Consider the following 55,795-nt stretch of genomic DNA (forward strand, 5'->3'; position numbering starts at 1 on the left):
GAATCCTTCCCAGAACAGGGCAAGAGGATTAGCATTCATAGGGACGGCGGTGAGTCGGTCAGGTTTGTTGTTTTGGCGAACTCAAAACTAACCGGTTTTACCGCCGTCTCCTACTTTTTCACGCTAACCCGCGATGAACCATAAAAAAGCCCGCAGGCCTGGCAGCTTGCGGGCTTTTTGTTTAAGGCCTGTTGGGATCAGTCCAGCTTGGACAGGTCCCGGACCGCGCCTTTATCTGCGCTGGTGGCCAGCAGGGCGTAGGCCTTCAGGGCCGCCGACACCTTTCGGGGACGGGAGTTTTCCGGTTTCCAGCCCTTGGCATCCCGCGCTTCGCGGCGCTTCTGCAGCTCGTCGTTGCTGACCTGCACATTGATGCTGCGGTTCGGGATGTCGATCAGGATGGTGTCGCCTTCCTCGATCAGGCCGATAGCGCCGCCGGCAGCCGCTTCCGGAGACGCATGGCCGATGGACAGGCCTGAAGTACCGCCAGAGAAGCGGCCGTCAGTCAGCAGGGCGCATTCCTTGCCCAGTCCCTTGGATTTCAGGTAACTGGTGGGGTAGAGCATTTCCTGCATGCCGGGGCCACCTTTCGGGCCTTCGTAGCGAATGATGACCACGTCGCCTGCCTTCACTTCGTCATTCAGGATACCGGCCACGGCCGTATCCTGGCTCTCGAAGACCTTGGCCTTGCCTTCGAATACGAAGATGCTTTCATCTACACCGGCGGTTTTTACCACGCAGCCGTCGACCGCGATGTTGCCGAACAGTACGGCCAGGCCGCCTTCGGACGAGTAGGCGTTTTCGACGGAACGGATACAGCCGTTCTCACGGTCACCGTCCAGGCTCGGCCAGCGGGTGCTCTGGCTGAATGCGGTCTGGGTGGGAATGCCGGCCGGGCCGGCCTTATAGAATTCCACCACTTCAGCGGTGGGGGAGCGCATGATGTCCCACACTTCCAGGGCTTCTTTCATGGTCTTGCTGTGTACGGTGGGCAGGTCGGTGTTAATCAGGCCGCCGCGCTCCAGTTCACCCAGAATGCCCATGATGCCGCCGGCGCGGTGCACATCTTCCATGTGGTACAGGGGCGAGTTCGGGGCCACCTTGCACAGCTGCGGTACCTTCCGGGACAACCGGTCGATATCGGCCAGGGTGAAGTCCACCTGGCCTTCCTGGGCTGCTGCCAGCAGGTGCAGGATGGTGTTGGTGGAGCCGCCCATGGCAATGTCCATGGTCATGGCGTTCTGGAAGGCTTCCAGTGACGCAATGCTGCGGGGCAGCACGCTGGCATCGTTATGCTCGTAGTAACGCTTCGCGTTTTCGACAATCTGACGGCCAGCCTTCAGGAACAGTTGTTCGCGGTCGGCGTGGGTAGCCAGCAGCGAACCGTTGCCAGGCAGTGCCAGGCCAATGGCTTCGGTCAGGCAGTTCATGGAGTTGGCGGTGAACATGCCGGAGCAGGAGCCACAGGTGGGGCATGCGCTGCGTTCGTATTCTTCCACCATCTCGTCGGTGGCGGTCGGATCAGCCGCGATCACCATGGCATCTACCAGGTCCAGCTTGTTCTCGGACAACTTGGTTTTACCGGCTTCCATGGGGCCACCGGAAACAAAGATTGTCGGAATGTTCAGGCGCAGGGCGGCCATCAGCATGCCCGGGGTGATCTTGTCGCAGTTGGAAATGCACACCAGGGCGTCCGCGCAGTGGGCGTTGGCCATGTACTCTACGGAGTCGGCAATGATCTCCCGGGAGGGCAGGGAATACAGCATGCCGTCGTGGCCCATGGCGATACCGTCGTCCACGGCGATGGTGTTGAATTCCTTCGCCACACCACCGGCGGCTTCGATTTCGCGACAGACCAGCTGGCCCAGGTCTTTCAGGTGCACGTGGCCGGGCACAAACTGGGTGAACGAGTTGGCAACGGCGATAATCGGTTTGCCGAAATCGTCATTTTTCATACCGGTGGCGCGCCAGAGCGCACGGGCTCCAGCCATGTTGCGGCCGGCGGTTGAGGTGTGGGAACGATACTGGGGCATGGCGTGCTGCTCTCTCCCTTAATTTTGAACGGACTAAGCGAAACCGAGAGGATAACAGATTCCGTGCCCCTCGCATGGCTGTTTTCCGGATCGGTGTTTACAATAAACCTTCAGCCCGCAGGCTGAATTCCATAAAATCAACCAAGAGCCATTCCCACAGTGACTGACTCACTTTCCAGCGTGCCGCTGTTTCCGCTCAATTCCATTATCCTGCCCAAGGGGCGTATTCCCCTGCAGCTGTTCGAGCCCCGCTACATAGATATGCTGACCCGCTGCCTGAAAGAGCAGCAGGGCTTTGTGGTAGTGCTTTTACAGGATGGCGACGAGGTTGGCCGCAAGGCCCTGTTCCACGATCAGGGCACCTATGTGCGGATTATCGACTTTCAGCAGCTGGAGAACGGCTTGCTGGGTATCACCGTTGAAGGCGACACCAAGGTGCGGGTAGTCCGCAACTGGCAGCAGGAAGACGGTTTGCACATGGGGGACGCCGAGCCGTTGGAGCCGGAGCAGCAGGTTGATATTCCGGACCGGCACTATGAATTGCCGGCGGTTCTGCAGGCCCTGTTCCGGCATCCGGTGGTGAAGGATCTGGGCATGGATGTCGATTTTGAGGATGCCCGTGAGGTGGGCTGGCGGCTTACCGAGCTGTTGCCCCTGGACAAGTCCGAGAAGCAGCAGCTGGCGGAGTGCCAGGATCCGGTCGAACGCCTGGACCGGTTGCAAGCCCTGCTGGACATCCTTGAACAAGGCTCCTGAAACCGGTCAGGGCGTCACAGGCTGCGGCGAGTAGGCCAGAACGGCACCGTCCCAATGGCTGGCCATGTAAACGGCGGTGAATGCCAACCACAGGCCCAGCGCTGCCCAGGTGAACGGATCCGGGCTCAGGGGCACGCGATCATATCGGCTGTAGCTGGCGCGGATAACCCCGGTAATGGCCAGCCCCAGGAACAACCCTCCCAGAACATCGGTAAACCAGTGCACCCCCAGATACAGCCGGCTCAGGGCTACCGGCAGCAATGGCAGTGACAGCAGCACGTAGCTTTGCCAGCGTTGCCGTTGCCGGCTTTCCGCCGCAATGAAGCTGGCGCACAGGGTTACCAGCACCGTGGCCCCGGCAGTGTGGCCGCTGGGAAAGGCCCCTGAAGATGGCGGGAGCATCACTGTATCGGGCCGTGGTATGCCGAAGCCGGCTTTCAGTAACCAGATGCTCCCGCTGGCCAGGATGGCGGCGGCTGCAACGTGGATAGCGGCGGCATAGTAGCCGCGAAATACCAGCACCAGAAACCCGAGCACGGCGGCGACAATCAGTACCGGTGGGTCTCCGGCCAGGGTAAAGGCAACCATCGGCAAATCCAGCAGCGGCTGGCGCAGCAGGGCAAACCAGGCCAGCACCTGTTGGTTCAGTTCATACAGTTTGCTGCTGACCGTCACCACCTGAGCCAGGATCAGGAACAGCGCCAGGGCTGTAACGGACATCATCAGGGACGGCAGCGGGAATTCGCCACGGCGGGCCGGCCGCTCGCTGGTGTACAGCCGCCAGAACCGGTGGGTTGCATCGTAGCGGGCCATGGTGGTTTCCAGCCACCGGTACGGGCGGCTGCCTTCTCCCAGGCCCAGTCGCATTTGCAGCAGGATCAGGTAAACCACCAGCAGTACCCCAAAGCTGACTCCGAGCACCAGGTAGAAGTGAGGTGGCGGCTTGATTTCGCTGGCCAGTGCCGTGCCTACGGTGAACCCGGGCAGGATATACACCAGTGCCCACCCCACGGCTGACAGCAGGTTAAAGGTAATGAAGGTGCGCCAGGGCATGTGCAGTGCGCCTGCCACCATGGGAATGATAGGGCGTATCGGGCCCACGAATCGCCCGATGATGACGCTCTTGCCGCCATGGGCCCGGAAGAAGGTTTCTCCCTTGGCAATCAGGCCGGGGTAACGGCTCAAAGGCCACACGGCGTCGAGTCGTCCTTTGAGTAGCCGGCCGATGGAGAAGCTCAGGACATCGCCGGCAACGGCGCCCAGGCCGGCCCAGATCAGGGCTTCGGACAGGGGAATGCCGGTTTTTCCGGCCAGGGCGGCAAAGGCAAACAACATAGCCACGCCAGGCACGATGATGCCGGCGATAGCCAGGGATTCAATCAGCGCCGTGGCAAACAGGGCGAACACCAGCCAGCCCGGGTTGCCAGCTACCCAGGTGGTCAGCTCAGCGAACCAGCTCCCGGTCATGCCCGGACCGGCTCTCCCGGGGTGAACCAGGCGGAATCAGCCCCGTGTTTCCTGGCTTCCAGCATGGCACTGGTTGCCCGCTGGCGAAGCAGCTCGGTGCTGGTATCGCCATTGCCCCGTGTAGTACAGCCAAGGCTTACGGACACCTTGCCGGTTTCCGGCCAGTCCCGTTCGGCGATGGTGCGGCGGATGCGTTCGGCAATCACTCGCAGGCCCTCTTCCGGGGTGAATGGCAGGATCAGGAAAAACTCCGAATCCTGCAGGCTGTAGAGGGAGTCTCCGGCGCGGATGGTTTCGAACAGTTGCCGGGTAATCTGGCTCAGCAGGCGGTTCAGACCGCCCTTGCCGTGCAGGTCGCGGATCTGGTCGTGGTAGTCCAGGCTCAGGCTGATGACCGACAGCGGGTGGCCGGTGGCAATGGCCCGGCTGATTTCCTTCTGCAGGGTTTCATCCAGGAAACGGGCATTGTGGGCGCCGGTGATCGGATCGGTAATGGCCAGGTCCTGGGCGGACTGGGTCATGTGGTCGTAGTGCCAGACATATAGCGCGGTGACGGAGGCCAGTAACAGCAGCCCCGCACTGGTGATGACGGCATCGGTAACAGGGTTGTCGAGCCAGGTCACGGCAATCACCGGTAGCAGCAACAGGGCGCACAGCGCCAGACCCTGCCGAAGGGGCAGGATCAGCAGGTTAAGCACCAGCAGGGGCATGGCCCAGTGGCTGATACCGGGCGCGTTCATGGTCAGAACGGCCGCCACCAGGCCACTGTTCAGGCCGGCCAGGATGATCAGGTGGCCCGGCGCCGAAAGCTGGTGGCGACGGCAGAAGTAGGTATACACCAGCCCTGCCAGCAGCAGGGCGGTCATTGCCAGGGCCAGGTAAAACAGCTGGTAGAAGCCGTAGCGCAGGTTCTGCAGCGCCAGGACAGAAATAACCAGGGCCGTCAGGCTGTAGGCGGCGCTGTGGCTCCAGGTGCGCAGGCGGGTTTCGGTCATTGAGCGCTGGCCTCCGGATCCTGTTTGCCCGGAAGGTCCGACGGCAGCGGGTTGCTGAAGGTCTGGGTGCGATTGCCACCCTGTTGCTGGGCCCGGCGCAGGGCATTGGCCACGCTTTGCTGCAGGCTGTCGGCATCATCGCCAATGTTCAGGCCGGCGACGCCGGTGCTGATGGTGAGTTTCAGGCCGTGAGACTCCATCAATTTATCAAGTCCCTGGCGGATGAGGTCTGCCGTCTTTGCGGTTTCGGCGGTATTGGCGCCCGGCAGAATCGCCAGGAATTGCAGGTCAGCCACCCGGTAATAGGTATCGAAGTCCCGTAACTGGGAATGCAGGTAACGGCCGATTCTGGGCAGGATGGCGCGGATGTCTTCGTCCGGGTCGCTGTCACTCAGATGGGTGTCGAGGCCGATCATCATCACCGACAGGTTGGTGCCCTCCCGTTCGCTGCGCTGGATTTCCTTGTGCAGGTCCGCCGACAGGTACTCCCGGCTGGCGGCCTGGGTGAGCTCGTCGGTGCGGCGCAGTGGTGCCAGCTGGCGGGACTTGTATTCCCGCAGGAACACCAGGATGCCGGCCAACAGCGTGGTCAGTACAAACGCGCTGACCATCTGGTGCCGGTCTGGCAGGTTGACCAGCCATTGGGCGCTGGACAGTACGAGGACCAGCAGAACTAGGGTCACCGGTGCCGCGAGGTAAACCGGGAGCAGGGCGAAGGTGGCCAGCGGCAGGGCATAGAGCCAGTGGCTTAGCGACCACGGCCCCAGCCACAGGGCGGCAACAAGCGCCAGGGCCAGGGCGCCGAGGAAAAAATACCTCAGTTGTGGCCATGGCAGTTTGCCCTGTTGATTGTTCAGGGGGCTGCCTGCCAGGCACAACCCGGCCGCAGCCGCCGCAGAAGCCGCCGCAAGGGGTTCGCCAAGCAGCACGCTCAGGGCGCTGGTTAGCGCCAGGGCGGCACAACCGGCTTTGGTGAGGGTGCTGGGCAGGAATTTTTCGGCCGACTGGGGCATGGAACCTCTGTCCTTCGCTGGCACATCCATTGAATATTGAAAGCAGTGCAGCGGTATAATAGTCGTTTGGGGTGCGGACTTGAAACGGGAAAGGTAAAGTAACTGCCCGGTTTTGGAATCAGCTAGCAGAATAAAAGGTATATCGATGGATGTTGCAGCCTATATGGCGGAGCTTGGCCAACAGGCCAGGGTCGCCTCAAGAGAAGTCGCCCGTTCGGCAACCGCCGTGCGCAACCAGGCCCTGCTGGCAACAGCGGAAGCACTGGATGCGGCGCGCCAGGCACTGGCAGAGGCTAACCGGAAAGACCTGGAAAACGGCCGGGCCAATGGCCTGGACGAGGCCATGCTGGACCGCCTTGAGCTGACGCCGGCCCGTATCGACACCATGATTGAAGGCCTGCGCCAGGTAGCAACCCTGCCGGACCCGGTGGGCGAAATCACCGATATGACCTATCGCCCCTCCGGTATCCAGGTGGGCAAGATGCGCGTTCCGCTGGGCGTTATCGGCATCATCTACGAATCCCGGCCGAATGTGACGGTCGAGGCGGCCAGCCTTTGCCTGAAGTCCGGCAATGCCACCATTCTGCGCGGTGGCTCCGAGGCCATCCATTCCAACCAGGCGATCGCCGAATGCCTGGCCACCGGCCTGGCGGCCGCCGGGCTGCCGGAAACCGCAGTGCAGGTGGTGAAAACCACCGACCGCGCCGCGGTGGGCGAGCTGATCACCATGCCCCAGTACGTGGATGTGATTGTGCCCCGGGGTGGCAAGGGCCTGATCGAGCGCATCAGCCGCGATGCGCGGGTGCCGGTGATCAAGCACCTGGACGGCGTGTGCCATGTTTATATCGACAGCCATGCTGATCCTGAAAAGGCCTTGAAGGTCGCGGTTAACGCCAAGACCCACCGTTACGGCACCTGCAACACCATGGAAACCCTGTTGGTGGACCAGGAAGTGGCAGACGATATGCTGCCCCTGCTGGCGGCCGAATTTGCCGCAAAGGGTGTGGAGTTGCGGGGTTGTGAGCGTACCTGTGCGATTCTTGAAGGCATCAGTGCCGCCACCGAGGACGACTGGCACGAAGAGTACCTGGCGCCGATTCTCGCGGTGCGTGTGGTCGACGGCCTGGATGGCGCCATCGAGCACATCAACCGGTACAGCTCCCAGCATACCGACAGCATCATCACCGAGAACTACACCCGGGCCCGCCGGTTCCTGACCGAGGTGGATTCCAGTTCGGTGATGGTCAACGCCTCCACCCGCTTTGCGGACGGTTTCGAATATGGCCTGGGGGCTGAAATCGGCATTTCCACCGACAAGATCCACGCCCGTGGCCCGGTTGGCCTGGAAGGCCTGACTTCCCAGAAATATGTGGTATTCGGCGACGGCCACATCCGGGCCTGATGCCATGCATGTAATCTACGGTGGCACCTTTGACCCCATCCATCACGGACACCTCCGGCTGGCGCTGGAGGTATCCGACGCCCTGGCGGTGGATCGGGTTCACCTGGTGCCCTGTCATATTCCTCCCCATCGGGGCGACACGGGAGCGACCTCTGCCCAGCGGCTCGAGCTGATCCGCCTGGCCATCGCCGGCGAAGAACGCCTGCGGGTGGATGACCGTGAACTTCAGCGGGCCGGTGCCTCCTACACCGCAGACACTTTGCGCCAGCTCCGGCAGGAACTGGGTGCGGAGACGCCCCTGGTGATGGTCGTGGGTACTGATTCCTTTGCCGGTTTTGACCGCTGGCAGGACTGGCAGCAGATTCCTGAACTGGCGCACATTGTGGTGGTCCGCCGGCCCGGGGCTGAGCTGCCTGAAAACAGTGGTGCGGCACACTTGCTTGCAGGCCGGCGCGCTGCCGGTGCGGCCAGTTTGCGGGAGAGCCCCGCTGGCCGGGTACTGGAGCTGGATCCGCCGCTGCTGGACATCTCGGCAACCGGCATTCGGGAGCGCATTGCAGCCGGCCGTTCGCCCAGATACCTGATGCCCGATGCCGTGTGGCAGAGAGTGCAGGCACTGGGCCTTTATGGTTCCGGCAGCGCCAACGGTTTTTAGGAGTTATCCACAGCTGGCTTTGATGCTACAATCGCGGCTGAATATCACTTATCGGGTGGCCACTCCGGCCAGAGCCCGGAAAACAGGGTAATTATGCAGGCAGAACAACTGAAAGATCTGGTCGTAAACGCTCTTGAAGAGGTCAAGGCACAGGATATCAGCGTGATTGATGTCCGTGATCGCACCAGCGTGACCGACTTTATGGTTCTCGCATCGGGTACTTCCAACCGTCACATCAAATCCCTTGCCGATTCCGTGGTTGTCGAAGCCAAGGAACAGGGTGTGCGCGCCAACAATGTTGAAGGCGGCGCCGGTAGTGACTGGATTCTGGTAGATCTGGGCGATGTGGTGGTTCACGTGATGATGCCTGCTACCCGCGAATTCTACGATCTGGAGCGCTTCTGGCGTGATGCTCCGGACCTTGGTGCAGCGGGCAGCGAGTAACCATGCGCCTGCGTCTGATCTGTGTCGGGCAGAAAATGCCCGACTGGGTCAGTGCGGGGTACAACGACTACGCCCGCCGGATGCCTCCGGAGTTGCCCCTCGAACTGACTGAAATCCCCATGGCCCATCGCGGCAAGAATCCGGATATTCCCCGGTTGATGCAGCGTGAAAGCGACGCCATCTTGTCGGCAGTGGGTCAGCGTGACCGCGTGATTGCGCTGGAAGTGGGTGGCCGGCCCTGGTCCACCGAGAAACTGGCAAGCCAGCTGGAAAACTGGCAGCAGGATGGCCAGGATGTCTGCTTTCTGGTGGGCGGCCCCGATGGCCTGGCCGATGCCTGTCGCAACCGTGCCGACCAGCAATGGTCACTTTCCCCCCTTACCCTGCCGCACCCGCTGGTGCGTATCGTCCTGGCCGAACAACTGTACCGGGCCTGGTCCATCACCCGTAACCACCCCTACCACCGGGCATAGGGCTGCCAATGGCCTGGGGCGAATTCAAGGACACCGTAGCAGAGCGCCGACTGTTCCAGCGCCGGGCACTGGTTATGCTGGTGCTGGTTATGCTTGCGCTGGGTGGTTTGCTGGCGCGGATGTACCAGTTACAGATCGTCGAGCATGAAATCTATACCACGCTGTCTGACAAAAACCGGGTGCAGGTGCAGTCGGTCCCGCCCCCCAGAGGGCTGGTTTACGACCGCAATAACCTGCTGCTGGCGGAAAACCGGCCGGTGTTCAGCCTCACCCTGGTGCCCGAGCGGATTGGCAGCATGGATGAAACCCTGGCCCGGCTGACGGAAATCCTGAGTATTTCCGATGAAGACATTGAACGCTTCCAGCGCCGGCTGAATGAACCGCGCCGCCCGTTCCAGGAAATTCCCCTGAGTTACGACCTGAACGAAGAGGAAATCGCCCGGATGGCGGTACACCGGCACCGGTTTCCCGGTGTCGAGGTCAAGGCCGAACTGGTTCGCTATTACCCGCACAGTGAGTTGACCGCCCATGCCCTGGGCTATGTCGGCCGTATCAACCGGAATGAACTGCAGCGCATTGATCCGGTGAATTACGCCGGCACCAACTACATCGGCAAATCCGGTGTGGAGCGATTCTACGAAAAAGTGTTGCACGGGAAGGTGGGGTACCAGCACGTAGAAACCAATGCCCGGGGGCGGATACTCCGGGTGCTGGAACGGGAAAACCCGGTGCCCGGAGAAGACCTGCAGTTGCACCTGGATCTGCGCCTGCAACGCAAGGCCCACGAATTGCTGGAAGGCCGGCGCGGCGCCATCATTGCGATCGAGCCCGCCACCGGCGGCATCCTGGCCCTGGCCAGCGTGCCCGGCTTCGATGCCAACAAGTTTGTGACCGGTATCAGTGTTAAAGACTACCGGGATCTGAGTGAAAGCATCGACAAGCCCCTGTTCAACCGGGCCCTGCGTGGCCAGTATCCTCCCGGCTCCACCATCAAACCCATGATGGCCGTGGCTGCCCTGGACAGTGGCGTAACCACCCGCGAGCGAACCATCTGGGACCCGGGTTATTTCCAGCTCAAGGAAAGCGGTCGACGCTACCGGGACTGGAAGCGAACCGGGCATGGCTGGGTAGACCTGATGGATTCCGTGGCGGAGTCCTGCGATGTGTATTTTTATCAGATCGGCGTCGAAATGGGTGTCGACGTGATGTACGACTATCTGTCCCGCTTCGGGTTTGGTGAAGACGCCACCCTCGACGTCGCCGGTGCCCTCAGTGGTCTGCTGCCGTCCCGGGACTGGAAGCGGGCGGTCCGCAGTGAACCCTGGTATCCGGGGGATTCCGTCAATATGAGTATCGGCCAGGGCTTTTTCCTGGCTACACCCCTGCAGCTGGCGACTGCCACGGCCCTGATTGCCAATCGGGGTGAGTGGGTGGAACCGCGCCTGCTGAAAGATATCCGTGGTGACCGCCCGGTGGAAGAGTTCCTGCCGGCATCCACCCATAAGCCCCTGGATCTCAAGAATCCTGACGATTGGGAATACGTGGTGGATACCATGGAAGAGGTTATGCACGGAACCCGCGGCACGGCTCGTGGTGCCGCAGCGGGTGCCAGTTACCGTATGGCCGGTAAAACCGGTACTGCCCAGGTGTTCAGCCTGGGTGAAGATGAAGAATACGATGCCGAGGAGATCCGCGAGCGCCTGCGGGATCACGCGCTGTTTGTCGGCTTTGCCCCCACAGACGATCCGAAAATCGCCGTTGCCATCATTGTCGAGAATGGCGGTGGCGGCAGTAGTGTCGCGGCACCGGTTGCCCGCGGGCTGTTTGATGCGTGGCTGGAGGAATTCCCTACGGCAGAGGCGGCCCAGGTGGTGGGCCAGGCTGAAACCGGAGGTGAGGGCTGATGGCACTCGGAAAGCTGTTGAACAGCCAGGAATCGGGCGCTCTGGGCCGGCCCAGAAGCATCTGGTCAACGTTACACCTGGATCCAATCTTGCTGGCGTTATTGTTGCTGCTGGTGGGTGGAGGCCTGTTTGTGTTGTACAGCGGTGCAGACCGGAACTTTGCCGTGGTTGAGGGCCAGATGATCCGGTTGGGCGTGGCCTTTTTAGTGATGTTTGTGTTTGCCCAGCTGGACCCTGCAATATTCCGGCGCTGGGCACCCTGGTTGTACCTGGCTGGCCTGGCCGGGTTGGTGGCGGTGTTGCTGGTGGGTGTTGGCGCCAAGGGTGCCCAGCGCTGGCTGGCGCTACCCGGGCTGCCCCGGTTCCAGCCTTCGGAGCTGATGAAACTGGTGGTGCCGATGATGGCGGCCTGGTATTTGTCCCGCTATTACCTGCCACCCACGTTTTCGCGGATTGTGGTTGGCCTGGTGATTGTTCTGTTGCCCATGTTCCTGATCATCCAGCAGCCTGACCTGGGTACTTCGCTGCTGGTGGGCATGGCGGGTATCTTTGTGGTGTTCTTTGCCGGCATCAGCTGGAAGCTCATCACGGCCTTTTTCGGCATGGTGGCGGTTTCCGCGCCGTTGATGTGGTTCTACGTGATGCGGGACTATCAGAAGCAACGGGTGCTGACCCTGCTTGACCCGCAAAGTGATCCCCTGGGGGCGGGGTGGAACATTATCCAGTCGAAAACCGCCATCGGCTCCGGCGGGATGGATGGCAAGGGCTGGCTCCAGGGCACCCAGTCGCACCTGGAATTCCTCCCGGAAAGCCATACCGACTTTATTGTGGCGGTGCTTGCCGAGGAATTCGGCTTTGTCGGCATGATGCTGCTGATGGCGGTGTATTTCCTGATTATCCTGCGGTGTCTCTACATTTCCGTAACCGCCCAGGATTCCTTCAGCCGTTTGCTGGCGGGTGCCCTGACCATGACTTTCTTCATCTACATCTTTGTGAACGTGGGAATGGTCAGCGGGCTGCTGCCAGTGGTTGGTGTGCCGCTGCCCCTGATCAGTTACGGGGGCACGTCCGGGGTCACCCTGATGGCGGCCTTCGGGGTGCTGATGTCGATTCACACCCACCGCCGGATGATCTCGGCGTAGCCTGGCTGGCAATAATGGCCGGCCGGTAATGGTGAATCACGCCTGGAACCCGTTACAATGTTGCCGGTCAGTAATGACTGACCAACCGAGACAATACAGGGGTAGGCGCTGATATGCTGCAGGTTCCGAAACATTGGCTGCCGGGGTTGATCACACTGGTTCTGGTGTCTGGCTGTGCCAGCACTCCGGCTCCGGAAACCGATCATTCCTCGCGCTATACCATAAAGCAGGATCGTGGCCCCTCCGGTGACTACGATATCAGCGGCCTGACCGACGCGGTGCCGCGTTACGAGGAGCCTCGCCGGGCCGGTAACAAATCCCCGTACACCGTGTGGGGCAAGAGTTACCGGGTGATCGACAGCAATGACGGTTATGTGGCCCGGGGTACAGCCAGCTGGTATGGTGAGAAATTCCACGGCCACAAAACGTCCAATGGCGAGACCTTCGACATGTACGCCATGTCGGCCGCCCACAAGTCTCTGCGCATACCGGGATATGCCCGGGTGACCAACCTGGACAATGGCCGGTCGGTGATTGTCCGGGTGAACGATCGTGGCCCGTTTCACGGCGACCGCCTGATTGATCTGTCCTATGCGGCAGCCAAGAAGCTGGATTATCACGCTCGCGGCACAGCCCGGGTGGAGGTGGCCGCTATCACGGTTCGTCCGGATGGCGCCATGTTCCTGGCGGGCGAGCCGTTTGAGCCCACCGGCAAGGTCCAGGCACCGGTGCAGGTAGCCTCAGAACCTGCCTCTGCGCCGGCAGCATCGGGACAGGCGTTGTTTGTGCAGCTGGGTGCCTTCAGCAGTCGGGACCCGGCCGAAGCCCTGCTGGCCAGGGCCCGGGAAGCAACGGAGACTCCGGCACGATTGCGTGAAGTGAGCACCGGCTCGGGACGTTTCCACCGTGTACAGGTGGGCCCGTTCCCGAATGAAGACGAAGCCCGCTATGCCCGGAACCTGCTGGAATCCCGGGGTTTCGGCCAGCCCATAGTCCTGACGGATTCGCACTGAGTTGCCGCCGGCACACATAAGACCAACATCTGACGACGAATGACACAACCCATGGTTTTCAAAATGTTTACCCGAATTTTTCTACTGGCATTTGCTCTGTTTGTAACCGCAGGGACGGCCTCGGCCCAGTCCCAGTCGGTCCTGATTCCTTCTCCTCCGGCCATTGCCGGCAGCTCCTGGGTTCTGATGGACCCCCTGAGCGGCCGTGTGATCATGGAGAACAACAGCAACGAGCGTTTGCCCCCGGCCAGTCTGACCAAGATGATGACGGCTTACATTGTTGAGCGTGAGCTGGACGAAGGCCGGATTTCCATGTCTGACATGGTGCCCATCAGTGTGAAAGCCTGGCGTACAGAGGGTTCCAGGACCTTCGTACAGGAAGGCACCACGGTATCTGTGGAAAACCTGCTGAAAGGCGTGATCATCCAGTCCGGTAACGATGCCTCCGTGGCCCTGGCCGAATTTATTGCCGGCAGTGAGGGGGCGTTCGTGGACATCATGAACCAGCAGGCGCAATTGCTGGGTATGACGAACACCAACTTCCAGAATGCCACCGGCTTGCCGGCCCCGGACCATTTTTCGACCGCCTACGACCTGGCCCTTCTGGCCCGGGCAATTATCCAGGACTATCCGGAAAACTATCCGCTGTATGCGGAGAAGCACTTCACCTACAACAATATCCGTCAGCCAAACCGCAACGCCCTGTTGTGGCGGGATGACAGCGTGGATGGCCTGAAGACCGGCCACACCGAAGAAGCTGGTTACTGCCTGGTGGCGTCTGCCAAGCGTAACGACACCCGGCTGATTGCCTCGGTAATGGGCACCTCGAGTTCCGAAGCCCGGGCCCAGGAAGTTCAGAAAATGCTGAACTACGGTTTCCGTTACTACGAAACCGAGCGTTTGTTCCGTGCCGGCCAGGAGCTGGTGCAGGCAAAGGTCTGGGGCGGCCAGGCTGACCAGATTTCCGTGGGTATGCCGGAAGATGTGTACGTAACCATTCCCCGCGGCTCCAGAAACCAGCTGGAATCTACCGTAGACCTTGATTCTGTGATCAAGGCACCCATCAATGTGGGAGACGAGCTGGGTCGCGTTCGGGTTATCCTGGATGGCGAAACCCTGGTGGACGAACCGGTACTGGCGCTGACCGAAGTGCCGGAAGGCGGGCTGTTCAAGCGGCTTTGGGATGCCATCAAGCTCTTTTTTGTTCAACTGTTTGAGTGAGCCACAGGCACAGAGTGTGCCCTGGCCGGGAGAAAGACGGCGTGAGTGAGCCGAAAGCACCGAAAATTGAATTTCCCTGCGATTACGTGATCAAGGTGATCGGTAACGCCGCCCCGGATTTCACGGAATTCGTGGTGGAAGTGGTGGAGCAGCACGCGCCGGGCATCTGCGAGGCAGATATCTCGGTAAACGACAGCAGCAAGGGCCGGTTTTCGTCTGTGCAGCTGAAAATCGTTGCCACCGGTGAAGAGCAACTCAAGGCACTGTTTGAGGAGCTCAAGGCCAGTGGCCGGGTTCACATGGTGCTGTAAATGCCAGACCTGATTGTCCGCTCGCTGGGCCAGCAGCCCTATATGGAAGCCTGGGAGGCGATGAAGAACTTCACCGCCAACCGGGACGAGTCCACGGTCGACGAGCTCTGGTGCCTGGAACATCCCCGGGTGTTTACCCAGGGGCAGGCGGGCAAGGCCGAGCATATTCTGTTACCGGGTGATATCCCGGTTATCCAGGTAGACCGCGGCGGCCAGGTGACCTACCACGGCCCGGGCCAGCTGGTGATCTACCTGTTGATTGACCTGTCCCGGCGCAAGCTGGGTGTCCGGGCCCTGGTGGATGTGATCGAGCAGGCCATTGTGCGCACACTGGCCCAGTCCGGTGTGGAAGCGGCACCCCGTGCCGACGCGCCCGGTGTCTATGTGAACGGGGCCAAGATTGCATCGCTGGGCCTGCGGGTGCGCCGGGGCTGTTCCTTCCACGGCCTGGCCCTGAACGTGAATATGGACATGGAGCCGTTCTCCCGCATCAATCCCTGTGGCTATGCCGGCATGAATATGTGCCAGGTGAAAGACTTCGAGCAGGGCGCCTCGGTATACGAGCTTGAACGCCGCCTGGTGAAAGAGCTGGTAGCCGGGCTGGGCAACCAGCAGGTGGAGCATCGCCAGGGCTGGTAAGCCGGTTCAGCGTGCAGCCGTGGCCTCGATGCACACCTGGTCCCGGCCGCCGGACTTGGCGGCATACAGGGCTTCATCGGCCCGCATCCGTTCAGCGCTGGCACTGGCGTCGGCCAGGGCCGTCTCCGGTAACAGCACCAGGAATTCCTCTCCGCCCCAGCGGGCAATGGTATCCATCTTGCGACAGCAGAACGCTGGCGTTCAGGTTGTCGCCATGCTGGCTCGAGCGCCAGGCGAAGAAGGCCAGAATGGGAACCGCGGCCGCGCTCAGCCAGTCGTGGCCGGTCTGTACATAGTAGAGACACTTAAGCGCTGTGACTGTATCGAATCGTAACCTTCAGCGGGTACTGATTATTGCTGGTTAAAGTTTGTGCACATTGGCCCCGGAAGCGGAAATCCGGCGACGAATCGGTTAGCTTGTATCGGGGCAGGATCCGTATAATGCATGGAAGTATCGGAAAAGCAGCAAATTCCCAGACAAAGACAGGTCGTTCATGACAGAAAGGCGCTCCGGAAAATCCGTCTCACGCATCAAGACCGGTAGTTTTGAGCGTCGGCTGTCGCTGACCAAGGCCGGTCTCTTTGCTGGAACCCGCATGGCCTCCCACATGGCTACCAACTGGTTCAGCAGCAAAGACACCCGTGAGCAAAGGCACAAGGCCATGCTGTCCAGCCAGGCCCGGTTCCTGGTGGATGAGCTTGGCCGCCTGAAGGGCAGTGTGGTCAAGATCGGCCAGGTGATGGCGCTGTACGGCGAGCACTTTCTGCCGGAAGAAGTGACTGAAGCCCTGCATACCCTGGAAGACCAGACCACTTCCCTGGAGTGGCCGGCCATTGAACGGGTGCTGAAGGCGGAAATCGGTGCGGATCGGCTGGCAGAGCTGGAGGTAGACCCGGAACCCATAGGCGCTGCCTCGCTGGGGCAGGTGCACCGCGCCGTGCGCCGCAGTGATGGCCTGGAACTGGTGCTGAAGGTTCAGTACCCCGGCGTGGCCGATGCCGTAGACAGCGACCTCAACGCCGTGGCCCAGTTATTGAAAGTAGCCAGGCTGGTGAGCTTCGGCCCTGAATTCAATGACTGGCTCGAAGAAGTCCGGCAGATGATGCACCGGGAGGTGGACTACCGGCTGGAAGCTCGCACCACGGAAAAATTCCGCCAGATGCTGGCGGACGATCCCCGGTTTATCGTGCCTCGGGTGCTGCCGGAATATTCCACCGATCACATCATCGCCTCAACCTATGAACACGGCCATTCCGTAGGCTCCCAGGAAGTGCGGGAGCTGTCCCTGGAGCGCCGGAGCGCCCTGGGCAAGGCGGCCCTTGAGCTGTTTTTCCGGGAGCTGTTTGTCTGGGGCGAAATCCAGACCGATCCCAACTTCGGCAATTACCGGATCCGTATTGCCGGTGAAGCCGGGGAGGAGCCGGATTATGATCGCATTGTGCTGCTCGATTTCGGTGCGGTACAAAGCTATTCCCGGGAGTTTCTGGACCCGGTCATCCAGATGATCCGGGCGTCCTATGAAGACGACCTGGAACAGGTGATCGAGGGCGGCGTGAAGCTGCGTTTTATGAGCTACGACTGGCCCCGGGAAGTGCTGGAAAAGTTCGGACAGGTTTGCATGTCGGTGCTGGAGCCCCTGGCCCGGGACCAGGGCCAGTGGCCGGACTATGCGGTAAACAGCCACGGCCAGTACCGCTGGAAACAGAGCGACCTGCCATCCCGGGTGGCCCGGCAGGCAGCACGCTCGGCCATCAGCCGTTACTTCCGGGTACCGCCCAAGGAGTTCGTGTTCCTGAACCGGAAGCTGATTGGTGTGTACACCTTTGTGGCGGTGATGCACTCCGAGTTTAATGGTGAACCACTGTTGCGCCGTTACCTTTACGGTGAGGATCCGACCAAACCGGACGCTTCCAGTACCACCCAGATCACAAAGGCGTAGCGCAAGCCCTTGCCGATGGTTACCAGCACCACAAAGTTGAGCCAGGGCACCCGCATAATGCCGCCCACCAGTGTGAGCGCGTCACCCCCGATCGGCAGCCAGCCGAGGAGCAAAGACCACTGCCCGTAGCGGTTGAACCGGTTGCGGGCCTTGTGCAGTTGCAGTTCGCTGACCGGAAACCAGCGTTTGTGTTTGAACCTGTCTACCTGCCGGCCAATGATGCCATTCACCACCGAGCCCAGGGTATTGCCGGCGGTGGCCCAGAACCAGATCCAGAACAGGGCGTAATCCTGGTTCACCAGGGTGCCCACCAGGATCTCGGAGTAGGCTGGCAGCAGTGTAGCGGCCGCGAAGGCGGTCAGGAAAAGGGTCAGGTAGGCCATGGCGTCTCCATGGCTGAATCGTAAAGTACTATGGCTGTAATGGTAAGTGCCAATTTCCAATCCCCGGACGAGCTGTCATTATTTGCCCAACTTTCAGGTTTTGGTTTTCCTTTATTTCCCGAGGAGGTTTTATGGAGCAGGTTACCATCTACGGTCGCATGAGCTGCCCGTTCTGCGTAGCGGCAAAGAACTTGTGTGAGTCCCGGAACATGCCCTACGTGTGGGTCGACATGATCGAGAAAGGGCTGAGCAAGCAGGACGTTGCCGACAGGATTGGCCGCCCGGTGTATACCGTGCCGCAGATTCTGGTGGGTGACGAATACGTTGGCGGCTACGACGATTTCTCCGCCTACGTGCGCAGGCAGCCCGCCTGACCCCATTTTCTGTCTTCCAGAAACACAAAGGCCCGGCTGTAAAAAGCCGGGCCTTTGTGTTTCTGGCGATAGCTGTTACAGGGTGAACTCTGTTTTCAGCTTTTTCTCGGCCAGTTGGTTTTTCAGCTTGGCCACCTTGGGCAGGCCATTCTCGAACGGCGGGAAGCTCTCGCCCTCGATCAGCGGCTGCAGGTAGTCACGGCACTCTTCGGTAATGCCGAAGCCGTCATCCGTAATGTAGTGGATGGGCATTTTCTTTTCCTGGTTAGCCACTTCGCTCAGGTTGGCCTGGCCAATGCTCCAGCGGTAAGGCTTGGCCTGGTCCCGCACGATGGTGGGCATCAGTGCCTGTTTGCCGTTCAGGGCCATTTCCACGGCAGCCTTGCCCACGGAGTAGGCCTGTTCTACGTCGGTAGCGGAGGCAATGTGCCGCGCTGCGCGCTGCAGGTAATCGGCAACGGCCCAGTGGTACTTGTGGCCCAGGGCCTGTTTCACCATATTGGCCAGGGCCGGTGCAACACCGCCCAGCTGGGTGTGGCCGAAGGCATCCTTGGCGCCAGCGTCGGCTACAAACCGGCCGTCTTCGTACTGGGCACCTTCCGAGGCAACCACCACGCAGTAGCCGTAATCTTTCACGCACTGGTCTACGCGCTCCAGGAACTTCTCCCGGTTGAACGGGATTTCCGGGAACAGGATGATGTGGGGCGGCTCGCCTTCACCCTGGCCGGCCAGTCCGCCGGAAGCGGCAATCCAGCCCGCGTGCCGGCCCATCACTTCCAGGATGAACACCTTGGTGGAGGTTTCGCACATAGACTTGATGTCCAGGCTGGCTTCCAGGGTAGAGGTGGCAATGTACTTGGCGACCGAGCCAAAACCGGGGCAGCAGTCGGTGAACGGCAGGTCGTTATCAACGGTCTTGGGCACGCCGATGCAGGTAATCGGATAACCCATCTTGTCGGCCAGCTGGGACACCTTGTAGGCGGTATCCTGGGAATCGCCGCCACCGTTGTAGAAGAAGTAGCCGATGTCGTGGGCGCGGAAGACTTCGATCAGGCGTTCGTACTCGCGCTGGTTTTCCGACAGGTTCTTCAGCTTGTAGCGGCAGGAACCGAAAGCGCCGCCCGGGGTATGAATCAGCGCCTGGATGGCGTCGTCTGACTCCAGGCTGGTATCAATCAGCTCTTCTTTCAGGGCGCCGATGATGCCGTTACGGCCGGCAAACACCTTGCCGATCTTGTCCGGGTGCTGGCGGGCGGTCTGAATAACGCCACAGGCACTGGCGTTAATAACGGCGGTTACCCCGCCAGACTGGGCATAAAACGCATTCTTGATAGCCATCTCGGGCTAAAGCCTCCTGCTGGTTCAATGATGGCGCAAATCATACGCGAATCAGGTGGAAGTTTCATGAGCATATACCGTGCCCTTGACCCCGCAGAAAGTATGGTAGAGGCTTGGCAGGTTTCAACCGGAGGCCTTACCTTAATGCACATACACATACTGGGAATCTGCGGCACTTTCATGGGCAGCCTGGCGGTCATCGCCCGCGAGCTGGGGCACACCGTGACCGGTTCCGACCAGGGGGTATACCCGCCCATGAGCACCCAGCTGGAGGCCCAGGGTATCTCGTTAATGGAAGGCTACCGGGTGGAGAACCTGGAGCCCAGGCCGGATCTGGTGCTGATTGGTAATGCCATGTCCCGGGGCAACCCGGAGGTAGAAGCCGTGCTGAACCGGCGCATCGATTACATGTCCGGCCCCGAGTGGCTGGCCCGGGAAGTCCTGCGCCATCGCTGGGTGATGGCGGTGGCCGGCACCCACGGCAAAACCACCACCACCGCCATGCTGCTGTGGATCCTGGGCCAGGCCGGGTTTGATGCCGGCTACCTGGTGGGCGGCGTGCCCCAGGATTTCCCGGTGTCCGCGCGCCTGGGCAGCAGCGACTTCTTTGTCATCGAGGCCGATGAATACGACAGCGCGTTCTTCGACAAGCGCTCCAAGTTTATCCATTACCGCCCGAACACCCTGATCCTGAACAACCTGGAATACGACCACGCCGATATTTTCGAGAATGTGGAAGCCATCGAACGCCAGTTCCACCACCTGGTGCGCACTGTTCCGTCCCAGGGGCTGATCATTCGTCCGGCCCTGGACCAGCACCTGGATAACGCCCAGGAAATGGGCTGCTGGAGCCCGGTGCAGGATACCGCCATCGGCAGCGAGATCAGTCGCACCTCAGACTGGCGCGCGGAGCTGCTGGCAGAAGACGGCAGCCGCTTTATGGTCATCCACCACGAGCAGCCGGTGGCTACCCTGAAGTGGAAACTGACGGGTATGCACAACGTGCGTAATGCGCTGTCAGCCATTGCCGCCGCCCGCCATGTGGGTGTAACGCCGGACCATGCCGTGGCCGCCTTGTGCCGATTCTCCGGTGTTAAGCGACGGATGGAGCTGGTGGGCGAGGTTGGTGGTGTGCGGGTGTATGACGACTTTGCCCATCACCCGACGGCCATTGCCCTGACCCTTGAGGGCTTGCGCAGCCAGGTGGGGGACGAGCCGATTCTTGCCATTATCGAGCCCCGTTCCAACACCATGAAACAGGGTGTACACCAGCAGACCCTGATTCCCAGTGCCGCGGCAGCAGACCGTGTACTCTGGGGTAACCTGAGCGAGATGAACTGGCTGCCGGAACTGGTGAACGGCTGGCGTGCCGAGCACGGCGAGCTGGACCACCACGGCGTGGAAGAGTCGGTCGATGCCCTGATTGCCCGGGCCGTGGACCAGCTGCCGGAAACCTGCCACATTGTGATCATGAGTAACGGTGGCTTCGGTGGTATTCACCGCAAACTGGTCGCCGAACTGGAGAAGCGTCGTGGCTGAAACATCACCGGTAATTAACCTGGCATTTACCGGCGCGTCCGGGGCCCAATACGGACTGCGCCTGCTGCAGTGCCTGGTAGCCAACGGTTGCCGGGTGAACGTGATGATCAGCAAGGCGGCCCAGGTGGTGATGGCCACTGAAACCGATTTCCGCCTGCCCGGGTCCACACCCGCCATGGCAGAGGCTTTGTCGTCCTATGCCGGTGCCGAAGACGGCCAGGTACAGGTGTTCGGCCGTGAAGAATGGTTCTCGCCCCCGGCCTCCGGCTCCGGCGAGAAAGCCCCGCTGGTGGTTTGCCCCTGCAGCACCGGCACGCTGTCGGCCCTGGCCACCGGTGCCAGCAACAACCTGATCGAGCGGGCCGGGGATGTCGCCCTGAAAGAGCGTCGCAAACTGATCCTGGTGTTGCGGGAAACTCCCTACTCCGAAGTGCACCTGGAGAACATGCTCAAGCTCACCCGCATGGGGGCGGTGATCATGCCGGCCAGCCCGGGCTTCTATCACAACCCTCAATCCCTGGATGACCTGGTGGACTTCATGGTGGCCCGGATTCTTGACCACCTGGACCTGCCGCAAACCCTGGTCCCGCGCTGGGGTGCAAAGAAAACAGATTGACCCTTCCCGGGACGTTGGTTTTGGCCAAAGCGATTGATGGTTTTCACCATTGAGCCAAAACCCGCCCCGCCACAGACTTGCTGAACACAACGATAAACCAACCCGTTCACCGAGGTTCAGCATGATTCCACGTACTCTGTTCGACGCCGATCTTGAAGGCTTTCGCGATTCCGTTCGCAAGTTCCTGGAACAGGAAGCCGCGCCTTATCACGAGCAATGGGAAAAGGATGGCCAGGTCAGCCGTGAGCTCTGGCGAAAGGCGGGCGAGCTGGGCTTCCTGTGCCCGATGCTGCCGGAGGAGTACGGCGGCGTGGGGGCCGATTTCCGCTACTCGGCGGTGATTATGGAAGAAATCTCTCGGGCCGGTTTGTCCGGCATTGGCTGGGGACTGCACTCCGATATTGTGGCGCCGTACATCCTGAACTACGGCTCGGAAGAGCAGAAGCAGAAGTACCTGCCGAAAATGGCCTCCGGTGAAATGATTACCGCCATCGCCATGACCGAGCCGGGCGCCGGTTCTGACCTGCAGGGCGTAAAGACCACCGCCATTCGCCAGGGCGACCACTACAATCTCAATGGCTCCAAAACGTTTATTACCAACGGTCAACTGGCAGACCTGGTGATCGTTGTGGCCAAGACCGATCCCAAGGAAGGCGCCAAGGGCACCAGCCTGTTGCTGGTGGAAACCGCCTGGGAAGGCTTCGAGAAAGGCCAGAACCTGAACAAGGTGGGCATGAAGGCCCAGGACACCTCCGAGCTGTTCTTTCAGGATGTAAAAGTGCCGGCCGATAATCTGTTGGGCAGCATGGAAGGGCAGGGCTTCTTCCAGCTGATGCAGGAGTTGCCGGCGGAGCGCCTGCAAGTGGCTCTGACTGCCGTAGCCGCTGCCGAAGCAGCCTGGCAGTGGACCCTGGACTACGTGAAAGAGCGCAAAGCCTTCGGTAAACCGGTTATCGCGTTCCAGAACACCCGTTTCAAGCTGGCGGAGCTGAAAGCCGAAATCACGGCCGCCCGGGTGTTTACCGACCGCTGCCTTGAGCTGCACCTGGACAAGAAGCTGGATATCCCCACTGCAGCCATGCTCAAGCAGCACACCACAGACCTGCAGTGCAAGGTGATGGATGAATGTGTGCAGCTGCACGGCGGCTACGGCTATATGTGGGAATACCCCATTGCCAGGGCCTGGGCCGATTCGCGGGTGCAGCGCATCTATGCCGGCACCAACGAAATCATGAAGGAAATCGTGGCTCGTTCATTCTGAGGGTTTTGACCCGGCTGGCCCCGACACCGTGCGGGGCCAGTGCTTTACCAAACTTTACAATTTGCCAAGCCTGTCAAGGTCTCCCGGCGGTACATCCCCTAAAGTAGTGGCACAACCTCTAACAAGGATAACCGGTTGCCGCGATGAAACGCCTGACTGCTCTCTCCGTTCCCCTGCTTACCCTTGCCATCGCCGGTTGTGGCGAAGAATCCGACCAGCTGCCCGTGGATGGCCGCGATTTTGATGGCGTGAATTACAGCGAACCGGCGCCGTACCAGGGGCGGGTGATTGACGGCTATCTGAAGAATGCCAGGGTCTGGCTGGATGTCGACGGTGATGGAAAGTACACCGCCGAGTCGTTCACCGTAGAGCTGGATAATGGCAATTCTGCGGTTATCGAAGGCGGCGAACCCATGGCCATGAGCGGTCAGGATGGTGCGTTCAGCCTGGACCTTGCCTCTTTGCAGTTGTCACCCCAGGAAGGCCGACCGCTTGATCCTCGGGACTACCCGCTGTTCGCAGCCGCTATTCCCGGAACCACGGTTGAGCAGACCGAAGTGGGGGATCAGGCCATAGCCGTGGGCTATGTTTTGTCGGCTAATCCCGGTGTCCGCAATGTCACGCCGCTGACCACCCTGGCCCGTTACCAGACGGCATTGGAGTTGATGCCCGGGGGCGATCTGGGCGAGAGCCTGGCTGGCATCAACGTGACTGCGGATTATATCCGTGGGCAGGATGACCGGGCCCATGCCTATGCCCGGGCACTGGTGAAGTTTATGACACAGCAGGTGGCAAGCAGCATGCCCGAAAGGGCGGGCGCAGAGCTTAGCCTTAGCCCGGAAGAGGCCCGGCTGCTGGGCACTTCCCTGTTGCGGCACGCTCCGGCGGTAATTACGGCCGTAGATCAGGCGGCTGGCGATGACTACTCCAGCGTGGCGATCGATACTCTGGAACTGCCGGATGTCACCGTCAGTATCACCGATCCGCTGGTGCTGACGGGTCAGCAGGTCTTTGCCCGGGCGGAAAGTGGTGAGCTGCCAGTGGCACCGGATAACCTGGTTGCCTCAACCGGGCTTGAGTTTGAGTACGGTGAAGACGGGCGGCTGGCCAGAATTGCGGCGAATGGCTGCCTGGCGCTGTCGATGCCGGAACTGGCCCGGCTGATTGATGCTGGTGGTTATATGGGCCGGCTTTCTACCCAGTGGCTGCCCTCGGTATCCCTCGCGCCAGCGGGTTGGGATGCGTTCAATCCTGAAAACGATCCCGACCAGGCAGTGGATGAAACTCTGACCTTTGACTGGGATGGAGGGGCGATCGAATTCCAGACGTCGACACTTTGCCATGCAGCCAGGGGCATCGAACCGGCATCCACCGAGCTTGGCGCCGGAGCGGAGGTTAGCTATAGCTGGAGTGAGCAGGACGGTGCAATTTCGGAGCTTGTTGCGACAGTCGGTGGCGTTGGTGCGGACGCGGGGGTTGTCTACCGGTTAGCCCCGGGTTCTGGGGAGTTGGTGGCCGATTACACTATTACCAAAGATGACCGGCCACTCGAGTCTGTTGAACTGCAGGGCGGGCCTACTGACTGTGGGCCTGTTGACGACGAAACCGCACAGGAAAACTTTGTAGTTACCGAAACCCTTGGCTATCTGTTTGCCGGCTATGAGCCACAGCCGACAACCTTTACCGACCTGGCGTTCGAATACGATACCCGGACGCTTTCAACAGACGGTGCTGAGGTAAAGGTCAATCGCCTCCTGCGCTATGCATTCCTGGATCCGGCGCTGGCCGGTTCGGGCAATGTGACGGCAGACGCCGGGTTCCAGTGGTTACTGCACTACGACTCCACGCCGGATGTAAATGCTCCGAACCTGATTCGGGAGGCTTATCTGTCTGATTATTCTGTGCAGAGTTGCGGAACCGGCAGGCCCGCGCCAGCGCCAGCCAGGGTCTATGCGAAGGTCGAGTACAGTTACATGAAGTTATCGGAGTATTTGCTGGAAGCAATCCAATAAGAGTCAGGTGGATGCCGGGTGACTCTGTGCGCCCGGTAGCCCAGGCAGGATGATTGGGGGCGAAAGTACAAGGAAAACAAACGCAGAAAAACCGACAGCAGGCCGTTTGGCTTGGTCAGTGGCGTATCGTGCTTTTAAGGCTTTCTAAGGAATCTTGCCATTTCCTGAGGGAGGAAATGGTGCCGAGGAGAGGACTTGAACCTCCACGGGGTTGCCCCCACTAGCACCTGAAGCTAGCGTGTCTACCAATTTCACCACCTCGGCAGGTGATTTGCAGATTCGCTGTTAGTTTGTTGAAAACTTAGCGTTTCTGCCAGCCCGGTGAGGTGTTCCCCTCAACCGATGGCGCGTACTTTAATGATTCCGTTCGGGGCTGTCAAACATTTTTTCAAAAAAAGTTTTCGCCGTATTTGTGCCTATTAATTGTTCCCTGGTTAGGCAGGTTCGACATACCAACGTTATACTGCAGGGATAATGAATTCCGCCGCAATATCGCGGCCAGATAGCAAGGATCCGAATGGTTTCCAGGAAGAAAGAACACAAAGACCCTCACGCCAGTCGTGAGGCTCAGAAATACGAAAACCCCATCCAGAGCCGGGAGTTTATTCTCCAGCACCTGAAAGAGCGGGGGGCACCGGCCACCCATGAGACTCTGTGCCAGGAGCTTGGGCAAACTTCCGAGGAAGGTATAGAAGCCCTTCGCCGCCGGCTGATTGCCATGTGCCGCGACGGGCAGCTGATTTGTAACCGCCGGGATGCGTTCCTGCCTATAGAAGAAGCAGACCTGGTAACCGGCCGGGTGGTCGGGCATCGGGACGGCTTTGGCTTCCTGATTCCTGATGATGGCGGTTCCGACCTGTTTCTCACTGCACGCCAGATGCGCCAGGTGTTTCACGGTGACCGTGTAGCTGCGCGGGTTGACCAGGTGGATGACCGTGGTCGTCGGGAAGGCAAGATTGTTGAAGTGCTCGAGCACCGTACCGAGCAGATCGTTGGCCGCTTCTTCAAGGAAAGCGGTATTACCTTCGTGGTGCCCGAGAATGCCCGCATCAACCAGGAAATCCTGGTTCCGGACGAGCACGTAGGCAAGGCGGTGCATGGCCAGTATGTAGTCGTACAGATTCTGCGTCAGCCGACAATCCGTACCCAGCCGACAGGGCAGGTTGTCGAAATCCTGGGTGAGCACATGGCGCCCGGGATGGAAATTGATGTGGCCATCCGTTCCTACGAGATTCCCCACAGCTGGCCGTCCGCAGTGGGTGAGCAGGCAGCAGCGATTCCTGCCGAAGTGGCAGAGAAGGACAAGGCCAACCGGGTTGATATCCGCAATATGCGGCTGGTGACCATCGACGACGAAAGCGCCCGGGATTTCGATGACGCCATCTATTGCGAGCCGCGCCCCCGTGGCGGCTACCGCTTGGTAGTGGCGATTGCTGACGTATCCCACTATGTGCGTCCGGGCTCCCCGCTCGACGAAGAAGCCATTCAGCGTGGCAACTCGGTGTACTTCCCTGATCATGTCGTGCCCATGCTGCCGGAGAAGCTCTCCAATGGTCTGTGCTCCCTGAATCCGGGCGTGGATCGCCTGTGTATGGTGGCGGATATGACCATCAGTGCTGCTGGTAATATCAGTGGTTACACCTTCTACCAGGCGGTGATGCGCAGCCATGCCCGGCTGACCTACAACAAGGTCAGTGCCATGCTGGAGCATCCGGATACCGAGCAGGGCTACAAGCTCAGCAGCCATTACGCTGATTTGTTGCCGCACCTGCATAACCTGTATGAACTGTACAAGCTGCTGCGCCGTGCCCGCACCGAGCGGGGCGCCATCGATTTCGAAACCACCGAAACCAAGATTGTGTTCGATCCCGAGCGCAAGATTGAGGAAATCGTTCCGGTGCACAGGAACGATGCCCACAAGATTGTGGAAGAGTGCATGCTTTGCGCCAACGTGGCGACGGCGCGGTTCCTGAAAAAACACAAGATGCCGGCGCTTTACCGGGTACACGATGGCCCGTCGGAAGAGCGTCTGGGCAACCTGCGCCTGTTCCTGGGCGAGCTGGGTTTGCAGCTGGGTGGTGGTGACAAGCCCACCTCCGGTGATTACCAGCAGTTGCTGGAGCAGGTGGCGGATCGCCCGGATGCCAACGTCATCCAGATGGTGATGCTGCGCTCCCTGAGCCAGGCGGTCTACAGCCCGGAAGAAGCGGGCCACTTCGGCCTGGGCTTCCCCAGCTATACCCACTTTACGTCGCCGATTCGCCGCTACCCGGATTTGATTGTGCATCGGGCTATCAAGTCCCGCATCCATAATCCGGAAGTGACCAAGGATGTGGTCTCACCCAAGGTGGCGGATCCGCAGCTGGCAGAGTACCCCTACGACCTCGCCAAAATGGAACAGCTCGGTGAGCATTGTTCCATGACCGAGCGCCGGGCTGATGATGCCACCCGGAATGTGATGGCGTGGCTGAAGTGCGAATTCCTGCGTGACCACGTGGGCGAGGAGTACAACGGTGTGATTGCTGCCGTGGTGCCTTTCGGTTTCTTTGTGGAACTGTCTGATATCTACATTGAAGGCCTGGTGCACGTTTCCACCCTCAGTGGTGATTACTTCCACCACGATGCCGCCAAGCATCGCCTGATCGGCGAGCGCACGGCAGTCAGCTTCCGCCTGGGTGATGAGGTGCGTGTGAAGGTGATGCGGGTCGACCTGGAAGATCGCAAGATTGACCTGGAGCTGGTCAGCACCCCGAAGAAGCGCACGGCAGACCGCGATGCCCTGGATATGTCCAAGCGTGAGTCCCGTGGTCGGGGCGATCGTGCAGGCAAGGGTGGCAAAGGCAGTAAGCGTACCGGCAAGCCGGCCAGTGCCAAGGAAAAGCTGGCGGCTGAAGCGGCCAGGGACGCAGCGCGCAAAGGTGGCAAGGGCAAGTCTCCGGCGGCAGGCAAGAAGCGCAAGCCCCGCAAGTAACCAGTTACACAGGAATTGATCGTTAGTGTCTCAGGAATATGTATTTGGCTGGCACGCCGTGGATGCGGTGCTGAAGCGGGAGCCGGAACGGCTTCAGCAGGTATGGATCCAGACCGGACGGCAGGACAAGCGCGTAAAATCGGTGACCGATGCCCTGGATGGCCTGGGTGTGCGCTGGAAAGTAGTGCACCGCCGGGAGCTGGATGAACGCGTGTCCGGCGTCCACCAGGGTGTTGTGGCGGCCGTGGCGGAAAGCCGTGAATGGACGGAAGACGACCTGCTGGCCCAGCTGTCCAATAGCGACAAGCCGCCGTTTTTGCTGGTCCTTGATGGCGTAACCGATCCGCACAATCTCGGTGCCTGCATGCGCACCGCAGATGCGGTCGGTGTCCAGGCCGTTATTGTGCCCAAGGACAAGTCCGCGTCGCTCACACCGGTGGCCCGTAAAGTGGCCTGCGGTGCGGCAGAAACCGTGCCCTTTGTGCGGGTAACCAACCTGGCCCGCTTTCTGCGGGAGCTGAAGGACCTGGGGGTGTGGCTGATCGGCACCGCCGGCGAGGCCGATGCCGGCCTGTACCAGGCTGATTTCAAGGGGCCGGTAGCGCTGGTTATGGGGGCCGAAGGCAAGGGTATGCGCCGGCTGACCCGGGAACACTGCGACCAGCTCATCAACATCCCCATGCAGGGCCATGTCGACAGCCTGAACGTTTCGGTGGCGACCGGCGTTTGCCTGTACGAAGCCCTGCGCCAGCGACTCGGTTAATCCTTGCACTGCAGGCCCCTTGGGCCTAGAATACGTGACCCCTTTTTTAAGGGGCGGTTTTGTATTGCCTGCATTCCGGGCTGCAAAACGTCGCTTTTGATCTGGCCTTACCCGTAAGTGCCTTGTTGATAAAGCAAAAAAGAAGCCGGCAGCTTTGCTGTCACCTCCTTGCTTTCATGCTGGGTCGCGGTCCGGAAGGATCGCCGAAAGAAGAAAGCTGTTTAACCCGTAGGGAGAACTCATGCGTCACTACGAAATCGTTTTCATGGTACATCCGGATCAGAGCGAGCAGGTGCCCGCGATGATCGAGCGTTATACCAGCGTCATCACTGAAGATGGCGGTAAGGTACATCGCCTGGAAGATTGGGGCCGTCGTCACCTGGCATACCCGATCAACAAGATTCACAAGGCTCACTACGTACTGATGAACGCCGAATGTTCACAGGCCGCTATGGACGAGCTGACTCATAACTTCCGGTTCAACGATGCCATCATCCGTGACCTGATTCTGCGTCGCGACGAGGCTGTTACCGACATGTCTCCGATGAAAGCCGCTGAGTCCCGCGAGGACCGTCGTTCCGGCGGAGACGATCGTCCGCGTCGTTCAGCTGATTCTGACGACCGTCAGAGCAGCGCATCCCAGGACGAAGAAGAGTAATTAACCGGAGTTAGGAGTTACGTTATGGCTCGTTTTTTCAGACGTCGTAAGTTCTGTCGTTTTACGGCAGAAGGTGTTAAAGAGATCGATTACAAAGATCTGGACACCCTGAAAGGCTACATCACTGAAACCGGCAAAATCGTGCCCAGCCGCATCACCGGCACCAAAGCACGTTATCAGCGTCAGCTGGCTACCGCTATCAAGCGTGCCCGCTACCTGGCACTGCTGCCGTATACGGACAGCCACGATCACTAAGCACAGATAGACAGGACCCGGGACCATGCGTGCACTGGCACAGTATGTAATGCGCGGTCCCATGCAGGCCGGCGGGGTTGCGGCAGTTGCGACTGCATTACCCTTGCTGTTCTGGATTGGCGCAGCAGTTATCGGCCTGGTCATTTTACGACTGGGCATCCGGCAGGGGCTGAACATCGGTCTCTGGGCAGTACTACCCGCACTGGGTTGGGCCACCTTCGGGCAGGATCCGACCGCGTTGGTGGTGCTGTTGCAGGTGATGCTGATGGCGTCGATTCTCAGAACATCGCTGTCCTGGGAGAGAGCGCTGCTGTCGGGCGCCTTTCTGATGATACTGACAGGGCTGATGATGCCCTTGATGTATCCGGCACTGCTGGACGAACTGGTCCAGGCCGGTGTCGGGTTTTACGAGCAATACAACGCCGAGGTGGCGCGGTCACTGGGCAGCGAACTTGAGCTGATCATCCGCAACACCATGAACGCCAGTATGGCGGGCACCTATTTCGCCACGGCCATTGGTATGACAATGCTGGCGAGGGCATGGCAGGCGGGGCTGTATAACCCCGGAGGTTTCCGTAAGGAATTCCATGCCCTGAGGTTGTCGCCGGCCATTGCGGTTGTGTGCGCTGTCACCATGGTGATAGGCCCGCTACTGGGGCTCAATTCCATGCTGCTGGCATGGGCTGCGGGTACACCGCTGTTCATCGCTTCGCTGGCACTGGTGCACGGGTTTGTTGGTCGTAAACAGTGGGGCGGGCAGGCATTGGTAGCATTCTATGTGCTACTGGTTCTGCTGGGTCCGAGTCTGATGATGCTTTTGTTGGTTCTGGCTTTTGTGGATAGCTGGCTGGATATCCGGGGGCGAATAAAACCCGCCGGGCCGGCTGAATAAAGCACGAAGAGGTTAACGAGATGGAAGTTATTCTGCTCGAGAAAGTAGCAAACCTTGGCTCCCTGGGTGACAAGGTAAAGGTTAAGGCCGGTTACGGTCGTAATTTCCTGCTGCCGTATGGCAAGGCTGTTCCTGCCACGGCTGCAAACGTACAGGCGTTCGAAGAGCGTCGTGCCGAGCTGGAAAAAGCTGCCGCTGAGAAGCTGGCCGCTGCCCAGGCCCGTGCCGAGGCTCTGGAAGGTGCGTCCTTCACCATCAGCTCCAAGGCTGGTGAAGAAGGCAAGCTGTTCGGTTCTATCGGTGTTCGTGACATCGCAGAAGCTGTTTCTGCCGGTGGCACTGAAGTCGAGAAGAGTGAAGTTCGTCTGCCGGAAGGTCCGCTCCGGACTGTCGGCGAGTTCGACATCGAACTGCAGCTGCACACTGATGTTGAAGTTACTATCAAGCTGGCGGTTGTTGCCGAGTAATCGGTAGCCGCTACAGGTAGCTTCAAAGGAGCTGAAACCCCGGGTTTCAGTTTCCCCAGACGGGCCCGAACCGGAGACGGTTTCGGGCCCGTTGCTTTCTGGTATTCTTGTACTCCCGTATTCCCATTTCAATGTTGTCGGTATTTATGGCCAATCCCACTCTGAAACCTGCGTCGATGGATCCCGAAACCAGCCGGATCAAGGTTCCCCCTCATTCGGTAGAGGCAGAACAGGCTGTTCTCGGTGGTTTGATGCTGGATAACCGCCGTTTTGACGAAATCTCCGAAGTTATTTCTGCCTCCGACTTTTACCGGCAGGATCATCGGCTGATCTTCGGTGCGGTGGAACGGCTGGCCAGCGAAAGCGAGCCGCTGGATGTGGTTACCCTGGCCGAGTTCCTGGAGCGGGCCGGCGACATTGAAGATGCCGGCGGCTTGTCGTACCTGGCCGAGCTGGCCGAGAAAACCCCGGGCGCGGCAAATATTCGCGCCTACGCTGACATTGTCCGCGAGCGTTCGATCCTGAGGAAACTGGTGGAAGTTTCCGGCCAGATTTCCGACTCGGCCTTTAACCCGCAGGGTCGCAAAAGCAGCGAGATTCTGGACGAAGCCGAGCGCAGCGTGTTCCAGATTGCAGAATCCCGCAGCAAGGAGGGCTCTGGTCCCAAGGCCATCAACCCGATCCTGGCCACCACCCTGAGCCGTATTGAAGAACTGTTCGAATCCGGCGAGCAGACCACCGGCCTGACCACCGGTTTCCGGGACCTGGACGACCAGACCTCCGGTATGCAGCCGGCAGACCTGATTATCGTGGCGGGGCGGCCCTCGATGGGTAAGACCACCTTCGCCATGAACATTGTTGAAAACGCACTGATCAGCACCGGTACTCCCATCCTGGTGTTCAGTATGGAAATGCCCGCCGATGCACTGGCCATGCGTATGTTGTCTTCATTGGGCCGGATCGACCAGACCAAGGTACGAAGCGGCAAGCTGGAAGAAGACGACTGGCCGCGGTTGACCTCGGCGGTCAGCCTGCTGAAAGACAAGCCCCTGTACATAGACGACACCCCGGGCCTGAGCCCCACGGAAATGCGTTCCCGTGCGCGCCGTATTGCCCGGGAAAACGGCGGCAAGATCGGCCTGATCATGGTCGACTACCTGCAGCTGATGCGGGTGCCCGGTAACACCGAGGGCCGTACCGCCGAGATCTCGGAAATTTCCCGTTCCCTGAAAGGCATAGCCAAGGAGCTGAGCTGCCCGGTGGTTGCACTGTCGCAGCTGAACCGGAGCCTGGAGCAGCGGCCCAACAAGCGCCCGGTGAACTCGGACTTGCGGGAATCCGGTGCGATCGAGCAGGACGCCGACGTCATCATGTTTGTATACCGGGACGAGGTGTACAACGAAGACACCCAGGATAAAGGCATTGCCGAGATCATCATCGGTAAGCAGCGGAACGGCCCCATCGGCACCATTCGCCTGGCGTTTATCGGCAAGTACACCAAGTTTGAGGACCTCGCCCACGGGGATTACGGTGACTACGGTGGTGATTACTGATGCCACGCCCCACCGTTGCCCGTATTGACCTTGAGGCGATCAGGTTCAACTATCGCCTGGCTCAGCAGAAGGCTGGCAACGCCCGGGCCATGGCTGTGGTCAAGGCCGACGGTTATGGCCATGGCATCCAGGCGGTGGCCGGTGCCCTGGACGGGCTGGCCGAGAAATACGCTGTGGCTTGCCTTGAAGAAGCGGAAGCCATCCGTGAGGCGGGCCTGCCGCAACCGGTGGTGTTGTTGCAGGGCGTGCATGAAGCGAGAGACCTGGCCCGTTGTGCCGCCATGGACTTCGAGCCGGTGTTGCACTGCCGGCAGCAGCTGGGCTGGCTGTCTGAAGCCTCGGTACCGAGCTTCTGGCTGAAGGTAAATACCGGTATGAACCGGCTGGGTTTCCGGCCCCGGGAGTTACCGGAGGTGGTGGCCGGCCTGGAGTCCATGGGCGCCCGAACCCGGTTACAGGGCTTTGTCACCCACTTTGCCTGTGCGGATGACCTGGCCAGTGATTTCACCGGGCAGCAAACCCGCAGCTTTGAAGCGGCGGTCGCGCCCTGGCCGGATCTGATGCGCAGTGTCGGTAACTCGGCGGCCCATTTCCGGCCCAACCAACCCCTCTACGAATGGAGCCGGCCTGGCATTATGCTGTACGGCGCCTCGCCAATGATTGGTAAAACCGGACTGGATCTCGGGCTGAAACCGGCCATGATCTTGGAAGCACCTTTGATCACCACCCGCACCGTGCGTGCCGGTGAAGCCATTGGCTATGGGTGCACCTTTACGGCAGACCGGGACACCCGCATGGGCATGGTGGCGATCGGTTACGGCGACGGCTACCCGCGCCATGCGGGCACGGGAACGCCGGCGGCCATCAATGGCCAGCGCATACGGCTGCTGGGCCGCGTATCCATGGATATGCTGGCGGTGGACCTGGGCAATGCGCCTCAGGCCCGTGAAGGGGACAGGGTGGAGCTTTGGGGCCCGACCGTCAGCGTGGATGAGGTGGCGGAATGTGCCGGCACCATCGGCTATGAGTTACTGACCGGGGTTTCTGCTAGGGTGCCTCGGGTTCATGAATGATCTCCTCGATGAAATCGAGAATCGCCGCCAGGCTACGGTCATCCAGTTTTTTCAGAACCTTGTGAATCACCATCTTGCTGCCTTTGAGCATGCTGCTGATGCCCATCCTGGCCATGCCCATCATCATGCTGCCGGCTTTCAGGCGGCGCAGCGGTTCGATGAAGAAGAAATCCAGCCCGGCTTCGGTCAGCTCGTTGATCAGGTCGTACAGCTGTTCAATAGCCTGCTTGTCGGCCTTGCCGCGGCTTTTCAGCTCGCTTACTGTGTACAGCGCGCGGGTACGGAGTTCATCGGGAATCGGGGCAACAATATGGCTCTGTTGTTTCAGCATAGGGCTTCCTGTTGTTGTATGCTCGCAAGTGAGACTTCAATTAACACCGGCGTTTCAGGTTGCAGGCATAGTGCAGCAACCCTCCGCTCCGGCCATTGGCCTGAGTGGTTCCCGACAGGCGTCATATCAGTGATATTCCGGAGGCGTTGATTCCGCGTGCATGTACTTGTTGTTCACGACTACGGCCCACTGGGGAAAGTGCTCCTGGAGCGCTTGCGCAAAACCCATCTGCGGGTGAGCCCTTTGCTGGTCAGCGACCCGGCCAATGCCGACCTGAAAGCCCTGGAAACCTGGATTCCGGAAGATGCAGACCTGATTGTGAATGCGCTCTGGCTGACTGACCCGGAGAAAGTCGAAGCCAACCCGGAAGCAGCCCATGAGGTGGCCCTTTCACTGCCCCTGTGCCTGGCTGAGCACGCCCGGGACCGAGGCATGGCGCTGCTGCAGTTGTCTTCCTGCTACGTGTTTGACGGCCGCAAACAGGGTGCTTACATAGCGTCTAACCCGGGCCAGCCAATCAACGAGCTGGGCCGCTGGCAGTGGGAGTGTGAACAGGCGCTGCGTACACTGCTGCCCCGGCACATCCTGCTGCGTACCGGTTGGAGCCTGGGCCGCTTTATCCGCAAGCTGTACGAAAGCACGGGGCGCGCAGACACCTTGTCGCTGCCCGGCCGCTGCCAGGGCCAGCCGGTGGCAGTCCAGGACCTTGCCCGGGTGATAAGTGCGATTGTGCTGCAACTGGATTGCGGTGCCGAAGTCTGGGGCACCTATCAGTATGCCGGTTCCGAAGAGATCAACCTGTATGAGCTGGGGCTGGCGATCGCCGGTATGCCCGGTATTCCGGAAGACATTCGCGTGGTGGACGAACTGCCACAGTGGGGACACCTGGAGCCTGTAAACACCACCATGGTGTGCAGCAAGATCAAGAACACGTTCGGTATCAAGCAGCTGCCCTGGCGCACATGGCTAAATGAAGAGGTTTCCATGATCAAGGGTACGGGTAGTATCGACGAAAAAGCTGAAGAGAAGACCGAGCCGACGGACCTGTAATCCGCCGGCCAGTGATATTCAGAAAGGAGTCAGGGTGGTTACTGACAGCCCTGGCGGGCGAAGTCACGGGTAACCAGCTGCAGGGCTTCTACATCCAGCAGTTCTACTTCACGGCCACGGGCACGGATAATGCCCTGGTTCTGGAAGCGGGTGAACACCCGGCTAACGGTTTCTACTGCCAGGCCCAGGAAGTTGGCAATGTCGTTCCGTGCCATGGGCAGGCTGAAGTTGGTCGGCGACATGCGACGGCGACGGAAGCGGCTGGACAGTGACAGCAGCAGGGCGGCAATGCGCTCTTCTGCGGTGTTCTTGCTCAGCAACATGGCCAACTGGTGGCTGTTCTGGATTTCCTGGCTCAGCAAGTGGTACATATGATGCTGAAGCTCGGGCAGTTTGCCGGTGAGCTCTTCCAGCTTTTCGATCGGGAACTCGCACACACTGGTGCGTTCCAGGGCCTTGGCCGTGCAGGCGTAGGTGTCGCTGCTCATGCTGTCGAGCCCGACCAGCTCGCCAGGCATAAAGAAGCCGGTCACCTGCTCGTCACCGCCTTCGGTAATGATAGAGGTCTTCACCGACCCGCTCTTCACCGCAAAGCAGGACCGCATCGGGGTGCTCTGGTCAAAGATGTGCTCGCCCCGGTTGTAGATTTTGCCCTGCTGGACAATATCTTCGAGCCGCTCGAGATCGTTCTCTTCAACGGCAAGGGGAAGGCAGAGGTTGCTCAGGCTACACTGCTGGCATGAGGCTTTGAGCGGAGACACTTGGTGGAGATGAATTGCCTGGGCCATAGTTGATAAACCATCCGGGTTGATCCAAATCAAGCATAGCAGAATGGTAGCCTGATATGTAAGTGTTGAACAGCGAACGATCGATTCAGCGTTTCTTTCGTTTCCGCTGTTCGGCTTTGAGGGCTTTTTCCTTCGCTTCCTGCTCTTCCTTGATACGCGCTGCTGCCAGTTCCTGTTCAACCATGTCAGGTGTTTCCAGGGAAATCTGCCCCAGTGTGCCGGCCCGGAATTCGTTCAGCAACACCTCGGAAACCTTGTGCAGGTCCGGTACGCCGCCGCGGCCCAGAAAGCGCCGCTTTTCCGCAATGGCGTCCATCAACGCCAGCCCGTCCTGTGGCTTCTGGTCGAGGCCGTAGCGGGCCATGACCAGCTCCGGGTAGGCCTGCACCAGGTAGTCGGCTTCAAACATTGCAACATCTTCAAAATCCAGTACCGCGCTGCGGATGGCGCCGGTGACGGCCAGCCGGTAGCCGCACTGCTCCGGTGACAGCTTGGGCCAGAGAAAGCCCGGGGTGTCGTACAGCAGCACGTTATCCGGCAGCTTGATGGCTTGCTGGGCCCGGGTAACCGCCGGCTCGTTGCCGGTCTTGGCGGCGGGGCGACCGGCCAGGGTGTTGATCAGCGTGGACTTGCCCACGTTGGGGATGCCCAGAATCATCACCCGCAGGGCGCTTTTCTCCCGGTTGTGGTTCGGGGTCATTTCCTCGGCCAGCTTGAGGATGCCCAGGGCTTCCTGGCGCTGGTTGTGGGTGAGGGTGATGGCCCGCACTCCGCGTTCTTTTTCAATCCAGGCCAGCCATTGTTCGGTGATTGCCGGGTCAGCCAGGTCTCGCTTGTTCAGCACCTTGATCAGCGGCGTGTCGCCACGCAGCGACGGCACCAGCGGGTTCTCGCTGCTGAACGGGATTCTGGCGTCTACCACCTCGATGATCAGGTCCATCTGGGGCATGACCTGTTTGATCTCCTTGCGAGCCTTATGCATATGCCCGGGAAACCAGTTAATCGCCATCGGTGTTGCTCCGCCTGTTGCTGAAAGGCGCCATTATGCAGGGGAATGACTAAACTTTCACATTTATCGGAAGCCCCGTGATGTCTGGGCTGGCAACGGTTTTTCTGTGTGCTGTGTACAGAATGACGGGATATCGGGATGAAATCCGGTGTGTGATTGTTTTAGGGTGTGGGGTCTCAAACGTTAAGCCAATAAACGGCGGCTTTGACAGTGGCCGTCTGCGATGGAGAAAATTATGCAGCAAGTTGTGAAATTTATCGGTTCCGCACTGATTGCTCTAAGCCTGTCGGCCACCGCATTCGCCCAGCAGCCCGGTCAGCCGGACCAGGTTGCCCAGCTTGCAGAAATGGTGGGGCTGTCTGACGACCAGCAGAGCGAAATCCGCGACATTATTGATGACATGCAGGGCGAGATCGGCGAGCTGCGCCAGAGTGCCCAGAACCTGCAACAGAAGCTGCAGGGTGAAATCAAGCCGGACTACAACGAATCCGCCATCCGCGACAACGCTGAAGAGCTGGGTGATGTAACCGGTGAAATTGCAGCGCTTTCCGCACTGATGCAAGCGAAAGTGGATGCCGTTTTCACTGAGGAGCAGCGCGCAGAGCTGGACCGCCAGATGCAGGAAATGCAGCGTCAGATGCAGCAACAGCGCCAGATGATGCAGCCGGGCCAGTAAGTTCGCCCGTTGTTACACTGCCCGCGCCTGCCGATGCTGCAGGTGCGGGTTGTTTTCTCTTCGGTTACCCCCTTTGCCACTCCGCCTTTTCCCCGCAATTCTTTCGGTACAAAAGCCTTGACCGGTCTATAAGTTTATTTCACGGTTAGAAGTATTCTGTGTAATCCAAATAATGCATTTGATCCTATACTTTTCGTAATGCTCGAAAGGGCTCGCAAGAAGCCCTGTAAAACTCACTCATAACATGGATGGACTCTATGGCTTCAGATACGAAAGCTATCCGTTCCACTATCCTCGTACCGGTCTTTATTCCGGCCGTTGTTGTTGCGCTGTTGCTGGTGATCGGAACCATCAGCAATCCCGAGCTGGCAGGGGAAGCGTTCAGCGCGACCCTGGCCTGGATTACCGATACCTTCGGCTGGTTCTACATGCTGTCGGTTGCCATCTTCCTGGTCTTTATTGTCTCTGTGGGGGCATCCAAGTGGGGCAATATCAAACTGGGGCCGGATCATGCGGAAGCCCAGTACTCCTTCCCGGAATGGTTTGCCATGCTGTTCTCGGCCGGCTACGGTATCGCGCTGCTGTTCTTTGGCGTGGCCGAGCCTGTGCTGCATTACGCCACGCCGCCTGCCGGCGCTGCTGAAACCGTCGATGCGGCCAAGCAGGCCATGCAGATTGCTTTCTTCCACTGGGGCTTTCATATCTGGGCCATCTACGGCCTGGTAGGCCTGGTGCTGGCGTACTTTGCCTTCCGCCATGGTCTGCCGCTGTCTATCCGCTCCGCGCTCTACCCGCTGATTGGCGAGAAGATCTACGGCCCCATCGGCCATGCAGTGGATGTGTTTGCCATCCTGGGCACCATGTTCGGTATTGCCACTACGCTGGGGCTGTCGGTTACCCAGATCAACGCAGGCATCAACTATCTCTGGCCGGAAGTTCCCATCAGTACCACGGTGCAGATCATCGCCATAGCTGTGATTACTGCTGCGGCCACAGTGTCTGTCGTCGCGGGCATGGACAAGGGCGTAAAACGGTTGTCCATTCTGAACATGGTGCTGGCTATTTCGTTGATGTTGTTCGTGTTTGTGGTCGGCCCGACTATCCATATTCTGGAAACTTTCCTGCAGAATACCGGCAGCTACCTGAGCGGTATTGTCGAGCGTACCTTCAACCTGCAGGCCTACACCCGCAGTGACTGGATCGGTAACTGGACGCTGTTCATCTTCGGCTGGACCATCGCCTGGGCGCCGTTCGTGGGCATGTTTATCGCCAAGATCAGCCGCGGCCGCACCATCCGCCAGTTTGTGTTCGGCGTCATGCTCGTGCCATCGGTGTTCACTTTCCTGTGGTTCTCGGTATTTGGCGACACCGCCCTGAACCTGATCATGAACGAAGGCCTGGATACGCTGATTGCTGACGTACAGGCTGACCACGCGGTTGCCCTGTTCAAGCTGTTCGACGTGCTGCCCTGGTCGTTCTTTATTTCCCTGCTGACGGTGTTGCTGATCATCACCTTCTTTGTCACCTCGTCTGACTCAGGCTCGCTGGTGATTGACTCCCTGGCTTCCGGTGGCGTGATCAATACCCCGGCATGGCAGCGGGTGTTCTGGGCCGTGCTGGAAGGTGCGGTTGCAGCGGTGCTGCTGCTGGCAGGCGGGCTGAGTGCCTTGCAGACCATGACCATTGCCAGCGCCTTGCCATTTGCCATCATCATGCTGATTGCCGCCGTTGGTATGTGGCGGGCCCTTGTGATTGAAGGGCACCGTGAAACCAGCCTGCAGGCGCACATGATGAGCAGCCGGCACATGACCGGCTCCCAATGGAAGCATCGCCTGGCGGCGATTGTGGAATTCCCGGGCCAGCACGAAGTGGAAATGTTCATCAAGAACACTGCCATGAATGCCATGCGGGAAGTGGAGCAGGAATTGAAGGCCAAGGGCTGGGATGCAACCGCCGAGTTCGATGCCGAGAATCTGCGTTCGCACCTGCAGGTGCACCGTGAGCACCATGTCGACTTCATCTACGATGTGCGGCTGACCGAGCACCCGATGCCGGGCTTTGTCTACGGCGAGCTCAAGCGTGACCCGGACGAGCCTGAAGCCTATTTTCGGGCAGAAGTCTATCTGCGCCGGGGCGGTCGTTCCTACGACGTGTTCGGCTACGATGAGCATGACATCATCAAGGACATTCTCGACCAGTTCGAGAACTACCTGCACTTCCTCAATATCTCGCCGGGCAAGCTGCCATGGGATATGAATGAGCATGATGACATGATCAACACCGACGACCCGGAGCCAGGCAAGGCCTGATCCGGTAACTGCAAAAACCCCGCCCGAGCCATGCTCCGGCGGGGTTTTTTATTATGGGGCAGGGAAAGGCTTGAGCAGGACAATCAGCCGGGGCAGCAGGGTCAGGGCGCCGAGCAGCGCCATGAACATGGCGAAGCCGGTGAACAGGCCGAAGTAGATCGTGGGAATAAAGTTCGACAGCACCAGGATCGAGAACCCTGAGATGATGGTCAGCGAGGTAAAGAACATGGCCTGGCCGATGCTGCGATGGCAGCGGTGCATGGTGGCCAGGTAGTCACCGTCTTTGGCGAACTCGGTTTTGAACCGGTGGATGTAATGAATGGTGTCATCCACGGCGATGCCAACGGTAATGGCGGCCACGGTAATGGTCATCATATCCAGCGGAATGCCGAGCCAACCCATCAGGCCCAGCACCGAGCCGGCGGCAATCAGGTTGGGTGCCATGCCGATCAGGGCCAGCTTTACCGAGCGGAACAACAGCAGGAACATGGCCAGGATGGCGCCAAACACGACACCGATGGTTTTGATCTGCGAATCGAACAGGCTTTGCAGCATGTTGTTGTACATCACCGTCATGCCTGAAAGCAGGATACGGTCTTTGTCGTAACCCAGTTCGGTGCTCAGGTGGCTGCGGATTCTGTCCAGCAGCTCCTGACGGCGCAGTTCCGGTAAGGTTTCCAGTATGCGGATGCTGAACCGGGCCTGGTCGTGCTCTTCGGAAATATAGGGGGTGAGCAGGATGTCCTGTAAGTCCTCTGGCACGGCAGCCGGTACAAACGCCAGTTGCAGGGCGTCCAGCGGTTCACCGCCGTTTACCTGTGCCAGCAGCTCCAGGGTTGTGCTGATCGACAGCACCTTGCCGGTTTCCGGCAGGCTTTGCAGGTAGTCGTGTACGGCGCCCAGGTCCCGCATTTTCTGGTAGGTGTACCAGGTGTCCCGGTATTCCTCGTCGCCGCAATCGTCCAGGAACGGATCGCAGTCGCTGGCAAAGGGATCGTCGCCCGGGTTCTCGGGTGCCGGTTCATCGGTAATCACCACATCCAGCGGGGTCGTGCCGCCCAGCCGGTCGTCGATGGTGATCATGCCCTGGTGAATCTCGGTAGAGGATTTGAAGTAATCGATAAAGCTGTTTTCCACCGTCAGCCGGTTCAGGCCGATCACACACAGCGCAGCGATGATTGCCGAGCCGACCAGGACGGTGCCGCCGAAATGTTCGGTAAAACGGGCAAAGGCGTCGGTGAAGGGCACCTTGTTTGACGTTACGCGGTTATCCAGCGGTGGTGGCAGCAGGCTAAGCAGGGCGGGGAAGACCAGGAAGGTGATCAGGAACGCCACGGTAAGGCCCAGGGTCATCATCCAGCCGAAGTCGATTACCGGGCGGATGCCGCTGAAGGTGAGTGAGCCGAAGGCTACGATGGTGGTCACCGCCATGTAAAAACAGGGTTTGACCATGGCCATGATGGTGCGGCGCAGGACATCCCGGGGCGCGGCATCCGGCTCGTCGTGCTGGAATTCCCGGTAGCGCACAATCAGGTGGATGGTGAGCGACAAGGTCATGATCAGCAGCAGCGAAATAAAGTTGGAGGAAATCACGGTGACCGGCCACTGGGCCCAACCCAGAAAACCGATCATCAGCCACACGGTATAGCCGCAGCACAACAGTGGCACCAGTACCCATCGCCACTGGCGGAAAATAATCGCGAGGGTCAGTAACAGGAAGGCCAGTACGCCCAGGCCAAAGGTGGACAGGTCGCTTTCGATAAAGCGGATCATGTCGGCGACAATCATCGGTACGCCACCCAGGTGGATGCTGGCGTGCTCCCGGTAGTTGTCCAGAATGCTGCGCACCTGCCCAATGGTGGCATCCCGCTCGGCACCCAGCTGTTCGGTGTAGTCGATGAACTGCCGGCTGACCTGTTCCAGTTGCTGCTGGTCTTCGGCACTGGCATTGCCGCTGCTGGCCTTGTCTCGCAGTTCGTTGCGGCGGTTCAGCAGCTCAAAATAGCGCTCCGGTGTCGGCAGGTTCACCTGAATGGCGGTGGTACCGGCGTCTTCGCTGAGCAGCAGGTTCGGGTACATGGGGTTGTCGAGCAGGGCCTGGCGGGCGGTTTGGGGCGCCACATCGTGGTCGTCCAGGGTTTTGATTTCACTGTCGACGGTATCGAGGGTCAGGTCCGGGCTGTGCAGCAGGGGTACGTTAAGAATGCTGTTGGTAGAGCCGACCGCCTCCAGGGCCTGGAGTTCGTCTCTCAGGGCTGCCAGCCGTTGCAGGCCGGTTTCACTGAACAGGTCTTCCCGGGGGGAATAGGTCACCACCAGGAAGTCGTCAGAGGTAGTGAATATCCGGTTTACCTGCCGGTACTCTTCCAGGGAACGGTCGTTTTCCAGGACCAGGGATTCGGCGGAGGCATCCAGCCGGAACTGATCAAAGCGCAAGGCTGCCAGGGCCAGGATGGCACCGAACAGGATCAGTACAATCCAGGGGTGGGGGAGGATAAAACGGTCGTACAGGGCGCCGAGGCGATTCATGGTTTACTGCTCTGCTGAAAAAACGAGTGCAGAGTGTGCCACAAACCCGGGCCGGCTGTGACCTCCGGCCCGGGAATCTGTGAACGGATCAGTCGACGGCTTTCACCGGGATCTGCATGGCGTTGGAGGCGGGCACTTCCGGCACGGCCAGCCCCAGGTTGTTCTTGTCGAACACCCGGTCAGCGCGATAGCTGGAGCGCACCATGGGGCCGGATGGCACTTCCATAAAGCCCTTTTCCAGGCCGATTTCACGGTAGCGGTTGAACTCTTCCGGAGTCACATAGCGTTCCACCGGCAGGTGGTTCGGGGTGGGGCGCAGGTACTGGCCGATGGTGAGGATGTCTACGCCGATGGCGCGCAGGTCATCCATGGTTTCCAGGATTTCTTCTTCAGTTTCACCCAGACCGACCATCAGGCTGGTCTTGGTGAGCACGTCTGGCCGGTGTTTCTTGGCGTGGGCCAGGACGCTCAGGGTTTTTTCGTAACCGGCGCGGGGGTCGCGCACACGGCTGGTCAGGCGTTTGACGGTTTCCACGTTCTGGGCGAATACATCCAGGCCAGAATCCACGACTTTTTCCACATCGCTCATCACCGCATCAAAATCCGGAGTCAGGGCTTCAACGGCCACTTCCGGGGTGCGCTGTTTGATGGCAGATACGCAGGCGGCGTAGTGAGCGGCGCCGCCGTCGTCCAGGTCATCCCGGTCGACCGAGGTCAGTACGATGTAACGCAGGCCCATCAGCTCGACAGACTTGGCGGTGTTCTCCGGCTCTTCCGGGTCCAGCCAGCCTTTCGGGTTGCCGGTATCCACTGCGCAGAATTTGCAGGCGCGGGTGCACACAGAACCCATCACCATGATGGTGGCAGTGCCGTTGGTCCAGCATTCACCGATGTTGGGGCAATGGGATTCCTGGCACACGGTGCTCAGGCGATGTTCCGAGACATTGCGGCGCACCGCGTCATAGCGCTCGCCACCGGGCATACGCGCCCGCAGCCATTTCGGCTTGCGCTCCAGGGGCTTGTCTTCCGTGTTTGAAGAGGAACGTTTTACGCCGTCCTTGATGGCGGAAAAGCCGTGTTCGTTACGGAATTTGGAACCACTGGTAATGCGGGACTTTGCGCTGTCGCTCATGGGGCCGGAAACTCTCGGGTCAACGTATGGAGAACCTTAAAGAGTAATCCTGCGGCAGGGCAGTTACAAGGCGGGTAGGGGGAATCACGGGGTAACCGGGCACGACATTGGTCGTACCCGGTTGATCAATGTCAGGCCTGGGATTTGTCCAGGGCCTGGGTGATGTCGGCAATGATGTCTTCAACGTCTTCAATGCCGATAGACAGGCGCACCAGGTCTTCACTGACACCCGCACTCTTGAGCTCGTCAGCGTTGAGCTGGCGGTGAGTGGTGGTAGCCGGGTGGCAAGCCAGAGACTTGGCATCGCCGATGTTCACCAGGCGCAGGATCAGGCCCAGGGCGTCGATGAATTTGGCGCCGGCTTCACGACCGCCTTTGATGCCGAAACTCAGAATGCCGGAAGCCTTGCCGCCACAGATTTTGTCGCAGGTGGCCTTGAAAGGGCTGTTGGCCAGAGTTGCATAGTTCACCCATTCAACGGCAGGGTGATCCCGCAAGAATTGCGCAACTTTTTCGGTGTTTTCGCAGTGACGTTCCATGCGCAGTGCCAGAGTTTCCAGACCCTGCATAATCAGGAACGAGTTGAATGGCGACAGGGCGGAGCCGGTGTTGCGCAGAGGCACGACACGGCAGCGGCCGATAAAGGCAGCTGCGCCCAGAGCTTCGGTGTAAACCACTCCGTGGTAGGAGGGGTCCGGCTGGTTCATCATCGGGAATTTATCGGCGTTGGCTTTCCAGTCGAACTTGCCGGAATCCACTACGATACCAGCCACCGTGGTGCCGTGACCGCCGATGTACTTGGTCAGCGAGTGAATGACGATATCTGCGCCATGCTCGAATGGACGGCACAGGAAGGGCGTGGCTACAGTGTTATCAACAATCAGCGGAATGCCGTGCCTGTGGGCGATTTCGGCCCATTTCTGAATATCCACCACGTTGCCGGCGGGGTTGCCGATGGATTCGCAGAACAGGGCGCGGGTCTGGTCATCAATGGCGTTTTCGACAGCCTCAAAATCATCGTGGCGCACCATCTTGCACTCAATGCCCTGATTGGGCAGTGAGTGGGCAAACAGGTTGTAAGTGCCGCCGTATACCTGGCTGGTGCTGACGATGTTATTGCCCACCTTGCAGATGGTCTGCAGAGCGTAGGTAATTGCGGCCATGCCGGATGCTACTGCCAGTGCGCCAACGCCACCTTCCAGCGCGGTCATGCGCTCTTCCAGTACATTGTTGGTCGGGTTCATGATGCGGGTGTAAATGTTGCCCTGAACTTTCAGATCAAACAGATCGGCACCGTGCTGGGTGTCATCAAAGGTGTAGGACGTGGTCTGGTAAATAGGAGTGGTAGCGGCCTTGGTGGTCGGGTCGCTCTTGAAGCCGGCGTGCAGCGCGAGAGTTGCTGGTTTCATCACAACATTCCTTGCGGGTGGATTGTTCATTATTGGTTTGAGGCACCGAGTATGCCACAGGCTTTGGTGCTTGGGCACAGTTCCCCCTTTGGTGCCCGTACAACAACGGCAAGGTCAGTTCAGGACACCGTATACCAGCGCCCTGAGTTCCTGGCGGATGGGGTAGGAGGAAGATGGCATCAGCTGGGTCATGAAGATCACCACCATGTCTTCCACCGGGTCCACAAAGAAGCTGGTGCTGGCCAGCCCGCCCCAGCCGAATTCGCCTTCGGAGCCGATGGTGGCAGAACTGGCAACATCGGTTTTCACCGAAAAGCCCAGCCCGAACCCGCTGCCGGCATAGGGTGTTTCGCTGAAGCCGCCAATAGAAAGCCCCGGCAGGTCCTTGCCGCCAGGCAGGTGGTTCAGGCGCATGAATTCCAGGGTTTTACGCCCGATGATGCGCTGGCCCTGATACTCGCCGCCCTGGCAGAGGGCCTGGGCGAAGCGGAAATAGTCATCAATGGTGGAGACCAGCCCACCGCCGCCGGACAGGAACTTGGGCTGCTTCAGATAACGGGAGCGCTCCGGATCGTCCTGCAGCTTCATGGTGTCGCCGGGTTGGTACAGGTAGCAGGCGGCGAAACGCTCCTGCTGGTCCGGCCGCACCTGAAAGCCGGTGTCGGTCATGCCCAGTGGCTCGAAAATGTGCTCACGGAAATACGCATCCAGTGGCTTGCCGGATAACAGCTCAACCAGGTAACCCAGTACATCGGTGGATACGGAATAGTTCCACGCGGTGCCCGGTGAGAACTCCAGTGGCAGTTCTGCAAGGCGATCCACCAGCTTGTCCAGGGTCAGGATCGAACTGCCATCCAGTTTCAGCTGGCGATAGGCGGCATCGACTTCTGTTCGCTCGGTGAAACCGTAGGTCAGCCCGGAGGTGTGAGTCATCAGGTCCCGGATGGTCATGGTGGTGGTTGCCGGTTCGGTTTCGAAATCCGGGTAGCGGCCACCCTTGTACACCTGAAGGTTTCGCCAGGAGGGAATGTACTTGTGTACCGGGTCGTTCAGCAGAAATTTGCCTTGCTCATACAGCTGCATCATGGCGATGGAGGTGATGGGCTTGGTCATGGAGTAGATGCGGAACACGGTATCCCGTTCCATGGGCAGGTTGCGTTCGACATCTCTCAGGCCCTGGGCTTCACACCAGAGAACCTTGCCATGCCGGGCCACCAGCGTGACCGCCCCCGGGATCTTGCCGGGTTGAATGTAGTTATGGTCAAAGTGGCGGGTAATACGCTTCAGGCGATCCAGGGAAACGCCGGAGGTGATTGATTCCTGCATGGCAGCGGGCAGCCTTTTGTTCGGTTTAACGGATCTGGTTGGCAGATGCCGGGCCGGCATCGTTATCGGGAAACACGGTATCGTAGCACCAGGTAAACACAAATGCGTAAACCAGGTAAAACACCACAAAGGCGATATCTACGATCAGCGCCTCCAGCAGGCCGATATCGAGCCACCAGGCGATCACTGGCAGGAATGCCAGCATCAGCCCGAACTCGAAACTGATGGCATGCAGGAATCGCAGCTTGAGGGTTTTCCGGGTAGTGCCGGTGAACCGCTTCAGGCCGTGATCAAACATCAGGTTGAAGATATAGTTCCACAGGGTGGCCATGGTGGCGCCGATGGCGGCGAGTACACCGGTTTCCCCAAGATCCAGGCCAAAGACAAAGGCGGCCAGGGGAATTGATATGAGCAGGCCGATCACTTCAAAGGAAATGGCCTGGCGGATTCGGTCTTTTGTGGTTCGCATGGTGTTGGGAGTAGCGTAGGCGGGTCGTCCCGCGTTCTGTTCCCGGGAAGGGTGGGGTCGTCCCCAGAACTGAAAAAGCCCGGTTCTTTCGAACCGGGCTTTCAGAATACTGGTAGCAAGGGGCGGAGTCGAACCGCCGACCCCAGCATTATGAGTGCTGTGCTCTAACCAACTGAGCTACCTTGCCATTTCGCTTCAGGGCATGCCCCAAACGAGGCGCGTATTTTCGGTATTTGAGCTCGGGGTGTCAAGGCCTTGAGCCCAAAATTCCGGAAAAATTACACGTTAAAGCGGAAGTGGATAACGTCGCCGTCTTTGACGATGTATTCCTTGCCTTCCAGGCGCCACTTGCCGGCATCCTTGGCGCCGGCTTCGCCGTTGTACTGTACGAAATCGTCATAGCCGATAACTTCGGCGCGGATGAAGCCCCGCTCGAAATCGGTGTGGATAACTGCGGCGGCCTGGGGAGCGGTGGCGCCGATTTTTACGGTCCAGGCGCGGACTTCCTTAACCCCGGCGGTGAAGTAGGTCTGCAGGCCCAGCAAGCCGTAGCCGGCGCGGATGACGCGATCCAGACCCGGCTCTTCCATGCCCATTTCATCCAGGAACATGGATTTCTCTTCGTCTTCCAGTTCCGAGATTTCTGCTTCGAGCTTGTTACAGATAGGCACGACTACGGCATTTTCGGACTCGGCGATTTTGCGCACAGTGTCCAGGTGCGGGTTGTTCTCGAAGCCGTCTTCGTTCACGTTGGCGATGTACATGGTGGGCTTGACGGTAAGCAGGCACAGTTCACGGATCAGTGCCATCTGGTCTTTGTCCAGGCCCATGCCGCGAACGGGTTTGCCTTCGTTCAGCACCGGCAACAGCTTTTCAAACATCTCCAGCTGGGCCTTGGCTTCCTTGTCGCCGCTCTTGGCGACGCGCTGTACTCGCTTGATCGCTTTCTCGACGGTGTCCAGGTCAGCCAGTGCCAGTTCGGTGTTGATCACTTCGATGTCCGAGGCCGGGTCTACCTTGTTGGCTACGTGAATCACGTTGCCGTCTTCAAAGCAGCGCACCACGTGGGCGATGGCGTCGGTCTGGCGGATGTTGGCCAGGAACTGGTTACCCAGGCCTTCACCCTTGGATGCACCGGCAACCAGGCCGGCGATGTCAACGAATTCCATGGTGGTGGGCACCACCCGCTCCGGCTTGACGATCTCCGCCAGTTTGGTGAGGCGAGGGTCGGGCATGGCCACTACGCCAGCGTTCGGCTCAATGGTGCAGAACGGGAAGTTTTCCGCGCCGATGCCGGCTTTGGTCAGTGCGTTAAACAGGGTGGATTTGCCGACGTTGGGAAGGCCGACGATGCCGCAGTTAAATCCCATGGAATGCCTCTGCTGGAACTGAAAAATTTGGGCGGATTATACCGGTGTATCGGTAAGGGTGCGAGTAAGGGGTTGTGCCCCTGCTCAGGGAGTCGGTTTGAAGCTGTGCAGGCGGTTCATGGCCGCGGCCAGTTTTCCGCTGGCAGCATCGGGCAGTACCCGCATCACTTCGTCGAAGACGGCATGGAGCTGCTCGGTTTCTTGCTTGCCCAGGCGGCCCAGTACGTAACCGGTTACCTTGCGGCTGTCGCCGGGGTGGCCGATGCCAAGGCGTAAACGCTGGAAGTCGTTGGTGCTCAGGTGGGCAATGGTGTCCCGAAGACCGTTGTGGCCGCCGTGACCGCCGCCTTTCTTGAGCTTGGCCGTGCCGGGAGGCAGGTCGAGTTCATCGTGGGCGACAAGAATCTGTTCGGGGGGAATCTTGAAAAAGTCCGCCAGGGCTTTGATTGCGGTGCCGCTGCGGTTCATAAAGGTGCTGGGGTTCAGCAAGTGCAGGTCGAGGCCCTGCCACTGAATGCGGGCATACAGCCCGTGGTACTTCTTTTCGGGGCGCAGCGTCTGGCCCGCATCGCGGGCCAGCGCTTCGACGAACAGGGCGCCGGCGTTGTGGCGGGTATTCTCGTAGTCGGCACCGGGGTTCCCCAGTCCAACCACCATGACAATATCCTGTGCCATTCGCCTTTGCCCCCGGAGTGATTACTCCTCGCCGCCTTCCTCGCCTTCGGCTTCCTCGGCGTCGTCCGCCTTGGCACCCTTCGGCTTGTGGATAGAGGCAACCGGCTGGTCGTGGTCTTCGCCCTGCAGCAGGGCAGCAACCTGAACGCCCTTCGGCAGTTTCAGATCGCTCAGGTGAACAACCTGGTCCATCTCTACTTCGTTCAGGTCTACTTCGATGAACTCGGGCAGGTTCTGCGGCAGACAGATAACTTCAACTTCAGTCATGGTGTGGGAAACAACACCACCCTGCAGTTTCACGGCCGGAGCAACATCTTCGTTGATGAAGTGCAGCGGTACGTTAACGTGGATCTCGTGATCCTTGTCAACGCGCAGGAAGTCGGCGTGGGTCAGCAGCAGCTTGTACGGGTGACGCTGCAGATCCTTCAGGATCACGCTTTCTTTCTTGCCCTGAATGTCGATAGTCAGGATGTGAGAGAAGAAGGCTTCGTTTTCGAGGGCCTTTTTCAGCTCGTTGTGCCAGATGGATACCGGAGTTGCGTCTTTGCCGCCACCGTAGATGATGGCCGGGATTTTACGCTCTTCGCGACGCAGGCGGCGGCTCGCACCTCTCCCCTGATCGTCACGAGGAAATGCTTCAATTACGAATTCCTGGGACATGGTATGTACCTCGTTATTCATCTGAACGGCCCGCGACCAGGCTTGGAACAGATGAGTTCTCTGAAAGGCCAGTTATCTGGCCTACTAAAAGAGTCGGGAGCCCAGCTGGACTCCCGACCCGAAAACTGCCTTTAAGTCTGAGTGTTACGGAGCTTTGCCGGCTCAGACGTTCTCAAACATGGCACTGATGGACTCTTCGTTGCTCACACGACGAATGGATTCGGCGAGCAGCCCAGCCATGCTGAGGGGGCGGATTCTATCACAATTTTTTGCTTTGTCACCCAGCGGGATGGTGTCACATACCACCAGTTCGTCCAGCTCCGAGTTGCTGATGTTCTCGATAGCCGGGCCGGAAAGTACCGGGTGGGTAATGTAGGCAACCACGCGGGAAGCGCCGTGCTCTTTCAGGGCATTGGCGGCTTTGCACAGGGTGCCGGCAGTATCGACAATGTCGTCTACCAGGATGCAGGTCTTGTCTCGTACATCACCGATGATGTGCATCACCTGGGACACGTTGGCCTTGGGGCGACGCTTGTCGATGATGGCCAGGTCGGCATCATCCAGACGCTTGGCTACGGCGCGGGCGCGGACAACGCCGCCGACGTCCGGAGAGACAACCACAAAGTTTTCGAAACGCTGCTTCTCGATGTCTTCGAGCAGAACCGGCGTGGCATAGATGTTGTCTACCGGGATGTCGAAGAAGCCCTGAATCTGGTCTGCGTGCAGGTCTACAGTCAGTACACGATCCACGCCGATGCTGGAGATCATGTCGGCTACTACCTTGGCGCTGATGGCAACCCGGGTAGAGCGAACGCGACGGTCCTGACGGGCGTATCCGTAATAGGGGATAACGGCGGTGATCCGTGTGGCAGAAGCGCGGCGCAGGGCGTCGGCCATCACGATCAGTTCCATCAGGTTGTCGTTGGTCGGGTAGCAGGTGGGCTGGATGATAAAGACATCGTGGCCGCGCACATTTTCGTTGATCTCAACGGTGGTTTCACCATCGCTGAAACGACCAACAGTGGCCTGACCCATGGGAATATGAAGTTTCTTGGCAATATCCTGAGCGAGTTCAGGATTGGCGTTGCCGGCGAAGATCATCAATTTGGACACGACAGTATCCTTCTCAGTATCGGCGTTTGATTCAGAAGAAGCGGGAGAAAGGTGGCTGGGGTGGCAGGATTCGAACCTGCGCATGACGGGATCAAAACCCGTTGCCTTACCACTTGGCGACACCCCAATATCATCGTGCTTTCTTGGCATCATTTCAGCTCTGTTAGCTTTTGGTGTAGAGGCGAAATGTTCACCCCTTTAGCTACGAACCCCGTGATGCCGGAGGGTTTGCTTTCCCAGATAATCCGGGCTGCGGATTCTGTAGGGAAACGTCCAAAAATGCAAGCCCCGGTTCCGGTTAATCTTGCAGGTCCGAATTGTGAAAGCCATTCCAGGCTCTGGTTAACCTCCGGATACAGTTTGCGAACTACATCCTCACAGTCGTTTCGGTACCTCGAGGCGTCTCCCTCAAAAGCGGGGCGTATTTTGATTTTTGGTGTGCCCCTTGTCAACCCTTGTTCTGAAAAAATCTTTCCGGTGTTTATTTCGCACTCAGGTTTCAGGACAACAAACCAGTCTTCCGGCGGGTTTACGGGGGTCAGTTTTTCGCCGACACCCTCGCCAAAGGCGGCGTGGCCGCGCACAAATACCGGTACGTCGGCGCCCAGGCCAAGGCCGATTTCTGCCAGCTGGTCTTCATTCAGGTGCAGCTGCCACAGATGGTTCATGGCCAGCAGGGTGGTTGCGGCATTGGAGCTGCCGCCACCCAGGCCGCCGCCCATGGGCAGGCGTTTGTGCAGGTGAATGGTTACGCCGGGCAGGGGGGCTTTGCTGAGTTCTGCCAGTGCCAGAGCGGCCCGCACCACCAGGTTGTCGCTGTCGGGCACGCCGGGAATCGGGTCAGCCAGGCGTACACCGGGTTCATCCGGGGTCAGGGTAAAGCTGAGCTCGTCCCCGTAGTCGAGAAACTGGAACAGGGTCTGCAGCTCGTGATAGCCGTCAGGCCGGCGGCCGACAATGTGCAGGAACAGGTTGAGCTTGGCGGGCGAGGGCAGGGTCAGATCGGCCACAGGTTTAGTCCTCCCGGCGCCAGTCGGCAATCACCACACGAACCCGCTTGTCTTCTTTCAGGGCGGTGATACGGGCCGGCAGCGAAGGCAGGTCTTCGATAAAGCCGTGCCAGCGGTCGTAGCGTATTTCCCAGCCGTCCTGCCTGATGATGGCCAGCTGGCTGTGTTCGTCGAACAGCAGGCGGAAGTCGCCATCCGGTGACGGCAGCCCGCGAATCCACCAGCTCAGGCTGTCGATGGGCAGCTGCCAGCCGGTCGCGGCATTCACCAGGGTTTCCGGGTCGGAAGACTGGTAAACGTCGCCGTTGGCCAGGGTGAGCTCGATAAAGCCCGGAACGCCTTGGAGCCGGGTCGTGCCCATGCCCAGAAATGATGACGACAGGGACAGATCGTATTGCTCGCCATTCTGGAGCCAGCGATTGATCACGGCGGTGCCGCTGTCGGAGGGCTGCTTGACGGCAAGCTTGCCGGACAGGTGCCAGTGGTCAAAGCGGCCCAGGTTCCGGCTGCGTTCTGTCCAGTCTGCCGGTGGCTGGTCTGTCATGCCTTCTGGCAGCGGCTCCAGCGCAATGGTGGTACAGCCGCTGAAGGCCAGTGCGGCAAGCAGTATCAGGGGTAGCCTGGCCGTCATTGGTTGCCCCCGTTCCGGGTCAGGCGCTCAATGGTTTCGTTCAGGATGTCATGGTTCGGGTCTTCGTCCAGGGCTTCGTCCCAAACCACGCGGGCCTGCTCTTCGTTACCGGTTACCCAAAGCACTTCGCCATAGTGAGCGGCTACTTCAGGGTCCGGGTAGGTGGCCCAGGCCCGGGACAGGTATTCCAGTGCGCCTTGGTTGTCTCCCTGGCGGAACAGGATCCAGCCCATGCTGTCGAGAATGGCCGGGTTTTCAGGGTCCAGGCTCAGGGCTTTCTCGATGTGCGCGCGCGCTTCGTCCAGCTGATCGGTACGCACGGTCAGGATATAGCCCAGGGCATTCAGGGCGACGGCGTTCTCCGGCTGGGCTTCAATGATGGCGCGCAGGTCTGTGATGGCCGGGTCTGTATTGCCCATGGCGTCCTGCAGCATGGCGCGGGCATAGCGGATTTCGATGTTTTCCGGATAGCTCTCCAGCGCCAGGTTGGCGGCCTCCAGGGCCTGCTGTTCCCGTTCCTGGTCCAGCAGGAGATTGACTTCCAGCAACCAGAAGCGCTCGGCCTGGTCCGGGTTGGTGTCCCGGAGTTGCCGGATGTTCGCCAGGGCGTTGTCCAGCTCGCCCAGTTCGGCCTGCAACTGGCTGGCGCGGGCCAGGGCCGGGAAGAAATAATTGCCCTGCTCCACGCTCTGGTAATAGCCGATGGCCTGAATGGTGTTTTCGGCCTGCTCTTCTAGCTGGCCCAGGTAGTAATTGGCTTCGTCAGTGTGGTGGCCTTGTTCGGTCAGGCGGGTGAGCTCCTCCCTGGCCAGGTCCGGTTGCTGGTTTTCAAGGGCTACCAGGGCGTGGGACAGACGCAGCCCCGGGGTGTCCGGATAGCGTTTTACCAGGCGGGCGAATTCGTCCTGGGCGGCCTGCAGCTCGCCTTCGTTGATCAGCATGCGGCCGTACAGGGTGCCCATCTGCCTGTTGGCAGGGAAGCGCCGGGTGGCGGCGGTCATGTGATTCAGGGCGTCGCGGTTCTGCCCGGTCTGATACAGCAAGTCACCTTTCAAAATGATGGCCGGCTGGAACTCCGGTTCTCGATTGAGCAGGGTGTTCAACTGTTCCAGTGCGGTCTCCGGCTCGCCGGTGATTTTCTGGAGCAGGGCAATACTGTATTCCAGTTCGGGGGTTTCCGGGTGCCGTTCGGCCAGGTTCTGGTACAGCTCCAGCAGTTCCTGTTGCTGGGCCGGTGGCAGTCGGGCGGCCATGGCGGCCAGGCTGTCGAAGTCGGCATCTTCACCCTGATCCATAATCTGCTCCATATGGAACAGGGCGGTTTCCAGGTTCTGGCGCTTTACTGCCTGAATGGCCGCTACCCGGTGTGCCTGCAGGTTGTCCGGATCAATATCCAGCCAGAGCGTGGCCAGCTGCTGCTGGGCGTTGTCGGCGTTGAGGGTCTGGGCAATCCGCATGGCCCGGTCGATCACTCCGGGGTCTTCCGAGGTCTTGGCCGCTTGCAGGTAATTCACCAGGGTTACGTCATAGCGGCCACGCTGTGCGGCTATTTCTGCGGTAAGCAGCTGGTACAGCACTTCCGGTTCAAAGTCGGCGTACCGGATTTCTTCCGTTTCAGCCTGCTCGGCCTGAACCGGAGGTGCCGGTTCTTCGGCGGTTCCGGAAAAACTGGCGCAGCCCGGCAGGACAGCTACGGTAAAACCCAGCAGGCAGGTAACCAGGTACGGTGCGGATTTGTGCATGCAATTTCCTGTGTGTTTCAGGCGATTTTTCAGGAAAGACCATCTTTTCGCCCCGTTAATTGAGGCAAATCGGATTGCGGTCGTGGCCGAAACCCTATAATGGCATAAGCGTCTTATCTTGCCCAACCTGTCCGCAGTTCCCGAAGCACCGGTGTTTTCGGGTGGCAGGCGGGGCCTTGCGCCGGTAGAATGCTGTTTGAATATCCACGACTGGAACAGGGTTATCTGACCATAAAATGGCGTTGCTGACACTGGGAATCAATCACCGAACCGCACCCGTAGAAATTCGCGAGCGTGTAGCGTTCACTCCGGAGCGGATGGCGGAAGCCTTTTCCGAACTGCGTGCTGCCTCCGGTGCCGGTGAGGCTGCCATTCTGTCTACCTGTAACCGTACCGAGCTGTACCTGGCCGGTGACGACGACTGCGCGCCTACCGTGCTGCGCTGGCTGGCGGGCTTCCACGACCTGGACGTAGCAGACCTGGAGAACGTGCTATACCTGCACCGGGATTCCGATGCCGTTCGCCACATGATGCGCGTTGCCTCCGGCCTGGACTCCATGGTGCTGGGCGAGCCGCAGATATTCGGCCAGCTGAAAGATGCCTATTCCCTGGCCCGGGAACACGGTGCCACCGGTTCCTTCCTGACCCGGTTGTTCGAACACACTTTCTCGGTTGCCAAGCGGGTGCGAACCCAGACTGCTATCGGCGAAAACCCGGTATCTGTGGCCTATGCTTCGGTCAGCATGGCGCACCATATCTTTGCGGATATGTCCCGCAACAAGGCCTTGCTGATTGGTGCCGGTAAAACCATCGAGCTGGTTGCGCAACACCTTGCAGAAGCCGGTGTGCGCCAGTTCCTGATTGCCAACCGTACCCTCGAGCGGGCCCAGTCCCTGGCCGAGGCCCACGGCGGAAAGGGCATTCTGCTGTCCGAGATTCCGGACCACCTGGCGGATGTCGACATTGTCATTTCCTCCACCGCCAGCCCGCTGCCCATTCTGGGCAAGGGTGCCGTTGAGCGGGCCCTGAAAAAGCGCAAACACCGCCCGTATTTCATGGTGGATATCGCTGTACCGAGGGATATCGAACCGGAAGTTGCCTCGCTGGCAGACGTTTACCTGTATACCGTTGATGACCTAAAGCAGGTAATCGAAGAAAACATCCGCTCCCGGGAAGGCGCAGCCCGTGAGGCCGAAAACCTGATCAGCAGTGGCGTCCAGGATTTCCTGGAGCAGCTGCGGGCCCTGGATGCGGTTTCTACCCTGAAAGTCTTCCGTCAGCGGGCAGAAGTGATGCGCGATGCGGAAACCGAGAAAGCCCTGCGCGCCCTGCGCAATGGCGCAGACCCCGAGACAGTGCTGCGAAGCATGGCCCGGGGCCTGACCAACAAACTGCTGCACCAACCTTCCATCCAGGTTCGCAAGGCCATGGCCGAGGGCCGGACGGAAGTCACGGAATGTCTGAGGGAGCTCTACCAGCTGGATACGCTGGATGCGGACGAGCCCATCACCACGGAAAAACTATGAAGCCATCCATCCAGTCCCGCCTCGAACGGTTGGTAGAGCGGTTCGAGGAGGTGAGCGCACTGCTGAGCGATGCCTCCGTTATCTCCAACCAGGACAAGTTCCGTGAGTTATCCCGGGAGTTTGCCGAAATCGAGCCGGTGGTAAAGTGCTTCCAGTCCTGGCAGCAGTCGCTCGACGACATCAGTGAAGCGAAAGAACTGCTGAAAGACGGCGATGCCGACATGCGCGCCATGGCTGAAGAAGAGCTGGACGGCGCCGAAGCCCGCAGTGAAGAGCTGGATGAAGAACTGCAGCGCCTGATGCTGCCGAAAGACCCCAACGACACCAAGAACGTGTTCCTGGAAGTGCGGGCCGGTACCGGTGGTGATGAAGCCGCCATCTTTGCTGGCGACCTGTTCCGCATGTATTCCCGCTACGCCGAGAAACGCCGCTGGCAGGTAGAAGTGCTGAGCGAAAACGAAGGCGAACACGGCGGCT

The 55,795-nt window shown here is 59.6% G+C and carries 52 protein-coding genes and 3 tRNA genes (1 of these 55 cut by a window edge); 30 read left to right on the forward strand and 25 right to left on the reverse strand.

Going from position 1 to position 55,795, the window contains the following annotated elements; genetic code table 11:
* Positions 1 to 197: 197 nt before the first annotated feature.
* Complete coding sequence (gene ilvD, locus H3Z84_RS02905; protein WP_199456186.1) at positions 198 to 2,033, reverse strand: dihydroxy-acid dehydratase; 1,836 nt, start codon at positions 2,031 to 2,033, stop codon at positions 198 to 200.
* A gap of 159 nt (positions 2,034 to 2,192) precedes the next feature.
* Between ilvD and H3Z84_RS02910 the strand changes: the two genes are divergently transcribed.
* Positions 2,193 to 2,789: an LON peptidase substrate-binding domain-containing protein gene (locus H3Z84_RS02910; RefSeq protein WP_081697559.1), complete on the forward strand. Its 597-nt coding sequence runs from the start codon at positions 2,193 to 2,195 to the stop codon at positions 2,787 to 2,789.
* Positions 2,790 to 2,795: 6 nt separating this feature from the next.
* On the opposite strand, the gene H3Z84_RS02915 is transcribed toward H3Z84_RS02910, so the two are convergent.
* Genes H3Z84_RS02915 through H3Z84_RS02925 form a run of 3 tightly spaced genes read right to left on the reverse strand, consistent with a single transcriptional unit; the run spans position 2,796 to position 6,264 of the window.
* A complete protein-coding gene (locus H3Z84_RS02915; RefSeq protein ID WP_199456187.1) occupies positions 2,796 to 4,256 on the reverse strand; it encodes a bifunctional DedA family/phosphatase PAP2 family protein in 1,461 nt (486 codons plus the stop codon).
* Entirely contained in the window at positions 4,253 to 5,251 is a 999-nt protein-coding gene (locus H3Z84_RS02920; protein ID WP_199456188.1) for a GGDEF domain-containing protein, read from the reverse strand. Before H3Z84_RS02920 ends, H3Z84_RS02915 begins: the two co-directional genes overlap by 4 nt.
* Positions 5,248 to 6,264 carry a GGDEF domain-containing protein gene (locus H3Z84_RS02925; RefSeq protein ID WP_199456189.1) on the reverse strand — a complete coding sequence of 339 codons (1,017 nt, stop codon included), beginning with the start codon at positions 6,262 to 6,264 and terminating at the stop codon, positions 5,248 to 5,250. The genes H3Z84_RS02920 and H3Z84_RS02925 overlap by 4 nt, the downstream gene beginning before the upstream one ends.
* Before the next feature lie 145 nt (positions 6,265 to 6,409).
* On the opposite strand from H3Z84_RS02925, the gene H3Z84_RS02930 reads away from it, so the two are divergent.
* The 10 genes from H3Z84_RS02930 to lipB all read left to right on the forward strand — a co-directional run bounded on the left by H3Z84_RS02930 (position 6,410) and on the right by lipB (position 15,468).
* Complete coding sequence (locus H3Z84_RS02930) at positions 6,410 to 7,666, forward strand: glutamate-5-semialdehyde dehydrogenase (protein WP_199456190.1); 1,257 nt, start codon at positions 6,410 to 6,412, stop codon at positions 7,664 to 7,666.
* Positions 7,667 to 7,670: 4 nt separating this feature from the next.
* Positions 7,671 to 8,321 (forward strand): nicotinate-nucleotide adenylyltransferase, encoded by a 651-nt coding sequence (nadD, locus tag H3Z84_RS02935; protein WP_199456191.1) that lies wholly within the window; start codon positions 7,671 to 7,673, stop codon positions 8,319 to 8,321.
* A 93-nt stretch (positions 8,322 to 8,414) separates the two neighbouring features.
* Complete coding sequence (gene rsfS, locus H3Z84_RS02940) at positions 8,415 to 8,765, forward strand: ribosome silencing factor (RefSeq protein ID WP_199456192.1); 351 nt, start codon at positions 8,415 to 8,417, stop codon at positions 8,763 to 8,765.
* Between the two features lie 2 nt (positions 8,766 to 8,767).
* Complete coding sequence (gene rlmH / locus H3Z84_RS02945) at positions 8,768 to 9,238, forward strand: 23S rRNA (pseudouridine(1915)-N(3))-methyltransferase RlmH (RefSeq protein WP_022988721.1); 471 nt, start codon at positions 8,768 to 8,770, stop codon at positions 9,236 to 9,238.
* 8 nt (positions 9,239 to 9,246) lie between these two features.
* A complete protein-coding gene (gene mrdA / locus H3Z84_RS02950) occupies positions 9,247 to 11,142 on the forward strand; it encodes a penicillin-binding protein 2 (RefSeq protein WP_199456193.1) in 1,896 nt (631 codons plus the stop codon).
* Positions 11,142 to 12,284, forward strand: coding sequence for a rod shape-determining protein RodA (gene rodA / locus H3Z84_RS02955; protein WP_199456194.1), 1,143 nt, complete (start codon positions 11,142 to 11,144; stop codon positions 12,282 to 12,284). Before mrdA ends, rodA begins: the two co-directional genes overlap by 1 nt.
* 113 nt (positions 12,285 to 12,397) lie before the next feature.
* Positions 12,398 to 13,297, forward strand: a complete 900-nt coding sequence (locus tag H3Z84_RS02960; protein ID WP_058340383.1) for a septal ring lytic transglycosylase RlpA family protein — start codon at positions 12,398 to 12,400, stop codon at positions 13,295 to 13,297.
* Positions 13,298 to 13,348: 51 nt separating this feature from the next.
* Positions 13,349 to 14,518, forward strand: a complete 1,170-nt coding sequence (locus H3Z84_RS02965) for a D-alanyl-D-alanine carboxypeptidase family protein (protein ID WP_199456195.1) — start codon at positions 13,349 to 13,351, stop codon at positions 14,516 to 14,518.
* A gap of 41 nt (positions 14,519 to 14,559) precedes the next feature.
* Positions 14,560 to 14,829: a YbeD family protein gene (locus H3Z84_RS02970; RefSeq protein WP_199456196.1), complete on the forward strand. Its 270-nt coding sequence runs from the start codon at positions 14,560 to 14,562 to the stop codon at positions 14,827 to 14,829.
* On the forward strand, positions 14,830 to 15,468 hold the full coding sequence (gene lipB / locus H3Z84_RS02975) for a lipoyl(octanoyl) transferase LipB (RefSeq protein ID WP_199456197.1): 639 nt from the start codon (positions 14,830 to 14,832) through the stop codon (positions 15,466 to 15,468).
* A 6-nt stretch (positions 15,469 to 15,474) separates the two neighbouring features.
* Here lipB and H3Z84_RS02980 read toward each other — a convergent pair whose 3' ends face one another.
* On the reverse strand, positions 15,475 to 15,645 hold the full coding sequence (locus H3Z84_RS02980; RefSeq protein ID WP_199456198.1) for a diguanylate cyclase domain-containing protein: 171 nt from the start codon (positions 15,643 to 15,645) through the stop codon (positions 15,475 to 15,477).
* A gap of 317 nt (positions 15,646 to 15,962) precedes the next feature.
* On the opposite strand from H3Z84_RS02980, the gene H3Z84_RS02985 reads away from it, so the two are divergent.
* On the forward strand, positions 15,963 to 17,408 hold the full coding sequence (locus H3Z84_RS02985; protein ID WP_058340379.1) for an ABC1 kinase family protein: 1,446 nt from the start codon (positions 15,963 to 15,965) through the stop codon (positions 17,406 to 17,408).
* Here H3Z84_RS02985 and H3Z84_RS02990 read toward each other — a convergent pair.
* Positions 17,348 to 17,791 carry a YqaA family protein gene (locus tag H3Z84_RS02990; RefSeq protein ID WP_199456199.1) on the reverse strand — a complete coding sequence of 148 codons (444 nt, stop codon included), beginning with the start codon at positions 17,789 to 17,791 and terminating at the stop codon, positions 17,348 to 17,350. The two genes, H3Z84_RS02985 and H3Z84_RS02990, sit on opposite strands and share 61 nt — an antisense overlap.
* A gap of 131 nt (positions 17,792 to 17,922) precedes the next feature.
* Between H3Z84_RS02990 and H3Z84_RS02995 the strand changes: the two genes are divergently transcribed.
* Positions 17,923 to 18,165, forward strand: coding sequence for a GrxA family glutaredoxin (locus tag H3Z84_RS02995; protein ID WP_094624604.1), 243 nt, complete (start codon positions 17,923 to 17,925; stop codon positions 18,163 to 18,165).
* 75 nt (positions 18,166 to 18,240) lie between these two features.
* On the opposite strand, the gene H3Z84_RS03000 is transcribed toward H3Z84_RS02995, so the two are convergent.
* Complete coding sequence (locus H3Z84_RS03000) at positions 18,241 to 19,503, reverse strand: 6-phosphofructokinase (protein ID WP_022990265.1); 1,263 nt, start codon at positions 19,501 to 19,503, stop codon at positions 18,241 to 18,243.
* A gap of 144 nt (positions 19,504 to 19,647) precedes the next feature.
* Between H3Z84_RS03000 and mpl the strand changes: the two genes are divergently transcribed.
* From mpl to H3Z84_RS03020, 4 genes are all read left to right on the forward strand, one after another.
* Positions 19,648 to 21,042, forward strand: a complete 1,395-nt coding sequence (mpl, locus tag H3Z84_RS03005) for a UDP-N-acetylmuramate:L-alanyl-gamma-D-glutamyl-meso-diaminopimelate ligase (protein WP_199456200.1) — start codon at positions 19,648 to 19,650, stop codon at positions 21,040 to 21,042.
* Complete coding sequence (locus H3Z84_RS03010; protein WP_199456201.1) at positions 21,035 to 21,658, forward strand: flavin prenyltransferase UbiX; 624 nt, start codon at positions 21,035 to 21,037, stop codon at positions 21,656 to 21,658. Before mpl ends, H3Z84_RS03010 begins: the two co-directional genes overlap by 8 nt.
* Positions 21,659 to 21,779: 121 nt before the next feature.
* Entirely contained in the window at positions 21,780 to 22,919 is a 1,140-nt protein-coding gene (locus H3Z84_RS03015) for an acyl-CoA dehydrogenase family protein (RefSeq protein ID WP_022990262.1), read from the forward strand.
* A 143-nt stretch (positions 22,920 to 23,062) separates the two neighbouring features.
* Positions 23,063 to 24,931, forward strand: coding sequence for a hypothetical protein (locus H3Z84_RS03020; RefSeq protein WP_199456202.1), 1,869 nt, complete (start codon positions 23,063 to 23,065; stop codon positions 24,929 to 24,931).
* Positions 24,932 to 25,108: 177 nt separating this feature from the next.
* On the opposite strand, the gene H3Z84_RS03025 is transcribed toward H3Z84_RS03020, so the two are convergent.
* Positions 25,109 to 25,195: transfer RNA gene (locus tag H3Z84_RS03025), tRNA-Leu, on the reverse strand.
* A 253-nt stretch (positions 25,196 to 25,448) separates the two neighbouring features.
* Here H3Z84_RS03025 and rnr point away from each other — a divergent pair.
* The 8 genes from rnr (at position 25,449) to alr (ending at position 33,563) form a co-directional block, all read left to right on the forward strand.
* Positions 25,449 to 27,902 carry a ribonuclease R gene (gene rnr / locus H3Z84_RS03030; protein ID WP_199456203.1) on the forward strand — a complete coding sequence of 818 codons (2,454 nt, stop codon included), beginning with the start codon at positions 25,449 to 25,451 and terminating at the stop codon, positions 27,900 to 27,902.
* Between the two features lie 25 nt (positions 27,903 to 27,927).
* Entirely contained in the window at positions 27,928 to 28,665 is a 738-nt protein-coding gene (rlmB, locus tag H3Z84_RS03035; protein WP_199456204.1) for a 23S rRNA (guanosine(2251)-2'-O)-methyltransferase RlmB, read from the forward strand.
* Between the two features lie 241 nt (positions 28,666 to 28,906).
* Positions 28,907 to 29,323 carry a 30S ribosomal protein S6 gene (gene rpsF, locus H3Z84_RS03040; protein WP_058340370.1) on the forward strand — a complete coding sequence of 139 codons (417 nt, stop codon included), beginning with the start codon at positions 28,907 to 28,909 and terminating at the stop codon, positions 29,321 to 29,323.
* 24 nt (positions 29,324 to 29,347) lie between these two features.
* Entirely contained in the window at positions 29,348 to 29,578 is a 231-nt protein-coding gene (rpsR, locus tag H3Z84_RS03045) for a 30S ribosomal protein S18 (RefSeq protein WP_008937282.1), read from the forward strand.
* A gap of 25 nt (positions 29,579 to 29,603) precedes the next feature.
* The gene (locus tag H3Z84_RS03050) at positions 29,604 to 30,470 is read left to right on the forward strand and encodes a hypothetical protein (RefSeq protein WP_022987836.1); all 867 of its coding nucleotides are present in this window, start codon (positions 29,604 to 29,606) and stop codon (positions 30,468 to 30,470) included.
* Positions 30,471 to 30,490: 20 nt separating this feature from the next.
* The gene (gene rplI / locus H3Z84_RS03055) at positions 30,491 to 30,937 is read left to right on the forward strand and encodes a 50S ribosomal protein L9 (protein ID WP_022987835.1); all 447 of its coding nucleotides are present in this window, start codon (positions 30,491 to 30,493) and stop codon (positions 30,935 to 30,937) included.
* Between the two features lie 146 nt (positions 30,938 to 31,083).
* The gene (dnaB, locus tag H3Z84_RS03060; RefSeq protein ID WP_036218876.1) at positions 31,084 to 32,490 is read left to right on the forward strand and encodes a replicative DNA helicase; all 1,407 of its coding nucleotides are present in this window, start codon (positions 31,084 to 31,086) and stop codon (positions 32,488 to 32,490) included.
* A complete protein-coding gene (alr, locus tag H3Z84_RS03065) occupies positions 32,490 to 33,563 on the forward strand; it encodes an alanine racemase (protein ID WP_199456205.1) in 1,074 nt (357 codons plus the stop codon). The genes dnaB and alr overlap by 1 nt, the downstream gene beginning before the upstream one ends.
* Here alr and H3Z84_RS03070 read toward each other — a convergent pair.
* Positions 33,538 to 33,894, reverse strand: a complete 357-nt coding sequence (locus H3Z84_RS03070; RefSeq protein ID WP_022987832.1) for a hypothetical protein — start codon at positions 33,892 to 33,894, stop codon at positions 33,538 to 33,540. The genes alr and H3Z84_RS03070 overlap by 26 nt on opposite strands.
* Positions 33,895 to 34,050: 156 nt before the next feature.
* Between H3Z84_RS03070 and H3Z84_RS03075 the strand changes: the two genes are divergently transcribed.
* The gene (locus H3Z84_RS03075; protein WP_199456211.1) at positions 34,051 to 34,944 is read left to right on the forward strand and encodes a sugar nucleotide-binding protein; all 894 of its coding nucleotides are present in this window, start codon (positions 34,051 to 34,053) and stop codon (positions 34,942 to 34,944) included.
* Positions 34,945 to 34,982: 38 nt separating this feature from the next.
* On the opposite strand, the gene fnr is transcribed toward H3Z84_RS03075, so the two are convergent.
* Both fnr and ylqF read right to left on the reverse strand, forming a co-directional pair.
* A complete protein-coding gene (fnr, locus tag H3Z84_RS03080) occupies positions 34,983 to 35,732 on the reverse strand; it encodes a fumarate/nitrate reduction transcriptional regulator Fnr (protein ID WP_022987830.1) in 750 nt (249 codons plus the stop codon).
* An 85-nt stretch (positions 35,733 to 35,817) separates the two neighbouring features.
* A complete protein-coding gene (ylqF, locus tag H3Z84_RS03085) occupies positions 35,818 to 36,741 on the reverse strand; it encodes a ribosome biogenesis GTPase YlqF (protein WP_199456212.1) in 924 nt (307 codons plus the stop codon).
* 235 nt (positions 36,742 to 36,976) lie between these two features.
* Here ylqF and H3Z84_RS03090 point away from each other — a divergent pair, with 235 nt between their 5' ends.
* On the forward strand, positions 36,977 to 37,417 hold the full coding sequence (locus tag H3Z84_RS03090; protein ID WP_228285689.1) for a Spy/CpxP family protein refolding chaperone: 441 nt from the start codon (positions 36,977 to 36,979) through the stop codon (positions 37,415 to 37,417).
* Between the two features lie 257 nt (positions 37,418 to 37,674).
* A complete protein-coding gene (locus H3Z84_RS03095) occupies positions 37,675 to 39,726 on the forward strand; it encodes a BCCT family transporter (protein WP_199456220.1) in 2,052 nt (683 codons plus the stop codon).
* A 51-nt stretch (positions 39,727 to 39,777) separates the two neighbouring features.
* On the opposite strand, the gene H3Z84_RS03100 is transcribed toward H3Z84_RS03095, so the two are convergent.
* The 14 genes from H3Z84_RS03100 to H3Z84_RS03165 form a co-directional block, all read right to left on the reverse strand.
* Positions 39,778 to 42,255 carry an efflux RND transporter permease subunit gene (locus H3Z84_RS03100; protein WP_199456222.1) on the reverse strand — a complete coding sequence of 826 codons (2,478 nt, stop codon included), beginning with the start codon at positions 42,253 to 42,255 and terminating at the stop codon, positions 39,778 to 39,780.
* 88 nt (positions 42,256 to 42,343) lie between these two features.
* Entirely contained in the window at positions 42,344 to 43,387 is a 1,044-nt protein-coding gene (gene lipA, locus H3Z84_RS03105) for a lipoyl synthase (RefSeq protein WP_199456223.1), read from the reverse strand.
* Positions 43,388 to 43,518: 131 nt separating this feature from the next.
* Positions 43,519 to 44,796, reverse strand: coding sequence for an O-acetylhomoserine aminocarboxypropyltransferase/cysteine synthase family protein (locus tag H3Z84_RS03110; RefSeq protein ID WP_199456226.1), 1,278 nt, complete (start codon positions 44,794 to 44,796; stop codon positions 43,519 to 43,521).
* Positions 44,797 to 44,910: 114 nt separating this feature from the next.
* A complete protein-coding gene (locus tag H3Z84_RS03115; protein ID WP_199456227.1) occupies positions 44,911 to 46,122 on the reverse strand; it encodes a serine hydrolase domain-containing protein in 1,212 nt (403 codons plus the stop codon).
* Between the two features lie 25 nt (positions 46,123 to 46,147).
* A complete protein-coding gene (locus tag H3Z84_RS03120) occupies positions 46,148 to 46,591 on the reverse strand; it encodes a PACE efflux transporter (protein ID WP_199456229.1) in 444 nt (147 codons plus the stop codon).
* A gap of 110 nt (positions 46,592 to 46,701) precedes the next feature.
* Positions 46,702 to 46,778, reverse strand: a tRNA-Met gene (locus H3Z84_RS03125).
* 91 nt (positions 46,779 to 46,869) lie between these two features.
* Positions 46,870 to 47,961, reverse strand: coding sequence for a redox-regulated ATPase YchF (ychF, locus tag H3Z84_RS03130; protein WP_022987812.1), 1,092 nt, complete (start codon positions 47,959 to 47,961; stop codon positions 46,870 to 46,872).
* Between the two features lie 84 nt (positions 47,962 to 48,045).
* Positions 48,046 to 48,636, reverse strand: coding sequence for an aminoacyl-tRNA hydrolase (pth, locus tag H3Z84_RS03135; RefSeq protein ID WP_094624622.1), 591 nt, complete (start codon positions 48,634 to 48,636; stop codon positions 48,046 to 48,048).
* Positions 48,637 to 48,657: 21 nt separating this feature from the next.
* Complete coding sequence (locus H3Z84_RS03140) at positions 48,658 to 49,296, reverse strand: 50S ribosomal protein L25/general stress protein Ctc (RefSeq protein WP_199456453.1); 639 nt, start codon at positions 49,294 to 49,296, stop codon at positions 48,658 to 48,660.
* Between the two features lie 162 nt (positions 49,297 to 49,458).
* Complete coding sequence (locus H3Z84_RS03145; RefSeq protein WP_058340355.1) at positions 49,459 to 50,409, reverse strand: ribose-phosphate diphosphokinase; 951 nt, start codon at positions 50,407 to 50,409, stop codon at positions 49,459 to 49,461.
* A gap of 52 nt (positions 50,410 to 50,461) precedes the next feature.
* Positions 50,462 to 50,536 (reverse strand) — tRNA-Gln (locus H3Z84_RS03150).
* 22 nt (positions 50,537 to 50,558) lie between these two features.
* Entirely contained in the window at positions 50,559 to 51,419 is an 861-nt protein-coding gene (gene ispE / locus H3Z84_RS03155) for a 4-(cytidine 5'-diphospho)-2-C-methyl-D-erythritol kinase (RefSeq protein ID WP_199456231.1), read from the reverse strand.
* A 4-nt stretch (positions 51,420 to 51,423) separates the two neighbouring features.
* Entirely contained in the window at positions 51,424 to 52,050 is a 627-nt protein-coding gene (gene lolB / locus H3Z84_RS03160) for a lipoprotein insertase outer membrane protein LolB (protein WP_199456233.1), read from the reverse strand.
* A complete protein-coding gene (locus H3Z84_RS03165; RefSeq protein WP_199456235.1) occupies positions 52,047 to 53,792 on the reverse strand; it encodes a tetratricopeptide repeat protein in 1,746 nt (581 codons plus the stop codon). The genes lolB and H3Z84_RS03165 overlap by 4 nt, the downstream gene beginning before the upstream one ends.
* 236 nt (positions 53,793 to 54,028) lie before the next feature.
* Between H3Z84_RS03165 and hemA the strand changes: the two genes are divergently transcribed.
* Positions 54,029 to 55,318: a glutamyl-tRNA reductase gene (hemA, locus tag H3Z84_RS03170; protein WP_199456237.1), complete on the forward strand. Its 1,290-nt coding sequence runs from the start codon at positions 54,029 to 54,031 to the stop codon at positions 55,316 to 55,318.
* A protein-coding gene (gene prfA / locus H3Z84_RS03175) for a peptide chain release factor 1 (protein ID WP_094624627.1) crosses the window boundary here: on the forward strand, positions 55,315 to 55,795 show its 5' end (the start). 608 nt of this gene lie beyond the right edge of the window; 481 of the gene's 1,089 nt are visible here — the first part of the coding sequence; its start codon is at positions 55,315 to 55,317; its stop codon lies off the right edge, out of view. Before hemA ends, prfA begins: the two co-directional genes overlap by 4 nt.

This window comes from Marinobacter sp. bablab_jr003 (assembly GCF_016464245.1).
In the GTDB taxonomy this organism is placed as follows: Bacteria; Pseudomonadota; Gammaproteobacteria; order Pseudomonadales; family Oleiphilaceae; genus Marinobacter; species Marinobacter vinifirmus.

What these genes read in the sequence shown, in the direction of transcription:
- ilvD (WP_199456186.1), bottom strand. Translation starts at nt 2,033, where the DNA reads ATGCCCCAGTATCGTTCCCACACCTCAACCGCCGGCCGCAACATGGCT.
- H3Z84_RS02915 (WP_199456187.1), bottom strand. Translation starts at nt 4,256, where the DNA reads ATGACCGGGAGCTGGTTCGCTGAGCTGACCACCTGGGTAGCTGGCAAC.
- H3Z84_RS02920 (WP_199456188.1), bottom strand. Translation starts at nt 5,251, where the DNA reads ATGACCGAAACCCGCCTGCGCACCTGGAGCCACAGCGCCGCCTACAGC.
- H3Z84_RS02925 (WP_199456189.1), bottom strand. Translation starts at nt 6,264, where the DNA reads ATGCCCCAGTCGGCCGAAAAATTCCTGCCCAGCACCCTCACCAAAGCC.
- H3Z84_RS02930 (WP_199456190.1), top strand. Translation starts at nt 6,410, where the DNA reads ATGGATGTTGCAGCCTATATGGCGGAGCTTGGCCAACAGGCCAGGGTC.
- nadD (WP_199456191.1), top strand. Translation starts at nt 7,671, where the DNA reads ATGCATGTAATCTACGGTGGCACCTTTGACCCCATCCATCACGGACAC.
- rsfS (WP_199456192.1), top strand. Translation starts at nt 8,415, where the DNA reads ATGCAGGCAGAACAACTGAAAGATCTGGTCGTAAACGCTCTTGAAGAG.
- rlmH (WP_022988721.1), top strand. Translation starts at nt 8,768, where the DNA reads ATGCGCCTGCGTCTGATCTGTGTCGGGCAGAAAATGCCCGACTGGGTC.
- mrdA (WP_199456193.1), top strand. Translation starts at nt 9,247, where the DNA reads ATGGCCTGGGGCGAATTCAAGGACACCGTAGCAGAGCGCCGACTGTTC.
- rodA (WP_199456194.1), top strand. Translation starts at nt 11,142, where the DNA reads ATGGCACTCGGAAAGCTGTTGAACAGCCAGGAATCGGGCGCTCTGGGC.
- H3Z84_RS02960 (WP_058340383.1), top strand. Translation starts at nt 12,398, where the DNA reads ATGCTGCAGGTTCCGAAACATTGGCTGCCGGGGTTGATCACACTGGTT.
- H3Z84_RS02965 (WP_199456195.1), top strand. Translation starts at nt 13,349, where the DNA reads ATGGTTTTCAAAATGTTTACCCGAATTTTTCTACTGGCATTTGCTCTG.
- lipB (WP_199456197.1), top strand. Translation starts at nt 14,830, where the DNA reads ATGCCAGACCTGATTGTCCGCTCGCTGGGCCAGCAGCCCTATATGGAA.
- H3Z84_RS02980 (WP_199456198.1), bottom strand. Translation starts at nt 15,645, where the DNA reads ATGGATACCATTGCCCGCTGGGGCGGAGAGGAATTCCTGGTGCTGTTA.
- H3Z84_RS02985 (WP_058340379.1), top strand. Translation starts at nt 15,963, where the DNA reads ATGACAGAAAGGCGCTCCGGAAAATCCGTCTCACGCATCAAGACCGGT.
- H3Z84_RS02990 (WP_199456199.1), bottom strand. Translation starts at nt 17,791, where the DNA reads ATGGCCTACCTGACCCTTTTCCTGACCGCCTTCGCGGCCGCTACACTG.
- H3Z84_RS02995 (WP_094624604.1), top strand. Translation starts at nt 17,923, where the DNA reads ATGGAGCAGGTTACCATCTACGGTCGCATGAGCTGCCCGTTCTGCGTA.
- H3Z84_RS03000 (WP_022990265.1), bottom strand. Translation starts at nt 19,503, where the DNA reads ATGGCTATCAAGAATGCGTTTTATGCCCAGTCTGGCGGGGTAACCGCC.
- mpl (WP_199456200.1), top strand. Translation starts at nt 19,648, where the DNA reads ATGCACATACACATACTGGGAATCTGCGGCACTTTCATGGGCAGCCTG.
- H3Z84_RS03015 (WP_022990262.1), top strand. Translation starts at nt 21,780, where the DNA reads ATGATTCCACGTACTCTGTTCGACGCCGATCTTGAAGGCTTTCGCGAT.
- H3Z84_RS03020 (WP_199456202.1), top strand. Translation starts at nt 23,063, where the DNA reads ATGAAACGCCTGACTGCTCTCTCCGTTCCCCTGCTTACCCTTGCCATC.
- rnr (WP_199456203.1), top strand. Translation starts at nt 25,449, where the DNA reads ATGGTTTCCAGGAAGAAAGAACACAAAGACCCTCACGCCAGTCGTGAG.
- rpsF (WP_058340370.1), top strand. Translation starts at nt 28,907, where the DNA reads ATGCGTCACTACGAAATCGTTTTCATGGTACATCCGGATCAGAGCGAG.
- rpsR (WP_008937282.1), top strand. Translation starts at nt 29,348, where the DNA reads ATGGCTCGTTTTTTCAGACGTCGTAAGTTCTGTCGTTTTACGGCAGAA.
- H3Z84_RS03050 (WP_022987836.1), top strand. Translation starts at nt 29,604, where the DNA reads ATGCGTGCACTGGCACAGTATGTAATGCGCGGTCCCATGCAGGCCGGC.
- rplI (WP_022987835.1), top strand. Translation starts at nt 30,491, where the DNA reads ATGGAAGTTATTCTGCTCGAGAAAGTAGCAAACCTTGGCTCCCTGGGT.
- dnaB (WP_036218876.1), top strand. Translation starts at nt 31,084, where the DNA reads ATGGCCAATCCCACTCTGAAACCTGCGTCGATGGATCCCGAAACCAGC.
- alr (WP_199456205.1), top strand. Translation starts at nt 32,490, where the DNA reads ATGCCACGCCCCACCGTTGCCCGTATTGACCTTGAGGCGATCAGGTTC.
- H3Z84_RS03070 (WP_022987832.1), bottom strand. Translation starts at nt 33,894, where the DNA reads ATGCTGAAACAACAGAGCCATATTGTTGCCCCGATTCCCGATGAACTC.
- fnr (WP_022987830.1), bottom strand. Translation starts at nt 35,732, where the DNA reads ATGGCCCAGGCAATTCATCTCCACCAAGTGTCTCCGCTCAAAGCCTCA.
- ylqF (WP_199456212.1), bottom strand. Translation starts at nt 36,741, where the DNA reads ATGGCGATTAACTGGTTTCCCGGGCATATGCATAAGGCTCGCAAGGAG.
- H3Z84_RS03090 (WP_228285689.1), top strand. Translation starts at nt 36,977, where the DNA reads ATGCAGCAAGTTGTGAAATTTATCGGTTCCGCACTGATTGCTCTAAGC.
- H3Z84_RS03095 (WP_199456220.1), top strand. Translation starts at nt 37,675, where the DNA reads ATGGCTTCAGATACGAAAGCTATCCGTTCCACTATCCTCGTACCGGTC.
- H3Z84_RS03100 (WP_199456222.1), bottom strand. Translation starts at nt 42,255, where the DNA reads ATGAATCGCCTCGGCGCCCTGTACGACCGTTTTATCCTCCCCCACCCC.
- lipA (WP_199456223.1), bottom strand. Translation starts at nt 43,387, where the DNA reads ATGAGCGACAGCGCAAAGTCCCGCATTACCAGTGGTTCCAAATTCCGT.
- H3Z84_RS03110 (WP_199456226.1), bottom strand. Translation starts at nt 44,796, where the DNA reads ATGAAACCAGCAACTCTCGCGCTGCACGCCGGCTTCAAGAGCGACCCG.
- H3Z84_RS03115 (WP_199456227.1), bottom strand. Translation starts at nt 46,122, where the DNA reads ATGCAGGAATCAATCACCTCCGGCGTTTCCCTGGATCGCCTGAAGCGT.
- H3Z84_RS03120 (WP_199456229.1), bottom strand. Translation starts at nt 46,591, where the DNA reads ATGCGAACCACAAAAGACCGAATCCGCCAGGCCATTTCCTTTGAAGTG.
- ychF (WP_022987812.1), bottom strand. Translation starts at nt 47,961, where the DNA reads ATGGGATTTAACTGCGGCATCGTCGGCCTTCCCAACGTCGGCAAATCC.
- pth (WP_094624622.1), bottom strand. Translation starts at nt 48,636, where the DNA reads ATGGCACAGGATATTGTCATGGTGGTTGGACTGGGGAACCCCGGTGCC.
- H3Z84_RS03140 (WP_199456453.1), bottom strand. Translation starts at nt 49,296, where the DNA reads ATGTCCCAGGAATTCGTAATTGAAGCATTTCCTCGTGACGATCAGGGG.
- lolB (WP_199456233.1), bottom strand. Translation starts at nt 52,050, where the DNA reads ATGACGGCCAGGCTACCCCTGATACTGCTTGCCGCACTGGCCTTCAGC.
- H3Z84_RS03165 (WP_199456235.1), bottom strand. Translation starts at nt 53,792, where the DNA reads ATGCACAAATCCGCACCGTACCTGGTTACCTGCCTGCTGGGTTTTACC.
- hemA (WP_199456237.1), top strand. Translation starts at nt 54,029, where the DNA reads ATGGCGTTGCTGACACTGGGAATCAATCACCGAACCGCACCCGTAGAA.